Here is a 41897-nt window from a genome sequence, read left to right as displayed (position 1 = left end):
CGCGATCTGGCACAACAACGCAACCAACGCACCGATCACCCGGTCACTGATCGCCTATGACCACTGACCGGAGATCGGACTTACTCGTCTAGTGCCGCTCCAGATCACGTCCGCCCTGTCGTGGCCTGAGACCTGGCGCGGGAGATCCCGCCCTGCCCGGCCGGCTGGCCGCACCGAGCCCGGCGCGGACCGGCGTCGCCGGGGGCCGGGGGCTAGGCGGTGGCGTCCTGCGGGTCGGCGAGGCCCAGTTCGCTCAGGACCTCCTCGGTGTGCTCGCCGAGGCGCGGTGGTGCGCTGCGGTAGGCGGCGGGGGTGACATCCAGCCGGATGGGGTTGGCGACCTGCTCCACCGGCCGGTCGCGGTGCGGGTCGTCGATGCGGACGCGGGCCTCGAGGCCCAGGCCGTCGGCGAGGGCGAACGCCGCCGCGAGGTCGTTGATCGGGCCGCAGGGGACGCCCGCGGCGGTGAGGGCCTCGAACCACTCGTCGGCGGGGCGGCTGCGCAGCGGCCCGTCGAGCGCGGCGAGCAGTTCGGTGCGGTGGGCCACCCGTGCCGGGTTGGTGGCGAAGCGGGGGTCGCGGGCCAGTTCGGGCAGGCCCAGCTCCGCGCACAGGGCGGTGAACTGGCGGTCGTTGCCCACGGCCAGCACCAGGGGGCGGTCCTGGGCGTCGACGACCTCGTAGGGCGCGATCGACGGGTGGCGGTTGCCCATGGCCCGCGGTACGACACCGCCTGCCACGTAGGCGGAGGCCTGGTTGGTGAGTGCCGACAGCAGCGAGGTGAGCAGGGAGACCTCCACCCGCTGGCCCTGGCCGGTGCGTTCGCGGTGGCGCAGGGCGGCGAGGATGCCCATGCCGGCGTGCAGTCCGGTGATGACGTCGACGAGCGCGACGCCGGCCTTGGTGGGGTGGCCGTCCGGTTCGCCGGTCACGCTCATCAGGCCGCCCATCGCCTGCACCAGCAGGTCGTAGCCGGGCAGCGCGGCGCCTCGGCCGGCGCCGAATCCGGTCACCGAGCAGTACACGAGCTTCGGGTTGAGGGTGCGCAGGGTGTCGTAGCCGAGGCCGAGTCGGTCCATCGTGCCGGGGCGGAAGTTCTCCACCAGCACGTCCGCGCGGGCGGCGATCTCCTGGGCGGCCCGCCTGCCGTGCGCGTCGGTGAGGTCCAGCGCGACCGAGCGCTTGTTGCGGTTCACGCCGAGGAAGTAGGTCGCCTCGCCGTCGGCGTAGGGCGGGCCCCAGGCGCGGGTGTCGTCGCCGGCGCCGGGGCGTTCGATCTTGATGACCTCGGCGCCGAGGTCGGCCAGCAGCATCGTCACGTACGGGGCGGCGAGCACGCGGCCGAAGTCGGCGACGACAATGCCGGACAGGGCCTGCTCGGGCTGCGGGCGGTCGGACGGCATGTGGCTCTCCTCTCGTGTCTTGGCAGCGACCGGGTCTGAGGCTACGCTGCAAATTGGATCCAAGATCCGATATCCGAATCTCGGGTGGGATCGTATCCACAGTCACCCGCTGTTGTCAGCCATCAGGAGAGGCCTCGATGACGACTTCCCCCGTCCACCCCTTCGACCTGTTCGCCATCGACACCCTGCTCAGCGACGAGGAGCGGGACATCCGCGACACCGTGCGCGCCATGGGCGAGCGGGATCTGCGGCCGCACGTCGCCGAGTGGTTCGAGCAGGGCGCCATCCCGGCGCGTGAACTCGCGGCGGCCCTCGGTGAGCTGGGCGTTCTCGGCATGCACCTGGAGGGCTACGGCTGCGCCGGGACGAGCGCCGTCTCCTACGGCCTGGCCTGCCTGGAGCTGGAGGCCGTCGACTCCGGTCTGCGCAGCCTGGTGTCCGTGCAGGGCTCGCTCGCGATGTACGCCATCTGGGCGTACGGCTCGGAGGAGCAGAAGCAGCAGTGGCTGCCCGGCATGGCCGCCGGCCGGTTCATCGGCTGTTTCGGGCTGACCGAGCCGGACGCCGGCTCCGACCCGGGCGCCATGCGCACCCGCGCCGAGCGCGACGGATCCGACTGGGTCCTCAACGGCACCAAGATGTGGATCACCAACGGCTCGGTCTCCGACATCGCCGTGGTGTGGGCCCGCACCGACGACGGCGTGCGCGGTTTCCTCGTCCCCGCCGGCACCCCCGGCTTCACCCGCAACGACATCAAGCACAAGGTCTCCCTGCGGGCCTCCGTGACCAGCGAGCTCGTGCTGGACAACGTACGCCTGCCCGCCGACGCGATGCTCCCCGGTGCGCGGGGCCTGTCCGGCCCGCTCGGCTGCCTGAACGAGGCCCGCTTCGGCATCGTCTTCGGCGCCCTGGGAGCCGCGCGCGACTGCCTGGAGACCGCGATCGCCTACGCCGCCGACCGCACGGTCTTCAACCGCCCCCTGGCGGGCTTCCAGCTCACCCAGCAGAAGCTGGCCGACATGAGCCTCGAACTCGGCAAGGGCATGCTGCTCGCCCTTCAGCTGGGCCGCCTGAAGGACAACGGCCAGATCACCCCCGAGCGCATCAGCCTCGGCAAGCTCAACAACGTCCGCGAGGCCCTGCGGATCGCCCGCGAGTGCCGCACCGTGCTCGGCGCCAACGGCATCACGCTGGAGTATCCGGTGATCCGTCACGCCAACAACCTCGAGTCCGTCCTCACCTACGAAGGCACGAGCGAGGTCCACACCCTCGTCATCGGCAAAGCCCTCACCGGCATCGCCGCCTTCCGCTGAGCCCGCCCCCTCGGACCCGCCCGCTGTCTCCTCCGCGTCGACGGGGGCCGGGCCCCGGCCGTCAGGGCCGGGGCCCGGCCGTCAGGGCCGGGGCCCGGCCGTCAGGGCCGGGGCCCGGCCGTCAGGGCCGGGGCCCGGCCGTCAGGGCCGGGGCCCGGCGGGTGGGTCCAGGGCGAACACGGTGATCCACTCGGCGTCCGAGGCGTGGTAGCCCAGATCGGTCAGGGCCTCGGAGGCGGCGCGCATGTGGGCGGCGCCGTACACCACGGCCACGGTGAAGGGGCCGCTCCGGCCCGCGTAGCCCCGGTCGAAGCCGGTGAGGGACCGGACCAGCAGCCGGTCACGGCGACGCAGCACCAGGTCGTCCAGGCCCGGCCAGAAGTCCGCCGCCGCCTCCTCGGCCTCGCTCAGCAGGTCCTCCGTCGCCAGGTGCCGGGCGAGCCACCGGCGTGTCCCCAGCAGCCGCATCCCCGCCGTCACGGCGGGGACGACCGTGGCCACCATCGCGCGTTCCTTCCACGGCAGTCGCCGGTAGCCCTCCTGGAACCGCTCGCCGCTCATGTCCGGGCACACCACCGGCAGCCCGAGCGCGTCGAAGTCGATGTCCTGCACCACCAGCCCCAGCCGCTCGTGACCGTCCAGCCGTCGGTACGACGCCACCAGGGCGTCGGCGCCCGCCGACCCCTCGCCGACACCCTCGGCGATCACGAGGTCGCAGCAGTCGCGCAGCCGTGCGGTCACCTCCCGGTAGAAGGCCTCCTTGGCCAGATGGATCATGGGAAAGAGCAGGAAGGCCAGCCCCGTCCCCGGCCGCTCAAACCGGATCACCGCCGACCGTACGCCGGCCAGCTCCGTCACCTCGATGAACTGCACGCGCGCCGCCCCCTTCAGGCCCCTCACCCACCTCCACGCCGATGGAGGCCCCCGGGGTTGCCCGTACGCACATTTCGGGCGGCCTTCGGGCGCCGGTTCCCGCCGCCGGCCCCCTCCGGCCGCCTGTCGCGCCGGGGAACCGCTCGCCGATAACGGGCGAAGCGCCGGGTGGTGGCCTGGTCGGTGCAGGCCGTACGCCGGGGCGTGCGCGGGCGGGCGCGCTATCCCCGTTCTCCGCCGGCCGCCGACGTCCGGGAGGAAACCGTCGCCTCGCTCACGGGCTGCCCGGTGGCGGCGTGTCCGGCGTCGGCCGGGGCCCCGGCGCCGGAGGAGACGACCACCTCGGAGTCCGGGCCGCCGCGGTCGAGGACGCCTCCCGCGACGGCGAGACCGAGGCCCGCCACGGCCAGAGCGGCGCCGACCAGAGCGGGCGAGGCCCAGCCCCAGCCCGCCGAGATGGCCAGGCCGCCCAGCCAGGCGCCCCCCGCGTTGGCCAGGTTGAAGGCGGAGTGGTTGGAGGCCGCCGCCATGGTGGGGGCGTGCTTCGCCTTGGCCATGAGCAGCATCTGGACCGGCGTGGTGATGAAGGCGCCCATCGCGCCGATGAAGGTGATCGTCACCAGGGCGGGCACGGTGCTGTGGACGGTGAAGTAGAACGTCACCAGCGCCGCGGCGAGCGCGGTCAGCCCCCCGTACAGGGTCGGCCGCAGCGCGCGGTCCGTGAGCGGGCCGGCGACCAGGGTGCCGACCGTCATGCCGACGCCGTAGAGCGCGAGGACCAGCGTGGTCGAGGAGTCGGACATGCCCGTCACACGGGTCAGCATCGGCACCAGGTAGCTGTAGACGGCGAAGAACCCGCCGAAGCCCACCACGGCCGTGGCCAGGCCGATCACGACCTGCCGGTTGCCCATGGCCCGCAGCTCGTGCCGGATGCCGGACTGCCGGCCGCGCGGCTGGTGCGGGACGAAGCAGGCCAGCGAGGCGAGCGCGACGAGGCCGATGACGGCGACCGCGCCGTAGGCGGACCGCCAGCCCAGCTGCTGGCCGAGCGCGGTGCCCGCGGGGACCCCGACGATATTGGCGACGGTGAGTCCCAGGAACATCTTCGAGACGGCGCGCGCGGCCCGTTCGGGGGCGACGAGCCGGGAGGCGACGACGGCGCCCACGCCGAACAGGGCGCCGTGCGGCAGGCCCGCCAGGAACCGCGCGGCGAACAGCAGGGCGAAGTCGGGAGCCAGCGCGGACGCGACGTTGCCGATCACGAAGAGCCCGGACAGCAGCAGCAACAGCCGTTTGTGCGGCACCCGCGCGCCGATGCCCGTCAGCACGGGGGCGCCGACGACGACACCGAGCGCGTAGGCCGACACGAGGTTGCCGGCGTGCGGTACGGACACGCCGACACCGTCGGCGATCTGGGGCAACAGCCCCATCGTGGCGAACTCGGTCGTGCCGATACCGAAGGCGACGACAGCCAGCGCCAGCAGAGCCAGAGGCATGGTGCGGGAGAACCTTTCGAAGAGCGCGGTACAGGAGCAGGACGGCAGAAGGGCCCGGAACCGTCCGGATCCTGTGGCCTGCCGCGCCGCGCACCATTGCCCGGCCCACCCCGGGGCAGAGAAAGCCCCCAACAGCTCAGCAGCGGCGGCAGGCCGCTCATTCCAAGATCGGGCCTCGGGCGCAGTGATCTGCGTCATGCCGCGTCCGGCGCGGCCGGGGCCCCGGGGCCGTCTCCTCGGTCTCGAAGGCCGGGGCGCCGGGGAACGGCGCCGCGCTCCCCGTGGGTTCAGTCCTCCACCGAGCGCCGTACGCGCCGGGACGGACCGAACTCGTACAGGTCGAGGATCACCGGCGGATCGGCGACGCCCGGGCCTCCGGCCCTGACCCACGTCACGATGTCGGCCGTCGCGTCGGGGTCGTTGACCAGCCCGAGCCAGACCGGCCGCCCGCCCGCGGCCCGCCCGGCCGGGGACGGCTGTACGACGATGACGTTGGCCTGCTCGCAGGCGTCGAGGCAGTTCACCGCCCTGACCTGGGCGACCGGCCCCAGCTGGGCCTTCAGCGCGGCGAGTTGGGCGGCGTGGTCGACGCCGGGAATCTTGGCCGTGCCGCAGCAGCAGCCCCGGCACACGGTGACCGTGCACCGGGGTGCAGCCGCCTGGGCGGGGGCCTTGCGGCGGCTCATCCGGCGGCCCGCTTCCAGGCCGTCTCGCGCAGCAGCCGCAGCCCGTTGAGGCCGACGACGACGGTGGAGCCCTCGTGGCCCGCGACGCCGAGCGGCAGCGGCAGGTTGCCGACGAGGTCCCAGACCGCCAGGCCCGTGATGAAGACACCGGCGACGACCAGGTTCTGCGCGACGAGCCTGCGGGCCCTGCGGGACAGGGAGATCACGGCGGGGACGGCGGCGAGTTCGTCGCGGACGATGACGGCGTCGGCGGTCTCCAGGGCGAGGTCGGAGCCTGCCCCGCCCATGGCCACACCGGTGTGGGCGGCCGCCAGCGCCGGGGCGTCGTTGACGCCGTCGCCGACCATCATCACCTTGCGGCCCGTGTCCGCCAGCTCCCGGACCGCGCCCACCTTGTGCTGTGGCAGCAGTCCGGCGCGCACGTCCCCGATGCCGGCCTCGGCGGCGAGGCGGGCGGCGGCGCGCGGATTGTCGCCGGTCAGCAGCACGGGCGCGGTCCCGGCCAGGACCGTGAGGGAGGCGACCGCGGCGCCGGCGTCGGGGCGCAGCCGGTCCGCGACGCCGAGCACGCCGGCCGGCGTACCGGCCACGGTGACCAGCACCGCGGTGCGCCCGTCGTCCTCCAGCCCACCGGCCAGGACCGACGCCCGCGCGGAGTCCGCGTCGGTCGCGCCGTTCAGCAGCCGGGCCGGCGCGCCGACCGCGACCACGCGTCCGTCGACAGTGGCGGTCACGCCGACACCGGGCGTGGAGTCGAAGTCCTCGGCCAGCGGCGGGACGAGCCCGCGCAGGCGCGCGGCGTCCACGACGGCGTGCGCCAGCGGATGCTCGCTCGGGTGTTCCGCGGCGGCCGCGAGGACCAGCAACTCGTCCTCGTCCAGGCCGGATCCGGTCAGCGGCAGGATGTCGGTGACCCTCGGGGTGCCCTGGGTGAGGGTGCCGGTCTTGTCGAGCGCCACCGCGTCGATCTGTCCGAGCCTCTCCATGACGACGGCCGACTTGACCAGAACACCGTGCCGTCCGGCGTTGGCGATCGCGGACAGCAGGGGCGGCATGGTCGCCAGCACGACCGCGCAGGGCGAAGCCACGATCATGAAGGTCATGGCCCGCAGCAGCGCGTCGGTGAGGTTCGCGCCGAAGGCGAGCGGGACCAGGAACACGGCGAGGGTCACGGCCACCATGCCCAGCGAGTAGCGCTGTTCGACCTTCTCGATGAACAACTGGGTGGGCGCCTTGGTCTCGGACGCCTCCCGCACCATGCGCACGATCCGTGCGATCACCGTGTCGGAGGCGTCGCGCTCGACGCGGACGGTGAGGGCGCCGGTGCCGTTGAGGGTGCCCGCGTAGACCTCGTCGCCCTTCTCCTTGGCGACGGGCAACGGCTCGCCGGTGACGGTCGCCTGGTCGACGTCGCCGGCTCCGTCGAGCACGCGGCCGTCGGCGCCGACGCGCTCGCCGGGCCGTACGAGGATGGTGTCGCCGACGGACAGTTCCTCGACGGGGACGGTCTCCTCGGTGCCGTCCGCGCCGACGCGGGTCGCCGTGGCGGGCGCGAGATCCAGCAGCCCGCGCACGGAGTCGGCGGTGCGTGCCGTGGCCAGCGCCTCCAGCGTGCCGGACGTGGCGAAGATGACGATCAGCAGCGCGCCGTCCATGACCTGCCCGATCGCCGCCGCCCCGAGCGCGGCGACGACCATCAGCAGGTCGACGTCGAGGGTCTTCTCCCGCAGTGCCCGCAGGCCCGCCCACCCCGGCTCCCAGCCGCCGGCCGCGTACGTCAGCGCGTACAGCGGCCCCCAGGCCCACGCCGGTGCGCCGGTCCACTGCAACGGCAGCGCGAGCAGGAAGCAGACCGTGGCCGCCGCGGCCCAGCGCGCCTCGGGCAGGGCGAGGAGGCGGGTGCCGCGCCGGGGCGTCCCCGTGGCGCGTGCGGACACCGCCCGGTCGGCGGGGGCGGGGGCGAGGGTGGAGGTCATCGGTGCGGAAGTCCTTCGAGAAGGCATGACGGGGCAGCGGTCGGCCCAAAGGAGGCGCCGCCGCCCTCACCGTACAGGATCACATGAAGATGCTTTCATGTATCACCGGGCGGCGCTCCGTAGGATGAGTGCCATGGGCCACGGAGCTGACGCCAAGACCACCGCCACCGCGCGCGAGCGCCTCGAAACCCTGGGCGCCGCCGATGTGGCCGCCACCCTCCAGGCCCTCGCCACCCCGTCCCGGCTGCGCATCCTGTCCCGCCTCCAGGAAGGCCCGTGCGCGGCGACGGAACTCGCCGACGCCGTCGGCATGGAGCAGTCCGCCTGCTCCCACCAGCTGCGCCTGCTGCGCAACCTCGGCCTGGTCACCGGCGAGCGCCGGGGACGCTCGGTCATCTACGCCCTCTACGACAACCATGTCGCCGAACTGCTGGAGCAGGCCCTCTACCACGTCGAGCACCTGCGCCTCGGCCTGCGCGACACCCCGGCCGGGGCCCCGGCCGACGTCCCGGCCGAGACAGCCGGGGCCCGCTGAGCGCCGCCCCGGCACTGCTCTGGTTCGCCGCGGAGGACCGGGGCCGGCCCGAGTCGTGGAGCAGGCGGTCGCCGGGGCCGCCGGTCACCGGGTGGACCGTCACCGGCCGGCCGCCGTGGCAGCCGACCCGCACCACGGCGGGCGCCACCGCGCGGTGGTCCTCCCGGACCGCCGCGCCCGGCCGCGGCGAGGGCGGCCGGCGGCCTGCGCTCCGGCGACCGCCGCTCAGCCGGCGATCTCCGCCTTCCCGTTGGGCGAGGCGGCCGACGGCTCGCCCTGCACGGCGCCGGTGGCCCGCTCGGTGATGCCTTTCAGCAGTCGCGTCAGGTCGACGCCCGTGGTGGAGCCGAGCAGTTCCAGGCCCTGGGCGACGTTGTCCGCCACCGCCCGCGGGATCCGGCCCGCGCCGTCGGTGGAGATGACCGTCATCTTCTCCACCGCGCTGAGCGGTTCGGACGCCTTCGCCACGACCTGCGGCAGCACCTCGACCATCATCTGGAGGACCGCGGCGTCGCCGTACTGTCCGAACGCGTCCGCCTTCTTGCGCATCGCGTCGGCCTCCGCGCCGCCCCTGGCCGCGATCGCCGCGGCCTCCGCGTCGCCCTCCAGCCGTACGGCCTCGGCGATGGCCGCGCGCCGGGCGCGCTCGGCCTCGCCCTGCTTCAGGCCTTCGATGGCCTCCGCCTCCGCCAGCGCCGACCGGCGCTGCTTCTCGCCCTCACCGACCAGCCGGGCCCGCTCGGCCTCCGCCTGCGCGGCGGCGATGGCGGCCAGCCGCTCGGCCTCGGCCTGCTTCACACGGGCCACCCGCTTGGCCTCGGCCTCCTGCTCGGCGGCGTACCGCTGAGCGTCGGCGGGCTTGCGGACCTGCGTGTCGAGTTGACGGTCCGTCAGCGCGGCCTGCCGTTCGGCGACCTTCTCCTGCTCGGCGAGGATCTCCTGCCTCCGGGCGGCCTCGGCGAGCGGACCGGCCGCGTCGGCCCGGGCCGCGGCCTGGTCGGTCTCGGCCTTGATCTCGGCCTGCTTCAGGTAGAGCGTGCGCTGGGCGACGGCGATCTCCTCCTCCGCCTTCAGCCGCGCCTGCTCGGCCGCCCGCCGCGCCTCGGCCTCCGCGATGTCCGCCTCCTGCTTGGCGCGGGCCGCCTCCGGGCGGCCGAGGTCCTCCAGGTAGGAGCCCTCGGTGGTGATGTCCTGGATCTGGAACGCGTCCAGCACCAGTCCCTGCCCGGACAGGCTCGCCTCGGCCTCCTCCGCCACCTGCCCGGCGAACGCCGCCCGGTCGCGGATGACGTCCTCCACCGACATCCGCCCCACGATGGCCCGCAGCGCGCCGGAGAGCACTTCCTGCGTGAAGCCGACGATGCCGTCCTGCTGCATCAGGAACCGCTGCGCCGCCGCACGGATCGCGTCCTCCGTCCCGCCGACCTTGACGATCGCCACCCCGTCGAGGTTGGCCTTCACGCCGCGCAGGGTGACCGCGCCGCGCACCGCCACCGGGATGTGCCGGGAGGACAGGTCGAGGGTGAACTTCTGCTGCACGAACGGCACGACGAAGACACCGCCGCCGACCACGACCTTCTGCCCGCTGTTGTCGGTGAAGACCCGGCCGGTCTCCGGGTCGGTGGCCTTCTTGCCGCGCCTGCCGGTGACGATGAACGCCTCGCTCGGACCGGCCACCTTGTAGCGGCTGACGACGACCAGCGCGATCAGCACGAGAAGGACGACGACTCCGACCACGGCGGAGACGACAGGTGTCATGACATGCCCCCAGACAGACAGCACCCCGGAGGGTGGGGAAAGAGCCCCGATCGGGGCGATGACCGGACGGTGGGACGGCCGCCGTGCCGTAGCCGGCGGCTCAGGGGTCCGCGGGACGCACCAGTACGGAGGTCGCGGACGGTGCCGCCTCCACCCACACCTGGGCGCCCCGGGCCACCGGCGCGACGCAGCGCGCGGCGAATTTCACCGGCTGCCCCGCGACGTGCAGGATCACCTCGCCGAAACCGTCGGCCGGGATGGCGGTCACCACCTTGCCGGACACGCCGATCAGGTCGTTGCCGGTGGGCGCCGCCGCGGTCCGGTCACGCATCAGGGCACGGCTGAAGCGGTAGGTGAGCCACGCCGTGACCAGCCCCGCCGACGTGCCGGCAGCGGTGGCGCCCACGGGGCCGGCGCCCGTCGCCGCCTGGGCGATGACGGCGCCGAACCCGGTCATCGACAGGAAACCGGCGAGCACCGGCAGCGACAGCCATCCGTCGAGGCTGCCGCCCGGCGCGCCGTCCAGCGCGCCGTCCAGCAGCCCGTCGAGGACCAGCGACAGGGCGAGCAGCACGATCCCCGCGATGCCGAGGCCGAGAAACCAGGCCATGCGTGCCGTCCCCCTCCCGCCCGTCGCTGATCTCCGACTTGACGGAATCCTGACACGGCGAGGGGGGATCGATCTTTTCCTGATTCCGGCAACGTTCGAGCGCCTTGCCTGCCTGCCGTCGGCGAGGACACCGCGCGTCTCGGCATCGGCGGCCGCGGCCGGGAGGCCCGCGCCGGGCAGGAGCGCGGTCAGCGGGGCGAGACCCGGGGCGCGGGACCGTCGTTCAGGGCTTGCGGGCCAGTGCGGCGACGATGAGCCGTTCCCAGACGGTGAGTTCGCGTTCGCCGCCGTCGCTCCACAGGCTGTCGACGGTGTCGGGACGCCACAGGGGTGCGGGCACGATCCCGGGCTCGAGGATGTCCAGGCCCTCCAGCAGGGCGGCGATCTCGGCGTCCGTGCGCCACCGGCCGCGGCCGAAGGTCCGCTGCAGGATCTGCTCGGCCTCCTCCGTCTCGGTGTTGTTGCCGGAGCGGAAGTGGCTGACGAAGAAGTAGCTGCCGGAGGGCACGCGGTCGCGCCAGTAGCGGACGATGCCCGCCGGGTCCTCGTCGTCGTTGACGTGGTGGAGGACGGCGCTGAAGATGACGGCGACGGGGCGGTCGAAGTCGATCAGTTCCAGGGTGTCGGGGTGGGTACGGACGTCCGCGGGGTTGCGGACGTCCGCCATGACGACCCGGGTCCGTTCGTTCTGCTCCAGCAAGGCGCGCCCGTGGACGAGGACTTGCGGGTCGGTGTCGACGTAGACGATCCGGGACTCGGGGGCGTGCCGCTGGGCGACCTGGTGGACGTTGTCCGCGGTGGGAAGGCCGCTGCCCAGGTCGACGAACTGCCGCACGTCGGTGGTCGTCGCTATCTGCGCGATCGCGCGTATCAGAGCGGCCCGGTTGGCGAAGGCGATGGCGACCGACCCCGGCAGGTCACGCCTGAAGACGTCGCCGATCTCCCGGTCCACGGCGTAGTTGTCCTTGCCGCCCAGCAGATAGTCGTAGACACGGGCGATGCTGGGCGTGGTGGGGTCGATGCTGGAGCCTTCATCCGTCATGCCGGCCATCCTCCCCCACGACACCGCCTGCCTGCCGCCGCTTCGGCAGTCTCGGCGCAGCCCCACGCCGAGCCGGACCCGGCACCGGCCCACGGCTTCGCTGCCGCCCGTCGCGTGCGGCACCGTCACCCCGTGCCGGCCGGGCAACAGCCGTGCCCACAAAAGGCGCACAGAGAAGACATGATCTGTTCCCGATCCGGCCACATGTGAACGGCGCGTTCGAAGAGGTTCGGCCATTGACTCTCCTCGCGCGGCAGCCGCTCGGTGCCGTGCGGGGAGAGTCGTTTCGTCTGTAGGGGCGTGCGTTTCATGGAGTCCGCTGAGGAAGAAGAGTCCGACGGATCCGGCAGATTCGAGCCACGGCGGCTGTACACGGGCCGGGGTGTCGGTGACCGGATCCTTCGGATTCAGTTGACGGCCACCGGCGTCGCTGTTCTCTCCGTCATGGCGGCCGTCGGGCTCTTCCTGCTGCTGAGGGCCGGTCAGGCGCTGCGGGTCAGAGGGTGGGCGTTCCTCACCACCGCCGAATGGCAGCCGGACGTCCACCGGTTCGGCATCGCCGCGGTGCTCACCGGAACCCTGCTGATCGCGGCGGTGGCCGTGGCCCTCTCCGTGCCGCTGGCCCTCGGTACGGCGCTGTTCATCTCCGAGGTGGCTCCGCGCCGGCTGCGCCGCACGCTGGTGACCATGGTCGACCTGATGGCGGCCGTGCCGTCCGTGGTGTACGGGCTGTGGGGGCTGTTCTTCCTGCAGCAGCACGTGATCGGGCTGTCGCGCTGGCTGTCCGACTGGTTCGGGTGGATCCCCCTGTTCACGGTGGACGGCACCCGGTCCGGCGATCCGCTCGCCTCCGACAGCGTCTACACCGCCTCCACCTTCGTCGCCGGGATCGTCGTCGCGCTGATGGTCGCGCCGATCCAGTGCTCGGTGATGCGGGAGGTGTTCGCGCAGGCCCCGGCCGGCGAGCGGGAAGGGGCGTACGCGCTGGGCGCCACCCGCTGGGGCATGATCCGCGCGGTCGTCCTGCCGTACGGCAAGGGCGGCGTCATCGGCGGCACGATGCTCGGCCTCGGCCGGGCCCTCGGCGAGACGATCGCCGTGTACCTGATCATCTCGCCGGTCTTCGTGATCCAGCCGCACATCCTGCAGACCGGCTCCAACTCGGTGTCCTCGCTGATCGCCCTGCACTACGGCGACGCGTCCACTTTCGGCATGTCGGCGCTGATGGCGGCGGGCCTGGCGCTGTTCCTGCTCACCCTGGCGGTCAACTTCACCGCCTCCTCCATCGTGGCCCGCTCCCGGTCCGGCGCGCAGAGCGAGGCATGAGATGACCGTCGTGGAAGAGACCGCCCCCGCCCCCCTCGCGGCGCCCGCCGCGGCGGCCGCCGGCCCGGATGCCGGCCCGCCCGAGGAGCCCCGCCGCATCGGCGGCCCCACCCGGTCCGGGGTGCTGTCGCTGTGCGCCGCCGCCTCCGGACTGTGCGTCGCCGTGCTGCTGTTCGGGCAACTCGCGCCTTTCTCGGGTGCGTTGGGCTTCGCCGTCACCGCCTACCTGTGCTTCCTCCTGATCTACGCCGTGCTCACCGGGCTGGAGGAGGACGTGCAGGCGGTCCGGGACCGGGTGATGACCGTCGTGCTGTGGACGGCGGCCCTGGTGCTGTGTTCCGGGCTGGTGCTCGTCGTCGGGTTCACCGCCTGGCGGGGCCGGGACGCGCTGCCGCACGCCAACTTCTTCACCCAGGACATGCAGGCGTCGGGCCCGCTCGACCCGCTCACCCGCGGCGGCATCGCCCACGCGATGCTCGGCACCCTCATCATGATCACCATCGCCCTGGCGATCACCGTCCCGCTCGGCCTGTCCTGCGCCGTCTACCTCAACCAGATCCCCGGCCGGTTCTCCCGGTTCGTCCGGACCATCGTCGAGGCGATGACCGCGCTGCCGTCGATCGTGGCCGGCCTGATGGTGTACGCCACCTGGATCCTCGGCCTCGGCATGCAGAAGTCCGGCCTCGCGGCGGCCTTCGCGATCAGTGTGATGATGCTGCCGATCGTGATCCGGGCGGCGGACGTGGTGCTGCGCCTGGTGCCCGGCCCGCTGACCGAGGCCGCCGAGGCGCTGGGCGCCCCGCGCTGGCGGACCGTGTGGCACGTGGTACTGCCGACGGCCCGCTCCGGGCTGGCCACCGCGGTCATCCTCGGCACCGCGCGCGGCATCGGCGAGACCTCGCCCGTCCTGCTCACCGCGGGCTTCACGGCCGCGCTCAACGCCGACCCCACCGAGGGGCCGATGCTCTCGCTGCCGCTCGCGGTGTTCACCTTCATCAAGTCGCCGGAGCCGACGATGATCGCCCGCGGTTTCGGCGCGGCGGCGGTGCTCATGGTGCTCGTGCTGGTGCTGTTCGTCGTCGCCCGGGTCATCGGCGGCCGCGGGCCGGGCCACCAGAGCCGCCGCCAGGCCCGCCGCACCGCCCGCGCCTCGCGCCGCACCGCCGTCCGCTTCGACGAACGGCACGCCCCGCGGCTGTCGTTGTTCGACGACACCCCCGCCGCGAGCGCCCCTGCCGGGGACGCACCCGCCGCGAGCGCTGCCGCCGTGAGCGCTGCCGCCGACGACACCCCCGCCGCGAGCGCCCCCGTCGTGGACGCCGGCTCCGCCGTGCGCACCGGCACCCGCTCCACCGAGTCCCCCGTCACCGACGACCGCCCTGAAGACCGACCCGACGACCGGCCCGAAGACACCCCCGGCGAGAACACCGGAGAGACCGACTGATGCTCAGCCACCTCATCCCCCGTCTCCGCCGCCTGCGGGCGGCGGCGGCCCTCGCCGCGATGCTCGGTGTGATCGCCGGGCTGCTGGCCGGGCCCGCCGCGGCGCCGGCCGCGGCGGAGAGTTACACGCCGATCGCCGGAGCCGGCTCCACCTGGGCGGAGAACGCCGTCGACGAGTGGCACCGGGCCGTCAACCAGTACGGCATGCGGATCAGTTACGCCGGCACCGGTTCGTCCGACGGCCGCCGCCAGTTCCTCAGCGGCACCGTGGACTTCGCGGTCTCCGACATCCCCTTCCAGACCAACCCGACGGACGGTTCGGCCGCCGAGCGGCCGGCCGCGGGGTCGTACGCCTACATGCCGATCGTGGCCGGCGGCACGGTCTTCATGTACCACCTCACCGCCGGAGGCAAGCGGATCACCAACCTGCGGCTGTCCGGCGACATCGTCACCAAGATCTTCACGGGCGTGATCAAGAGCTGGGACGACGCGGCCATCCGGGCCGACAACCCGGGCCTGCAGCTGCCGCACCGCGCCATCGTGCCCGTGGTCCGCTCCGACGGCTCCGGTTCCACCGCCCAGTTCACCACGTGGATGGCCGACCAGCACAAGCAGCTGTGGCAGGCGTACTGCGGACGGGTCGGCAGGTCCGGGGCCTGCGGGCAGACCTCGTACTACCCGACCGTCCCCGGCATGATCGCCCAGTCCGGCGACCTCGGCGTGGCGGGCTACGTCGCCCAGAACTACGGCGAGGGCGCGATCGGCTACGTCAACTACTCCTACGCCCTCAACGCGCACTTCCCGGTCGCCAAGGTCCTCAACCACTCCGGCTACTACACCGAGCCGACCCCGCAGAACGTCGCCGTCTCGCTGCTCAAGGCGAAGATCAACACCGACAAGAGCTCACCGGACTACCTCACCCAGAAGCTGAACGGCGTCTACAACGACACCGACAAGCGCAACTACCCGCTGTCCAGCTACTCGTACATGATCCTGCCGCTGAAGGTGCAGGGCACCTTCACCAAGGCCAAGGGCAAGACGCTGGGCGCGTTCTCGTACTACTTCATGTGCCAGGGCCAGCAGGCGGCGCCCCAGCTCGGCTACTCGCCGCTGCCGATCAACCTGGTGCAGGCGGGCTTCGAGCAGATCCGCCGGATCCCGGGCGTGGTGGCGCAGAACATCAACATCAAGGGCTGCAACAACCCCACCTTCACCGCCTCCGGCCGCAACAAGCTCGCCGAGGAGGCGCCGTATCCCGCGGCGTGCGACAAGAAGGGCGCGGCGCCCTGCACGACCGGCAGCGGAGGAGCGAAGGCCGGCAGCGGCGGCACCTCGGGCGGCGCGTCCGGCGGCTCCGGGACCGGCGGGGGCGCCTCGGGCGGCTCCGGCTCTGGCTCCGGCTCCGGCGGCTCGACGGGCGGTGGCGGCTCGACGGGCGGCGGCGGTACGGCGGGCGGCGCGTCCGGCGGCTCCGGGACGGCCATCGACCCGGACACCGGCCAGACCGTCGCCGCCGACGGCACCGGCGTCGGCTCCGCCGGGGGCGCGGGCGGCACCGTGGCCCTCGCCCAGCCGGTCTCGGTGAGCGGCCGGAGCGGCTGGACGAGCACCCAGACGCTGATGCTGCTGGCCTCGTTCCTGGTGCTGGGGCTGGTGCTGCTGCCGTCCGTCGTGTCGCGGCTGCTCACCGGCGCCCGCTCCCGCGACGACGCCGCGGACGGGGGCCGGCGATGAGACTGCCACGCCACCCCACGCTCCTGCGCAACGCCCTGAACCGACGAAACGCCCCCGCCCTGCGCAACGCCCCGGTCCTGCGCAACGCCCCGGTCCTGCGCAACGCCCTGGTCCGCCTGGTCGCCGGTGCCGCGGCCGGCGCCCTCGTGGGGCTCGCCGTCGCCCAGGCGGCGCCCGCGGCCCCCCTCGGCGCGGGCGGCACCGCCACCGGCTCCGCCGTCACCGTCTCCGGCCGCGGCGAGTTCAAGGACATGAGGTTCACGGTCAGCCAGACCACCCACCTCACCAGCCAGGCCGTCAAGGTCTCCTGGACGGGCGGCGCCCCGACCAGCTTCGCGGGCACCCTGTTCGACACCGACTTCGTGCAGATCATGCAGTGCTGGGGCGACGACGACGGCACCGTGCCGTCCAACCCCGGCCCGCCGCGCACCCAGTGCCAGTACGGCGCCTCCCCGACCACCGACCGCGGCAACTGGCCCGGCAACGGACAGGACGACACCCGCCAGGTCTTCTACAGCGCCGACCCCACCAACTACGGCCAGGACGACCGGTACGGCGCGGCCAACCCCAGCGCGCCGGGCGAGGTGCCGTTCAAGTCGGTGGACGGCACCGTCATCACCACCGGCACGCAGAACAACGCGCTGTTCAACCGCAACACCACCAACGAGGTCGACTTCGCCCGCACCGGCGCCGACGGCACCGGCCAGGAGTACTTCGAGGTGCAGACCGCCAACGAGGCCCCGCACCTGGGCTGCGGCATGCCGGTCACCCGCGACGGCGTCACGAAGCCCCGCTCCTGCTGGCTGGTGATCGTCCCGCAGGGCCATCTGGACCTGGACGGTAAACCGTACGCCGACCACAGCCAGGTCAACGCGGGCTCCCCGGTGTCCTCCACCAACTGGAAGAACCGCGTCGCGATCCCGCTCGGCTTCAACACGGTCGGCGCCAACTGCGCGCTCGGCGCGAAGGAGCGGCCCACCCTCGGCAGCGAACTGGCCGCCGACGCCATGACCAGCTGGCAGGCCGCCCTGTGCCCGGCCGGCAAGGTCTACGGCTACACGCAGCTCGGTGAGCCGGACACCCGCGCCCGGCTCACCGCCGAAGGCGCCTCCGGCCTCGCCCTCACCACCCGCGCGCTGGGCGCCGACCCGGGCACGACCGCGCCGTCCGGGACGACGACGTATGCTCCGGTCGCCCTCTCCGGCGCCGTCATCGGATTCACGATCGAGCGCAGACCCAGGGCCGGGGCGCCGGACGGCATCCGCGAACTGGCGGGCACCAAGGTCGAGTCGGTCAGGCTCACCCCGCGGCTGGTGGCCAAGCTGCTCACCGAGTCGTACCGCAACTCGCCCTGGGGAGCGGTGGTCGGCGACACCACGGCCAAGGGCTACGGCTGGGCGAAGGACAACCCGGCGGGGCTGGCCAGTGACCCGGAATTCGTCGACCTGAACCCGGAGTTCGCGTACCTGTCGGTCGCCGAGACCCCGGCCACCGACACCGACCTGCTCACCTCGCTCGGCCACACCGACACCGCCCGCGCGCTGTGGCGGTGGATCCTGGCCGACAAGGAGGCCCGGCAGTTCCTGAACGGCGTCTCCGACGACCACGGGATGCGGGTCAACCCGTACTACAGCACCAACGCGGACCTGAACCCGGCCGGCGCCCCGTTCGACCCGTCGGCGACGGACGACTACCCCAAGAGCGACCCGTGGTGCACGGTCCCGCCGGGCACCGACGCGCCCGCCGACCAGAAGCAGTGCATGACCGACTTCCACCCGTACGTGGCGGACATGCACTCCGGCGCCCTGCACACCCGGCGTGCCGACACGCTGTGGAAGTCCAGCTGGGACGCGCTGGCCAACCCGCCCGCGTACAAGAGCACCGGCCCGCAGACGGTCGGCTCCCGGTTCGTGATCACGGTCACCGACGCGGCCTCCGCCGCCCGGTACGGCCTGCAGACCGCCGAACTGCGCAACACGGCAGGCCGGTTCGTCGCCCCGTCGGCCGGCTCGCTGACCGAGGCGGCCAAGGGCGCCTCCGGCACCGGCGTCCCCGAGATCACCCCGGCGAACGCCAAGGCGAAGGGCGCCTACCCGCTGGCCCAGCTGGTGTACGCGGCCGTCCGCCCCGGCTCGCTGAAGGCGGACGCCCGCAAGGACTACGCGGCGCTGCTGACGTACGCGGCGGGCGGCGGCCAGGTCAGCGGCGCCGACCCGGGCCGCCTGCCGGCCGGGTACGCCCCCCTGCCGCAGGCCCTCCGCACCCGCACCGCCCACGCGGCCGACGCGCTCCTGCACTACACCGGGCCGACGGCCACCGGCGGCACCCCCGCCGCGAGCGGCGGCAGCGGCGGCGGCTCCGAGACGCTCGGCACGGGCGCGGGCGGCGGCGGCACCGGCGGTACGGCGGCCGGCGGCGGCACGGGCACCGAGTCCGCGCCGGACGGCGGCGCCGGCGCCACCCCGAGCACCCGGGCGTCGTACGACGGGGGCAAGGCGCTGCAGACCACGGCCGCGGGCAACACGCCCGCGGACCCGGCCAACCCGCTGCGCTACGCCGTCCCGGTCGGCGCCGCCCTCGGCGCGGCGGCCGGGGTGGGCGCCCCCTTCGCGGGCGGCAGCCGGCTACGGCTGCCGCTGCGGGTGCCGCTGCCGGGCGGCCGCACGGTGACGCTCGTACCGGAGTTCACCCTGCCGGAGCGGCTGCGGAGGCTGTTGCCGCCCGGCCGGGGGTGAGAACCGGGCCCCGCGCGGGCCCGCACCCCCCACAGACGGCCGCCCGCCCCGAAAGGCAGTCGGGGCGGACGGCCCGTACCACCCTGCCAGATCACCTCGCTCACTCCGCACTACCCTCAGGAGAATCCCGATGCGCAGAACGCGCTCCACTGCGGTGCTCGTCGCCGCGGCCGTGGTGTCCGGCGGCCTGGTTCTGACGAGCCCGGCGTACGCCGACCCCACCCCCGCCGGGACCTACCGTCAGCTCGTCGGCGTGGGCTCGGACACCACGCAGGACGTGATGAACGCGCTGGCCGGCGACACGGTCAACGGCAAGAGCTACGCGGGCACCGCCGTGAAGTCGGCGGACGGCGCGGGCATCGCCTCCTACGACGCGATCGAGCCCGGCACCGGCTCCACCTCCTCGACGATCCAGACCCGCTCGGACGGCCCGTCCTTCCTGCGCCCGAACGGCTCCGGCAAGGGCCGCCTCGCCCTGAGCGAGTCGCTGACCGGCGACAAGTACCCGGACTCCGCCGGCACTTCCATCAAGGGCCAGGTCGACTTCGCCCGCTCCTCGGGCACCCCGAGCACGTCGGGCACCGCCCTCACCTACATCCCCTTCGCCCGGGACGCGGTGGGCGTCGCGGTGCAGGGCTCGGCCCTGGACACCCTGACGGTGGACCAGCTGCACGACATCTACTCCGGCTCGCTCACCCAGGTCGGCGGCCAGACCGTGCACCCGAAGATCCCGCAGAGCGGCTCGGGCACCCGCAAGTTCTTCCTGTCGGCGATCGGCCTGACCGACGCGACGCTGTCCCCGAACGTCCCGACGGTCCAGGAGAACCAGGGCGACGCCGCGCTGACCGAGGACGGCGCGCTGGTGCCCTTCTCCGTCGGCAGCTGGATCGCCCAGGTCAACGGCGTCGCCCCGGACTACACCAAGGACGCGGCCGCCGCGGGCGGTCACCTGGCGGCGGTGCAGCTGCCCGGCGACAGCGGCGCCACCAGCCCGGTGACGACCGTGAACGGCAAGCTCTCGCCGGTCACCGCCTACTACGAGAACTCCACCTTCGGCCGCGACGTCTACAACGTCGTCCCGAGCCGGGCGATCGACCCGACCAGCATCTTCTTCGACAAGGACCTCTACGACGTCTTCGTCACCAGCGGCAGCCACACCGCCGAGCTGGCCTCCGACGCCGCCGAGCAGGTCATCGCCGCCTTCGGCTTCGTGAACGAGCCGTACAACGGCTCCACCAGCGTGGCCAAGCACGCCAAGCTGGGCGGCCTGGAGGAGTCGGGCATCGACACCTCGACGCCGGCCGCGCCCGGCCTGAAGGCCGCCCTCGGCGACGCGAGCGTCAAGCTGACCTGGACGGCCCCCGCCGCCACCGGGCTGCCGGTGACCGACTACCGGCTCACACTGACCCGTTCGGACGGCAGCGTCGCGGCCGTCAAGGACGTCCCGGCCACCACCAAGTCGTACACCTTCGGCAACCTGGCCCTCGGCGGTTACACGGCCACCGTCTCGGCCGCCAACCTCAACGGCACCGGCGCCGCCGCGTCCTGGACCGGCACCGTCAAGTACGGCAGCGCCACGACGGCGAGCGCGCCCAAGACCGCGTACGGCAAGGCCCCGAAGGTCGCCGTCACCGTCACGGGCACGCACGGGGTCGTCCCGACCGGCACGGTGACCGTGAAGGAGGGCTCCACCACGCTGGGCACCGGCACCCTGAACAGCTCCGGCAAGGTGACGGTCAGCCTGTCGAACCACCTCAAGGTGGCCACGCACACGCTGACGGTCTCCTACGGCGGCAACGGCAAGCTCCTCGGCTCGAAGACGAGCGTCAGCCTGACGGTCACCAAGGCCACGCCGACCGTCAGCACCTCCGCGCCCAGCACGGTCAGCCACACCGCGCACGCCAAGGTCGCGGTGAAGGTCGCCGCGACCGGCACCACGCCGACCGGCACGGTGCGGATCTACGAGGGCACGCGGGTGATCGCCACCGGCACCCTGAGCGGCGGCAAGGTGACCGTCACCCTGCCCCTGCTGAGCCGCGGCTCCCACACCCTGCACGCCTTCTACGCGGGCTCCTCGTCGGTGTCCGCCAAGAGCGGCGCGAACTTCACCGTCAAGTCCACCTGACACCACCGCCCGGGGGACCGCCGCGCCGCGGTCCCCCGGGCCCACCCCACCCGAACCCCCACAAGCGGCGAAGTCGTCACACCGGCGGCGTCGCCATGACCAGCGAAGGAGGCGGGCCGCCGTGACGGTCGCCGTGCAGACCACGCTCACATCGTCCCCCGCACGGCCACGGGTGCGGGCCGCCACCGCCGTCCGCCATCTCGCCCGGGGCGCCCTGCTCAGCGTCGCCGCCCTGCTGCTGGGCATCACCGTTCAGCTGCTGCTGGTCAGCGGGATCCAGGAACGCTCCGCGCAGCACGCCGCGTTCGACGAACTGCGGGGCGAACTCGCCCTGGGCACCGCTCCGGTGGCCCAGGCCGACCAGCAGGGCGCGCTGCTGGCGCCCGGCACCCCGCTCGCCCTGATCGAGATCCCCGCGATCGGTGTCCGGCAGGTCGTCCTCGAAGGCACCGACTCCACCGTCCTGACCGGCGGCCCCGGACACCGCCGGGACACCCCGATGCCCGGACAGGCCGGCAGCAGCGTGCTGATGGGCCGCGCGGCGGCGTACGGCGGCCCGTTCGGACGCCTGGCGCGGCTCACCGCCGGAGACACCCTCACGGTGGTCACCGGCCAGGGCAAGGCCCGCTACCGGGTGCTCGACGTACGACGGGCGGGCGACCCGGCGCCCGCGGCGCCGGCGGCCGGCAAGGGCCGCCTGGTGCTGGTGACGGCCACCGGTCCGCGTTTCATGCCGGGCGGTGTGCTGCGCGTCGACGCCGACCTGGTCTCCGCGGCCTTCCAGACCCCGGCCGCCGTCATCCGCCCCGGCACACTGCCGGAGTCCGAACAGCCGCTGGCCCGCCCGGCCGGGGTGCCGTGGCCGCTGGTGATGTGGCTGCAGGCGCTGCTGGCCGCCGCCGTGGCCGCCGTCTGGGCCTGGCACCGCTGGGGCAGGCAGCAGACCTGGATCGTCTTCGCCCCGGTCGTCGCGGTGCTGGGCCTCGAGGTGGCCACGCGCGCGACCGAACTCCTGCCGAACCTGCTGTGACCGCACGCCCGCCCAGCCCCGCCGTGAACCGAGGTACCGAGATGACGGACACCACCTGCACCCCGACCGACGCCCCGGCCGACGCCCCGGCCGACCCCTTGGCCGACACCGCCGTGCTGCCTTCCGCGGCCGGCGGGCCGGCCGTCGCCCCCGCCGCCCTGGAAGCCCGTGCCGTGTCGGCCTGGTTCGGCGGCCACCAGGTGCTGAGCCGGGTGTCCCTGACGATGCCCGCCGGGCAGGTCACCGCGCTGATCGGCCCGTCCGGCTGCGGCAAGTCGACGTTCCTGCGCACGCTCAACCGCATGCACGAGCTGATCCCGGCGGCGCGGTTCGGCGGCGAGGTGCTCTTCGAGGGGGAGGACATCTACGGCCCCGGCCGCCGCCTGACCGACGCGCGCCGCCGCATCGGCATGGTCTTCCAGAAGCCGAACCCGTTCCCCGCGATGTCGATCTACGACAACGTGGTGGCGGGGCTGAAGCTGACGGGCACCCGCGCGCACCGCCGCGAGAAGGACGGGCTGGTGGAGGAGTCGCTCACCCGGGCCGGCCTGTGGAAGGAGGTCCGCGACCGTCTGCGCCAGCCGGGCGGCGCGCTCTCCGGCGGCCAGCAGCAGCGGCTGTGCATCGCCCGCGCACTGGCGGTACGCCCCCGGGTGCTGCTGATGGACGAGCCGTGCTCTGCGCTGGACCCCACCTCCACCCGCCGGGTGGAGGAGACGATCCACGAACTCGCCGGCGAGGTGACCATCGTGATCGTCACGCACAACATGCAGCAGGCCGCGCGCGTCTCCAGCCAGTGCGCGTTCTTCCTCGCCGAACAGGGCACCCCGGGCGGCATCGTCGAGCACGGCCCCACGGACCGTATCTTCGCCAGTCCTCAGGACAGCCGTACCGCGGACTACGTGGCGGGCCGCTTCGGCTGACGCGGCGCGCCGGCCGAAGCGGCTGGTGCTCTGCTGCCCGGCCTCCTGACGACGGCGGGTGGGGCCGTCGTCAGGAGTGGTCCGCGCAGCAGGGTGTGGGCTCGGGCACCTCGAAGGGCGCGAGGGTGCCGCCGGCGGCCGGGACCAGGGCGAGGGCCAGCCGCCCGTCGCGCCATTCGGGCCGTACGTGGCCGCGGGTGTGCACGGGGGTGGCCGGGTCGGGCCCCGGCCCGTCGGCCGGCGCGCCGACCACCGTGAGCCGGTCGACGGCGGTCAGGGCGAGCAGGACGGCCACGGTGACGGTACCGGTGAGGTGCTCGGCTCCGGGGTAGAGCACGGCCCGGCCGCCGCGCCGGGCGGTGTGTTCCGCGGCGGCGAGTGCGGCCGTGCGGGCCGCCGCGAGCGGTCCGTGCGTACGGTCCCCGAGCGCCGCGCCCAGTTCCGGCATGTCCAGGGCGGCCAGTCGCCGCCATGCCGCCTCGGCCGCGCCGGCGTCGGGCGGGGCGAGGGAGACGGCGGTGCCCCGCCGGTCGTCGGTGCGGATCAGGTGGGTGCAGGCGATCGTGCCGGCCGGGAGGCCGAGGCGGTCCGCGAGGTGGTGGACGAGGTGGTCGGCCTCGCGCAGGCTCGACGTCCCGGCGTCCACCCCGATGACGGGGCGGACGCCGGACATGGTGTGGGGTGCGGTCATGCGGGCAGGACCCACATCGGGTTGGAGTAGAACCACAGGTCCTTCCACGGGTCCGCGTCGCCGAGGACGTCCATGGCGGGGCCGGCCGGGTCGACGGAGGCGCCGCCCAGGCCGACGGCGGTGCGGTTGCCGTCGGTGCCGCGCAGCCGCACGTACACGGGCTTGTCCACGGGCCCGAGCGAGTACGTCAGGCGGACCGTGCCGGTGGCCTTGTTCACCTCGAAGGACTTCACGACCTCGGTGTTCGGCGTGGTGAAGGTGTCCTTGTCCGACACCGGCCCTGTGACGTCGCCCTGGATGACGTCGACGCGGGCCAGCGTGGGCACGAACTGCGCCCAGTTGGGGCCGTTCGCGAGGCTGATCTCGACCACCAGGTCGACCTCGCTGCCGCGGCGCACCTGCAGCATCCCGCCCAGGGTCACCGCCCGGCCGCCGGAGCGCAGTTGCGCGTTCAGGCCGCTGATCAGTCCGCCGTGGTCGACCCAGACGCGGCCGGCCCGGATGCCGTCCATGACCGCCTGGTAGGAGAAGGACGCGGCGCCGACATGGGTGCGGGAGTACTGGCCGGGCCAGTAGTCGCCGTCGGTGAGGTTGAGCCCGCCGCCGTAGACGGGGTCGTTGTAGCGGCCGTTGCCCGCGAAGTCGCTGTTCGGACCGCGGACGGAGCTGTCGGCGTAGACGCTGTGGGAGTCGGAGTTGGCGGTGATCCACCAGGGCTTGCCCTCGGCGAGCAGGCTGTCCCACAGGCCGCCGACGGTGGCGGTCATCCAGTCGAAGCCGCCCCAGGTGCGGTAGCTCTCCAGCGGGTACGCCGCGAACGAGTCGGCGCTGGGGCTGTTGTCGTAGTAACCGCGCCCGGAACCGGGGCCGCCCGGCGCGGCGATGCCGGCGGCCTGGTGGCCGGGGGCGCCCTCCATGCCGACCGCGATCGAGGGCTGCGCGTCCCGCCAGCCGCGGATCTCGTGCGGGGAGTCGATGCCCTTGCGGGCCGGGTGGTTGGCCAGGAGCAGGGCGTCCTTGAGCTTGCGCCGCTGCACCTGCTCGGCGAGGAAGTTGATGCCCGCGATGGCCAGCGCCTCGTTCGTGGCCGTGCCGGCGGTGGCGCCCTTGACGCTGCCGTCGAAGGAGTTCTCGAACTCCTTCAGTACCGCGACCTCGTTCTTGCCGGGGTGGACGAAGACGGTGCCGTGCTCGGCGGCCGGGATGTTCCACTCCAGGCCCTGGAAGACCAGCGTGTCCTCGATCTGGTCACGGGCGGCGACGATGTCCGGATTGACCTTCTCCACGCCGATCTTGGCGTGGGTGACGCTGCCGTGGTCGGTGATGACCATCCAGTCCAGGCCGTGCGCGTTCGCCTGACGGACGTGGTCGATGACGCGGTACTTGCCGTCCGAACTGTGCTGGGTGTGGATGTGGTGGTCACCGGCCAGCCACAGGTACCGGCCGGAGCGTGAGGTGTGCGTGGCGGGCATCGCCGCGGTCGACGCGGCCGCCTCTCCCGCGCCGCTGAGCACGCTGCCCGCCGCGAGCCCGGCGCCGAGCAGCCCGGCGCGTCGCAGCATGGAGCGCCGCGAGTGCTGGCTGGGCGTCAACTCCTCGTCGGGGATGGACGTGTCGAGGGCGGGCGGCAGGGACGAGAGGTCCTCGTCCCCGTGGTGATGGTGGTGGTGATGGCCGTGGTCGTGGCCGTGGCTCATGTTCAACTCCCGCGGGACGGCAGGCGCGTACGTGCTGGGACGCGCCAAGTGTGGGAAGCCCGCGTGAACGCCCGGAGGCGGAACGATGCTGGGGCGCGGAACGCCTGATGTGCAGCGAGAGCTTTTCGGCCACCGGCGCGTGGCCGGCGGTCCTGGCGGGCCTTCGGCCGCGGCGGCCCGCCGGGAGCACCGGCGGGCCGCTCACGCGTCCAGGTCGATGCCCCGCAGCCACGCCCTGCCTTGCCGGCTGATGATCACCCAGCCGTCCGACGCGCTGTAGCGCAGGTCGTCCACGACGTACATGTGGTGGCGCAGCCAGGCCACGGCCTCGCTGACCGCGCCCATCGCGGCCGGGTCCTTGCGGTGCTGTCTCCGTATCGACCGCACCCAGTTGTCCAGGTTCAGCGGCGGCTTGTCCAGAGCCAGGTCGCGCAGCAGCAGGCGGGCCAGCTCGTCGACGGGCAGCGCCGTCAGTTTCTCACCGGGCATGGCGAGCAGGGCAAGGCGGCTTGACATGAGGCACCTCTCGGAGGGTGGTTGAGGGCAGCGGGGAGCGCAGGGCCGGCAGTGGCGTCGGTCCGGACACCCGGACGGTGATCGCCGGAGAGAAGATAACCACGCACACGGTGACGTGTGTATCCGATCGGTCGGCCTGGGCCCGAGCGGAATGCGGGCAGGTCGGTGCGGTCGGGCGTGTAGCCTATGCGTGCCCCCCCCCACGCACACGGATCGATCCGTCGTATCCGACGTATCCGTCTCAGGGGATGAGGGGCCAGATGGAGCGGTTGTACAAGCGCGGCAGCAGATCCTGCGGGCCGCAGGACATCGAGCCGGACACGCGTGCCGCGATCGCCGCGCACGCGGAGGAGCGTTCCCTCGGCGACGTCCTGGCGAACGCGGTGGCCTGCTGTGACACCGTCAGCACGCGCCTGTACAAGACGGGGCTGTTCTCGCGGCTGAAGGGCATGTCGGATCCGGACCCCGAGCACCGCACCGTCGCCCTGTTCACCCCCCGCCACCTGGTGGTCGCGGTGACCCGGGCGTCCACCGGCACCACCGTCATGTCCGCCCGGCTGGACGGCATGAGCCTGTCCGGCCGCAACGCCGTGGCCGACCGCTTCCCGGGCCACGGCAGCGCTCTGGAGGACAGCGGCATCAGCATCAACGCCCACTGGTCCCGGCACCCGGAGTACGGCGCCTACTACGTCGCTCTCGGCGACGACGACGCCGGGCGGGACTTCCTCGACGCGCTGCGCAAGGCGGTCGCGGCGGCGCAGCAGAGCTGATCCGCGGTCAGGCGGAGCCGGCGCGCCCGCGCCGGCTCCGCCCCGGCCCGCACCGGGATCGGGTCAGGGCCGGGGCCAGGTCTCGGGGAGGCCGTGGCCGCCGTCGGCCACGAGGACCGAGCCGGTGACGAACGAGGCCGACTCGTGCGCCAGGAACAGCACGCAGGCGGCGATCTCCTCCGGTGTGCCGCTGCGCCCGATGGGGCCCGCCGCGGCGGCCTCCGCCTCGAACTCCAGCTGTGAGCCGGTCGCGACATAGCCGGGCGCCACCACGTTCACGGTGACGCCGTCCCCGACGACTTCCAGGGCGAGCGCCCGGCAGAGCCCCACCAGTCCCGCCTTCGCCGCGGTGTACGTGGCCTGCCCGGGCATCGCGTTGACCGTGCCGGTGGTGGAGCCGATGGAGACGATGCGGCCGTAACCGGCCGCGCGCATCGGGGGAACGACGGCCCGGGACATCAGGAAGGCCGTCGTGAGGTTGCGGGCCAGCGCCGCGTTCCACTCGGCCAGCGACAGGGCGGCGACCTCCTCCTCCGCGTCCCAGCCGGACGTCACCGACGTCATGCCGGCGTTGTTCACCAGCACGTCCAGCCGGCCCCAGCGTTCCAGCGCCGCCTGCACCAGGGCGCTCGCGCCCTCCTCGACGGTCAGGTCGGCCACGACGCCGACGGCGGCCTCACCGATCTCCGCCGCGCGCTGGTGGATCCGCTCGGACGTGGCGCCCAGCACCACCCGGCAGCCCTCTGCCACCAGCGCCCGGGCGACGGCCATGCCGATGCCGTCGGGGGCGCCGGCGCCCGTGACGATCGCCACGCGATCTCGGAAGCGGGCCATGGCCGTCACTGTTCACCACTGTCTTTCCTGCGTGCGGGTCCGCTTCTCGTGCCTGGCCCGACGCAGCCTCGTCGGAGCGTATGCCGAGGTCACTGTGCCTGAGTCCGCGCTGCTCACACAAGGGCGGACGTTGCTGACACCAGCGTCGGGAAACGCGTTAGGATGCTGACACAGGTGTCGGCAACACGTCTGCCGGACGGCCTGTTCCCGTTGTGAGAAGTGGAGATGGACATGTACACGGTGATGAACCGGATCCCGGTCCCCGCGCCGGCCGCGGCGGCGTTCGAGGAGCGATTCACGGCGAGCATGCGCGAGACGCTGTCCGGGGTCGACGGGCTGCTCTCCGCACGCCTGCTGCGCCCGGGGCAGGAGGGGGGAACCTACGTCGCGGTGATGGACTTCACCACCGAGGACGCGTTCACGGCCTGGACCCGGTCGGCGGCGTTCCGCGCGGCGCACGGGCCGTCCACGCAGGGGATGTCCAGCCAGGTGGAGACGTTCGAGACCGTCGCCGCCGTCGGCGCCTGAGCGGGAACGGATCCGCACATGTTCCTCGCCATGCGCGACCTGCGGTTCGCCCGCGGTCGTTTCGCGCTCGTCGGTGCCGTCGTCGCCCTGATCGCGGTACTCGGCGTCATCCTGTCCGGACTCGCCAGCGGCCTGGCCGACGCCGGCATCTCCTCCCTGCGCGCCCTGCCGGTGACGCACCTCGCCTTCTCCAAGTCCGCCTCCGGAGAGCTGTTCTCCCGCTCCGCCGTCACCCGCGACACCTGGCAGGCGTGGGCCGGCCGGCCGGGGGTGCGCAAGGCCGAGCCGCTCGGCCAGCAGCTCGCGCACGCGCAGCTCGCCCGCGGCCACAAGCAGCTCGACCTGGCCGTCTTCGGCGTACGGCCGAGCGGCTTCCTCGCCCCGAAGCCCAGCACCGGCGCGCCGCTGTCCTCCCGGCCGGACGGCATCCTCATCAGCGAGGAGATCGCCGCGGACGGCGTCAAGATCGGCGACCGGCTCACCGTCGGCGGCGCGGACACCGAGTTCACCGTCGTCGGCACGATCGGTCACGCCTCCTTCGGTCACGTCGGCGTGGTCTACGCGCCGCTGCCGCTGTGGCAGAAGCTCCACTACGGGCTCCCCGGCCCGCTTCCGGCCGCCGCCACCGACCAGGCGACCGCCGTGGCCCTCCAGCTGTCCTCCGGCGCCGACGTCGCCGCGATCGACCGCGAGCTGGGCACCCACACCACCGACAAGACCGGCGCCTACGCCGCCTCCCCCGGCTACACGGCCGAGTCCAGCACCATGTCCCTGATCCGCGGCTTCCTCTACGCGATCTCGGCACTGGTCGTCGGTTCCTTCTTCACCGTGTGGACCATCCAGCGCCGCCAGGAGATCGCCCTGCTCAAGGCGATCGGCGCGAGCACCGGCTACATCCTGCGCGACGCCCTGATCCAGGCCGCCGCCGTCCTCACCGCCGCGACCGCCGCCGGAACCGCCGTCGGGCTGGCCCTCGGGGGAGCCATGAACGGCTCGGCGCCCTTCGCGCTCAAGCCGGACCAGGTCACCATGGCGGCGGTCCTCCTGATCGTCCTCGGCCTGGCCGGCGCCGCGGTCGCGGTCCGCCGCATCACCAAAGTGCAGGCCCTCACCGCCCTCGGAGCCGACCGATGACCAGCCCCTCCCCCGCCTCCGCGGCCGCCGAGACCCACCCGGCCCCCGCGTCCCTGCGCCTGACCGACGTCACCCTGCGCCTGGGCAGCGGCCAGCAGCAGGTCACCGCCCTCGACCAGGTCAGCCTGACCGTCTCCCCCGGGCAGTTCCTCGCCGTCACCGGGCCCTCCGGCTCGGGCAAGTCCAGCCTGCTCGCGGTGGCCGGCGGCCTGCAGACGCCGTCCGAGGGCACCGTCCACGTCGCCGGCACCGACCTGACCACGCTCAAGGAGCACCAGCGCACCGCCCACCGGCGGCACCACATCGGCTACGTCTTCCAGCACGCCAACCTGATGGCCTCCCTCACCGCGCGTGAGCAGCTGCTGCTGCCCGCCCACATCGCCGGGCGGCTGGACGCCGGCGCCCGCCGCCGCGCCGACGAACTGCTGGAAGCGGTCGGCATGGCACAGCGCGCGGACCGGCGCCCGCACCAGCTGTCCGGCGGTGAACGCCAGCGCGTCGGTCTGGCCCGGGCCCTGATCCTGGCTCCCGAGGTGCTGCTCGTCGACGAGCCCACCTCCGCCCTGGACCGCGCCCGTGCCCGCGACGTCGTCGACCTGCTCGCCGAACAGACCCGGGTCCACAACACCGCCACGGTCATGGTCACGCACGACACCGAGATACTGGACACCGCCGACCAGGTCCTGACCCTGCGGGACGGCCGGCTGACCTGACCAACACTCCGGAAGGCAACCCGCACCATGCCCAAGATCAGTGCCGCAACCGTCGCCGAGCACCGCGCCCAGCAACGGGCCGCACTGATCCGGGCCGCCACCGACATACTGGTCGAACAGGGCGCCGCCGCCGTCACCCCGGCGGCGGTCGGCGCCCGCGCCGGGCTGGCACGCTCCAGCTTCTACCAGTACTTCCCCTCCAGCGCCGCGCTGCTGGCCGCCCTCGTCGAGGAGTCCTTCACCGCCGCCAACACCGCCATCGCCGAGTCGCTCGAAGGCGAGGCCGAGCCGGCCGCCCGGCTCGACGCCTTCATCCGCACCGAACTCCGCCTCGCCGCCCAGGGCATGCACCGCCCCGCCGCCGCGCTCATGCGCGCCGACCTCCCCCGCGAATGCCGCGACCGCGTCCAGGAGCTCCACCAGCTGCATTACGCCCCCCTCCTGAGCACCATCGCCGAGGTCGGCCCCACCAACCCCCGGCTGACCACGCAGCTCGTCGGCGGACTCCTCCAGGCCGCCATGACCGCCGTCGAGAACGGCGCCGACCCGGACGACGTCGGCGAGCACACCCTGACCTTGCTCCGGCTCGGCCTGCACGGACTGCGCTGATCACCCGTCCGACGGGTACACGTACAGGGCCGCCTGTCCGACCACGGAGGTACGCATGCACCTGAAGTCAGCGTTCACGGCGCACCCGCAGGCGAATCGAGCGAAGACGTACGCGGCCACGGCGGGCGCGGTGGCCGCGACGGCCGTGCTGGGCGGGCTGGCGGTGGACGCCGACAGCCCCTGGTACCGCGGGCTGGACAAACCGCGCTGGCAGCCGCCGAGCCGGGCGTTCGGCCTGGTGTGGACGCCGCTCTACGCCTCGATCGCCGCCGCGTCGGGCCGGGCGCTGCTGCGGGCGCGGCCGGAGCAGCGCCAACGTCTCATCGACAGCCTGGCCGGCAACCTGGTGCTGAACGCGAGCTGGAACTGGCTGTTCTTCGGCTGCCGCAGTACCCGCGCCGGGCTGGTGGGAACACTCCTGCTCGACGCCGGCAACGTTCACCTGATCCGGCGTACGGCCGCCGCGGACCGGCCGGCCGCACGGGCACTCCTCCCCTACGCGGCCTGGTGCCTCTTCGCCACGGCGCTGAATGCCGACATCGCCTACCGCAACCGAGCCCGTAGCGCGGGCTGAGGACGGTCACCCGGCCGTCTGTCCCGGCACGGAACCGCCGTGTTCCCCCGGTGAGACACCACCCGGGGCCTCGACCCGGACGGCCCGCGCGGCCTCCCGGTACTCGCTGGGCGACAGCCCGGTGGCCGCCCGGAAGGTGCGGGTGAACTCCGCGGGACGGGGAAACCCCCACCGGGCGGCCACGGAGCGGATGCTGTGGTGGGCCAGCGAGGGGTCGGCGAGGTCACGCCGGCAGCGGCCCAGCCGCTGTTCCCGGACGAAGGCCGAGACGGTGGTCCCCTGCTGCTGGAAGAGCCGTTGCACCGTGCGCGCCGAAAGATGATGGGCGGCCGCGATCATCTCGGGGCCCAGCCCGTCCACCCCGAGATGTGCCTGGACGAACGCGGTGATCTGCAGGAACAGCGACCGGGAACGGGTCTCGGGGGGCAGCCCCGACTCCCGCTCCAAGAGGTGGCCGACCAGGTGCGCGGTCAGGTCGACGGCCGTGGTTCCCAGCCGGGCCAGGTCGACCGGGCCCAGGTGCCGGTGCTCCTCGGCGAGTTCCCGGAGCATGCCGGCGAGGAGCTTTCCCACTCCCTGCCGCCCCGGCAACGGCACCGCGAGCAGCCCGGCCAGACGTTCCGCGGGAAAGGGCAGCAGCGTCTTCGGGAACTGGAGCAGCAGCGACCCGGAGCGGGTGCCGTCGGCGGAGGCGGTCGCGGTGAACGGCCGCGAGCTGTCGTACAGGACGAGGTCGCCGGAGCGCAGCACGGCCTGCCGCCGTTGCTGCTCGATGCCCTGCTCGCCGGAGAGCACGGCGGCGATCTGGTACTGCTCCGGGTCCGACTGCCGGATCAGCCGGGGAGTGCGCTGGGAGTTCAGCCGGGCGTACGACATCTCGGAGAGCTGCACGGCGCCGAGCCGCAGCACTCCGAGCCGGGCGCCGAACTCCGCCGGTGCAGTGATCTGCATGCGCGTCGGGACCAGCGACAGAGCCGTGGCCGCCGCCCAGGCCTCGACACGCTGCGACGGGAGAACCCTGTCGCTGTCATACACCGTGATCACGCCGCGCAGCTCCGTCCGCCTCCGTACAGTCCTCCGTCACGGAGTCTGTCGGCAGGCGGAGCCAGGCGACAGCGGAATTCAGGACGATATGGACGTCTCACGCCTCACGCAGCACCCGCGCGACGGCCGCCGTACGGGACCGCTGCTCACGCCGCACCCGGTCCAGCGCCTCGGCGTTCTGTGCGATCCGCCGACGCTGGTAACCGGCCTCGGCCTCGGACCAGACGCGCACCAGCCGGGTACGTTCCTTGCAGCCGACGTCGGTGCGTGCCATGGCGATCTCCTTCCGGCTCACCGTGGGCTCGTCGAGGTCGAAGTACGGGGCGTCCGTCACCGGCGACGCCACCGTGTAACCGGCCTTCTTCATACAGGCCGCCCAGGCCCGGACGGCCGCCCGCACGGCGGGATCGCGCAGGGAGCGCCGGAAGGAGTCCGCCTTGATGTCCGCTGCCAGCTGCCCGTAGGAGAAGCTGCCCGTCGCGCTTCCCTTCTCGACGAGCCGCTCACTCGCCCGGGCGGCGCATCCGCCGGGCCGCACCTTCCGGCCCTTCACGGTGGTCTGCCCGTCCGCGCCTTCGCCGGGGCCGTTCAGCACGATCAGGTAGCGCGGGTCACGGCTGCCCGGGGCGCCGGCCACGCGGATGCGGCCGCGGGCCTTCTGGTCGAGGGTGCCGGCCAGGTGGTAGCCGTATTCCGCGGCCATGGCGGGATCGGCGATGCCGTAGCGGCGCTTGTTCCCGTACACCCCGCCGTCGAGCAGGCTGGTCCTCTCCAGGCGCGCGGAGGGCCGAGGGAAGCCGAAGCCGTACGCGCGCATGCACCGGTCAATGAGCAGCGCCCGCGCCCTCCCCGTGTCGAAGGCCTCCGCGGTGGTGGGCAGGTAGGCGTTGACCGGCAGGGCCGGCTCCCCCGCCGCGGGGCGTAACGACGGCCGGGCGACCGCAGGCGTGCCCGGGTCGGCGCACCCGGCGGCGCACAGGACAGTCAGCAGCAGGGCGGCCGCTGCCCGCAGCGGGCGGCGCCGGAGGGCCGGCGGCGGGACGGCCCTTGCGTTCGTCGAGCTGTGTGTCAGGGGCATTCGGTCCTCCGATGGGCTGTGGCGGCTGCGGATGCCAGGACCGGCGGGGCGGGGCCGTGGCGCCGCCCCGCCGGTACGCTGCCGACGGCTCAGCCGATGATCCTCACGGAGGCGTTGTTGTTCCAGGTGTAGTACAGCTCGCCGCGCTCACCGCCGTAGAGGTAGTCGAAGTTGCCGGCGTAGCTCGGGGAGTAGTAGCTCTCGCAGGACACCGCCCAGGAGTCGCACTGGATCTTGCGGGAGTTGTTGCGGACCACCTGCCCGGCGCCGCTGCCGGTGCCCGATTTGAAGTAGTTGTCGCCCAGGTTGGCGTTGTCGTTGAAGCCGCCCCAGTACGCCTCGCTCCAGGTGCTGTAGTAGAAGCAGACGTAGTAGCCCTTGCTGTAGCAGCGGGACTCGTTGCCGTTCGTGCCGACGTACTTGGACGCTGCCTGCGCGGGCGAGGCCACGAGGGGCATCGCGCCCACGGCCATCCCCACCGCCAGCAGCGCCCCGGCGGCCTTCCTGTTCATCTTCATGCCATCTCCCTCGGTGGACGGACCAACAACGTCGATCAGCTCGGCCGGAGCCGACGAACGCGGCCATCCTGGCCGGGTCCGGCCGCGCTGTCGTTGGCCCGGCGCGCCGGTCCATTGGCCGCAGACGACGATCCCGGCCCCGCGTGAGCGGCACGGCGCCCTGGCCGTACGGCCGGCCCGGCTCGTTGCCGGCGCCGATGAGCGCCAGTCACTGAGCGGGGGTGAGCCAGCCGACGATTCGCCTGTCTCGGCGCGGCGCCGGGCGGTGACGTCTCCTGGGCGTGATCGAGTTGCATCCGAAGCGTGGGGGAGCAGGCTGGTGGAATGAGGTCCGCCAGACAGTGGAGGCGACCATGTGTCCCCGCAAGGCTGATCCATCTCCGCTTCGCATCCCGCACCGGAAGCGCTGGTACACCATAACTGTCTTGTTTGCCTTACTTTCCGTGCTCATAGCGCCTTGGTGGATCGGCCAGCACCACCAGTACTGGGAGAAGTCACCGCAGTCATGGGACTGGTCCCCATTGCCGGACTTGCTGACCCAGTGGATCGGCGGTCTGGGTCTGCTGCTTTCCGGCGGAAACACACCGCAAGTCTGGGGCATCCGCGCCGCTTACCTGATTGTGCTGGGCTTCACCCTATGGGCTTGGCGGCGGGCCATGTTGCATCGCACGGCCTACAAGCCCGGTGCGGTGCAGGTGGAAGACCTGGTCGCCGCCGTCACACCAGACGTCCAGCCACAGCCTTTGACCAAGGACCTGACTGCCCAGTTCCGCAAGCAACTTTCCGAGACCGAGTTGTACGCTCCGACCAACCTGCCTGCCGAGGCACCAGCGGAGAGCTACTTGGACCTGCTTGGGGAAGTCAATGTCGAACCCCAGAAACTGGTGACCAGCCTGCTGCGCTTCATCAGCCGACTACGCCCTAGGCTCGCCTACCGGATCAGCGGCGTCCTAGCTGTCCGTGAAGGAGAACCGCGGTACGGGATTACCGCGACCGTCACCTCGTATGCGATTCCGGGCAGCCGAGCAGAGACTTTCTGGGAGCCCAACTGGGAGCAAGCGGTGCGCAAAGCCGGTTACTGGGTAATTTCGGCCCTGCTGCCGATCACCAGTCCGAGCAAGAGACAGCCCTGGCGGGAATGGCGCGGGCGTAACCTTCCGCTCGACTTGTTCACCGCCTACCAAAAGGCAAGGGAGCTCAGCTCGGAGCGCAGATTCGATGAGATACTCGACTGCTATTATCAGGCGGCCCGTCAAGATCCACTCAACGTGTATCTGAGAAACCAGATCGGCGCCACGCAGGAGAAGCTGGGACTGCACCTGGACGCACTGGAAACGTATTACGGTGCCATCAATGTGGGCAGCCAAGGGACCGAGACTGACAATAAGCGACTGCTGGCCTCCCTGTGGAATCTACGCCGGTTCGCCCATCTGTGGTTCTTGCGGGACCAGCCGGGCGTGCTGCAGTCACGCTATCGATTCGCCGTCGTCCTCGGCACATCGGAACAGACCGCTACACAGTGGTGCAAGGTCGGCTCCGACGCAAGGAGCACCGCCAGGAAGCAGATCAGAAAAGCTCTCACGCCCGCCTTTGCCGCTCGATACAGCGATCTCGTAAAAGACCTGGCCGTCGGGGAGCCGCGTGCATGGCTGGAAAGCATCCTGGGCGAGATCCCTGGTGACGGAGAAGAGAGAAGGCGAAGGAAGCAGGAAATTACACTGATCTTCCAGCGGGCTGGTTTCCTGGAGATGTGCAAGCTCATCGAAGACTACCGGATCGCGCGCTTCATCCTCCGTTTCCGCTCCGACGAGACAGCACTCACCCGGTCCGCACTGCGGGTGAACCGCGACGTGTGGGCTCCCCTGAGACTGGCTCAGGCGCAGGAGGAGCTCGGGAAGAGTCGTGAGCAGATACTGGAGTGGGAGACCCACCGTCCATGGTGGCGCCGACGGTGGCGCCCGGGCGTAGAACGTGCAGCGAAAAGGGTAGCGACGACCCCCGACGCGGATACCCTGAAAAAGCAACTACGCAAGGCCTTGCGTTACAGCATTTACAGCCCCCGAGAGAGGATCCATCCGCGAGAGTGGCAGGGGCACTATAACGCGGCCTGCGCGTATGCCGTTGCTCTGAAACTGAACCGGACCACCCGCAACGAAAATACACGCAGGAAGCTCGCCGAGCATTCTTGCCACGAGCTGAAGGAGGCGCTACGCAGGGCAAAAGAGGGATACCTGAGCCTCAGACGCTCCTGGCTCCTCTACGAAGACCCGGATCTGGCCAGACTGCGGACCACATCCGAATTTGTACGCTTCGCCCGGGAGTTCTACCCGCACCCTTCACCTGACGTTCTTCCCATATCCGTGACGAGCAGGGACACGGAGGTGATCGAACCGGCTCACGGCGAAGACCAAAAGGAGCTGGAAGCAACCGATGTCGAAATGACCGCCTACGATAGAAGTTTTTTGGAGGCCGTCGGCAATACGATGGAACGCGTCTGGCATCACAGGAGCGCGAAAGCGGCCGCAGACGTTCATACCATGCGTAGCTGGTTCGAGAGCGAGAAGCAGATATGGGAACTCATCGACATTATTTCCGCTGGCGAGGCCCGGAATTGGCGGAACCGCAGGAGGCTGCTCCAGAAAGTCGAAGAGACCGCCGATTCGACTGTGCGGCCGCGGATCGAACTACCCACCTCTGTTCCCGAGTTCGATGAGATAATAACCCTCGAACTGGAGCACGATGAGTGGGTTTATCCGGACAGGATGCGCAACCTCAGGGATCATCTCCCGGAGCGCCTGGACAAGAAGCTCCGCTGGCTTCATGGGCATGTGCGAGAGGCATCCGGGCATTCGCCGATCAAGCGTAGCAGCGACCTACTGGCGGCGGTGGAACGCCTCGATTCGTCCGGCTTGGACTCCCTTCACAAGGTGACGCTCGGTCTGATTTGTGCAAAGTATGCGGCGGCGTGGCAGGCGTTCTCATCACAATTTTCGCCTCTGATCGATCCCGCCAAGCCGGGGCTCGACTTCCCGGAGGCCCTGGATCAGCTCTCCAAAGCCATACCCGTGGTCGCATGGGGCAGCTGATCTGAAGCTCGGAGGGGATCGTGCGAAATCCTCAGGCACCGCTCGGGTGAAGCAAGACCGCCCCTTGCTCATCGAGACGTGCGAGACGGGTCGCATGCTGCGCCGGTAGGTGGAGCTGTAAGGCGCCACGTTCCCCGGCAGCGAGACGGTGACCGGATACGTCCCCGGCTCCTCCTCCGTGCGCACCCGGCCGGCGACTGGTATCGACGGCTGTTCCGCAAGCACCGTGTCCGCAACGCGCTGAGCCGGTGGTACTTCGCGAAGCGGGTGGAGCTGCCCGCCTCCGACGAGCAGCGGCGCCGCATCGAGGTCCTCCGGGCCGGCTTCGGCCGGGCGGAAGAGGCCGACCAGTCGTGAGCGAGGAGGTGGGGCTGGGCCTGGCCGGCCAACCGCCGCATCCTCTACAACCGTGCCTCCGCCGACCCGGACGGCAGGCCGTGGAGCGAACGCAAGGCGCTGGTGTGGTGGGACGCGGAGCGGGGCGAGTGGACCGGCCACGACATCCCGGACTTCAGGAAGGACACGTCCCCCGGCCACCGGCCGCCGGCCGACGCCACCGGGCCCGAGGCCCTGTCGGGCACCGACCCGTTCATCATGCAGGCCGACGGCAAGGCGTGGCTGTACGTGCCGTCCGGCCTCACCGACGGTCCCCTGCCCACCCACTACGAGCCGCAGGACTCGCCCTTCCCCAACCTGCTGTACGGCCGGCAGCGCATGCAGGCAGTCCACCGCGGGGGGCTCCAGGAGATCGACGAAGTCCCGCGTCGTGAAGGCGTACTCGCCCGCCGCGATCTCCAGGCGCTCCGGGCCCCGGTCGCGCAGCATGCGCAGCCCCTCCAGGTCGGCGGAGCTGACGGGCTCCTCCAGCCATCGCACGTCCCACTCGTCGTGGAACCTGCGCGCCCAGTACAGCGCCTCCTTGCGCTCGAGCGCGCCGTTGGCGTCCGTGAGGATCTCCGGCTCGTCGCCGACCGCCCTGCGGACGGCCGTCAGCCGCTTCGGGTCGTGCCCCGGATCGCGCGAGGTTCTTGAGCTTCACCCGGGGAATGCCCTGGCCGACCCATCCGGCGAGCTGCTCGGTGAGCCGGTCCAGCGGGTAGTTGGTGAATCCGCCGCTGCCGTAGACCGGCACCCGGTCGTGGTGGGCGGGCAGGAGACGGATCAGCGGCAGGCCCAGCAGTCTCGCCTTGAGGTCCCACAGCGCCACGTCGGCCGCGGAGCGGGCCATGGCCCCGACACCGGGCCGGCCCGCGTTGCGGATCGCCGTCCCCATGCGGTGCCACAGCAGCGGCGGCGCGGTGACGTGCTGTCCCTTCAGCAGCGGGGCGAGCTGCGAGACCACGAAGGAGGCGACCGACACGTCGCCGTAGGTGTAGCCGAGTCCGGTGGTGCCTCCGGCGTGCACCCGGACCAGGACCATGGTCGTGGCGTCCCACTCCAGCGTCCCGTCCTGTTCCCTGCCGTCGGGACCGTCCGTGGGCACCTCGAAGGCGTGCACGTCGACCGCGTCGATACGGCACTCCTCCAGTCCCGCCGCTCCGGCGGACGCGGCATCGGTCACGAAGACCGCCCCGGCACGTGCGCCACCGCCTCGGTGATCTTCTGGCGCACTCCCTTCGCCGCGATGCCCACGCCCTCCGGGTCCCGCACGGCCGCCTTGGCGGCCTTCTTGGCCTGGGTCGTCATGATGTGCGGCGGGATCGGCGCGATCTCCGGATCGACCTTGAACTCCAGCACCACCGGCCGGTCACTGGACAGCGCCTCGTCCCAGGCCTTGCCGATCTTCCTCGGCTTGTCGCAGTACACGCCCTTGAGGCCGATGAGTTCGGCGTACCGGGCGTAGGGGATGTCCGGGATGGCCTGCGAGCCGGGGAACTTGGGGTCGCCGGCCATGGCGCGCTGTTCCCAGGTGACCTGGTTGAGGTCCTGGTTGTTGAAGACGCAGAAGACCAGCGGTGCCGGGCCGGAGAGCCGGTCCAGGTACCGCTTGACGGTGATCATCTCGTTCATGCCGTTCATCTGGAAGGCGCCGTCCCCGATGAAGGCGATGACCGGCCGGTCGGGGTAGGCGAAGCGGGCGGCGATGGCGTACGGGGTGCCCGGCCCCATGGTGGCCAGCGTCCCGGACAGCGACGCCTGCATCCCCCGGCGCAGTTTCAGGTGGCGCGCCCACCAGTTGGTGCCGGAGCCGGAGTCGGCGGTCAGGATGACGTCGTCCGGCAGCCGGGGCGAGAGTTCCGCGGCCACCGCCTCCGGGTTGATCGTCTTGCCGAAGTGCTGGTCGGCCCGCTTCCGGCAGATCGTGTTCCACTCGGCGACGTCCTTCTCGATCTTCTTCCGCCAGCCGCGGTCCTCCTTGCGGCGCAGCAGCGGCAGCAGGGCCCTGAGGGTCTCCTTGGCGTCCCCGACGAGGTGGGCGTCCATCGGGTAGCGGATACCGATCATGCGCCCGTCGATGTCGATCTCCACTCCGTGGGCCTGGCCCTCGTCGGGCAGCCACTCCGAGTACGGGAAGCTGCTGCCGATCATGAAGAGGGTGTCGCAGCCGCGGATCATGTCGTCGCTGGCCTTGCTGCCGAGCAGGCCGATGGGTCCGGTGACGAACGGGAGGTCGTCGGGCAGCACCTCCCGGCCCAGCAGCGCCTTCGCCACCCCCGCGCCGAGCAGTTCGGCCGCCTCGACGACCTCGTCCTCCGCGTGGGCGGCCCCCTGGCCGATGATCATGGCGACCTTGCGGCCGGCGTTCAGGACGCCGGCCGCCCTGCGCAGCTCCGCCTCGTCGGGCAGCAGCAGCGGGCGGCTCCAGCCGACGCTGGAGAACACCGACCCGTGCTCCTTCGGCGGCGAGGGCTGGGCGTCCTCCTCCTGCACGTCGCTGGGGACGATGACCGTGGCGACGCCGCGGGTGGTGAGCGCGGTCTTGAACGCCCGGTCGACGACATGCCGGACCTGCGCCGGGTGCGAGACCGTCTGGCAGAACTCGGACACGTCCGCGAACAGCTGCTGAAGGGCGATCTCCTGCTGGTATCGGGCGCCGAGCGACAGCCGCTTCTGCTGGCCGACCACGGCGACGACGGGCTGATGGTCCAGCTTGGCGTCGTACAGGCCGTTGAGCAGATGCACCGCGCCGGGCCCCGACGTGGCGACGCAGCAGCCGACCTCGCCGGTGAACTTGGCGTGGGCGCACGCCATGAACGCCGCCATCTCCTCGTGCCGGGCCTGGATGAACTCCGGCTCCCCCTGCGCCCGGTCGAAGGCGCCGAGCAGCGCGTTGATCCCGTCGCCGGGATAGCCGTACACCCTGTGCACGCCCCACTCCCGCAGGCGCTGCAGCACGAAGTCGGCGACCAGCGTCATGACGTACTCCCTCGGACGCAGCTGTGATGTGACCAGTGGGTGACCCGCGGCCCGGACGCGTAAACGGTGCGGCGCGGTCCGCCACTCCCCTGGACCGGGTTCGGTGACCCGCCGCGCCGGCGCGGGGACCGCCCTGCCCGGCCCGGGCCGACCGCCCCCGTCACCCCGTTGGCGGCCGACTCCTCGCGGCCCCGGGTCACGGTGTGTTTCATGGCATCCGTAACGGGTGACTTGCAGGGACCGGGTGGACAGCCCGGCTCCCCGAGGGGCCTGGCCGGCCACGCCCCGGCACCGACAACAGCAGCGTCACCTGAGACCGCCGGCCGCCGCCGCTTTCCGGGCGGCGGTGCGCGACGGCGTCCGCCGTCGCCCGCCAGCCGGCCCGACCTCTGCGGAGTCCCATGTCTTCCTCAGCCGCCGACCCGCTCCGGCCCCGCGACGCCACCGCCGCGGCGGCACCGTCCTCCTCCGAGCGGTTCGACGAGCTGATGCGCGAGATGGCGGAACAGCCTCCGGGGCCCCGGCGCACCGCCCTGCGGGAGCAGGTCCTGGTCCTGCTGCTCCCGCTGGCCCGCCGGGTGGCGCGCCGCTACCGGCACCGCGGGGAGGACCTCGACGACCTGGTCCAGGTCGCCTCGCTCGGGCTGGTCAAGGCCGTCGACGGATACGACCCGGCACTCGGGCACGCCTTCCTGTCGTACGCGCTTCCGAAGGTGACCGGTGAGCTGCGGCGGCACCTGCGCGACCGCACCGCGGCCGTACGGCTTCCCCGCCCGCTGCACGAGGCGAGCCGCCAGGTCTTCCAGGCCGTCGAGGAACTCGAGCAGCGCCTCGGCGGCCGCCCGCCCACCCCTGAGCAGATAGCCGAGCACACCGGGCTCGAACCCCACCGCGTGCTGTCCGCGCTGCGTGCGGTGCACGAGTGCCGCCCGCGTTCCCTGGACGAGCCGGCGGCGCACGACCAGGACTCCCCGCTCGCCTGCCTGATCGGCGCCGAGGACGCGGCTCTCGGCCGGGTCCTCGACACCCTGACGGTGACGTCCCTGGTGAAGCGGTTGCCGGAGCGGGACCGCCGAGTGCTCTACCTGCGCTTCTACCGGGAACAGACCCAGCAGCAGATCGCGGACGTCATCGGTGTCTCGCAGATGCAGGTCTCGCGCATCCTGCGGCGCTGTCTCGAACGGCTCCGGGAGGCCCTGCTGGCGACCGAGCGGCTGACCGCGGTCGGCGAGCGGGCACAGCCGCCGGTCACCGGCCGGCCCGCCCGGCAGGCGTCGCCGCCTCGCCGTCCGCGCCGTCCCCGCCCTCCGCGCCGTCCCCGCCGTCCGCGCCGCCGGGCGGAACCGGCGCGTCCGGCGGGACCCGCCGGTCCGGCGCGCGCGGCAGCCGGCCTCGCGGCCCGCGCGGAGCCCGACCCGGACCGTCCGGGCAGTGGGCGGGCCGCCTCCGCGAGCAGTCCCGGTGTCCGTGGGGCACGCGTCGCGCACGGCCGCCGGGATCGCCTGGCGCGGCGGTCCGTCCTCCGCTTCCGCGCGGTGTCGCTGCGCACCTGCCCGGGAAGGGGCGGGGAGGCGGCCTCCCGCGGCGGCCGCGGCGGCCGCCGGACCCGGGTCGGGGCCGTGCGGCGAACGGCGGGGGCACGGCGGGCCGCCGCGGCCGCGCAGGCCGCACGGCCGGGCGAGACCGCACGGCCAGGCGAGACGGCGCGGCCCCGCAAGACCACACCGCCGGGCGAGACCC

At 72.5% G+C, this 41897-nt stretch carries 33 protein-coding genes and 2 pseudogenes; 18 read left to right on the top strand and 17 right to left on the bottom strand.

Features of this window, described 5'->3' with window-relative positions:
- Positions 1-212 precede the first annotated feature (212 nt).
- Complete coding sequence (locus tag ACH4ZX_RS28245) at positions 213-1403, bottom strand: CaiB/BaiF CoA transferase family protein (RefSeq protein ID WP_398278472.1); 1191 nt, start codon at positions 1401-1403, stop codon at positions 213-215.
- A gap of 137 nt (positions 1404-1540) precedes the next feature.
- Between ACH4ZX_RS28245 and ACH4ZX_RS28240 the strand changes: the two genes are divergently transcribed.
- Positions 1541-2716: an acyl-CoA dehydrogenase family protein gene (locus ACH4ZX_RS28240; RefSeq protein ID WP_398278469.1), complete on the top strand. Its 1176-nt coding sequence runs from the start codon at positions 1541-1543 to the stop codon at positions 2714-2716.
- 141 nt (positions 2717-2857) lie between these two features.
- Here the strand turns inward: ACH4ZX_RS28240 and ACH4ZX_RS28235 are convergent, their stop codons facing one another.
- The 4 genes from ACH4ZX_RS28235 to ACH4ZX_RS28220 form a co-directional block, all read right to left on the bottom strand.
- The gene (locus ACH4ZX_RS28235; protein ID WP_398278466.1) at positions 2858-3589 is read right to left on the bottom strand and encodes a hypothetical protein; all 732 of its coding nucleotides are present in this window, start codon (positions 3587-3589) and stop codon (positions 2858-2860) included.
- Between the two features lie 221 nt (positions 3590-3810).
- Positions 3811-5085, bottom strand: a complete 1275-nt coding sequence (locus ACH4ZX_RS28230) for an MFS transporter (protein ID WP_398278463.1) — start codon at positions 5083-5085, stop codon at positions 3811-3813.
- Positions 5086-5372: 287 nt separating this feature from the next.
- A complete protein-coding gene (locus ACH4ZX_RS28225; RefSeq protein WP_360757864.1) occupies positions 5373-5771 on the bottom strand; it encodes a (2Fe-2S) ferredoxin domain-containing protein in 399 nt (132 codons plus the stop codon).
- Positions 5768-7747: a heavy metal translocating P-type ATPase gene (locus tag ACH4ZX_RS28220; RefSeq protein WP_398278459.1), complete on the bottom strand. Its 1980-nt coding sequence runs from the start codon at positions 7745-7747 to the stop codon at positions 5768-5770. Before ACH4ZX_RS28220 ends, ACH4ZX_RS28225 begins: the two co-directional genes overlap by 4 nt.
- A 133-nt stretch (positions 7748-7880) precedes the next feature.
- Here ACH4ZX_RS28220 and ACH4ZX_RS28215 point away from each other — a divergent pair, with 133 nt between their 5' ends.
- Entirely contained in the window at positions 7881-8282 is a 402-nt protein-coding gene (locus tag ACH4ZX_RS28215) for an ArsR/SmtB family transcription factor (RefSeq protein ID WP_398278456.1), read from the top strand.
- A gap of 225 nt (positions 8283-8507) precedes the next feature.
- Here the strand turns inward: ACH4ZX_RS28215 and ACH4ZX_RS28210 are convergent, their stop codons facing one another.
- The 3 genes from ACH4ZX_RS28210 to ACH4ZX_RS28200 all read right to left on the bottom strand — a co-directional run bounded on the left by ACH4ZX_RS28210 (position 8508) and on the right by ACH4ZX_RS28200 (position 11692).
- Positions 8508-10040 carry an SPFH domain-containing protein gene (locus ACH4ZX_RS28210; protein WP_398278453.1) on the bottom strand — a complete coding sequence of 511 codons (1533 nt, stop codon included), beginning with the start codon at positions 10038-10040 and terminating at the stop codon, positions 8508-8510.
- A 100-nt stretch (positions 10041-10140) separates the two neighbouring features.
- Positions 10141-10650, bottom strand: a complete 510-nt coding sequence (locus ACH4ZX_RS28205) for a hypothetical protein (RefSeq protein ID WP_398278450.1) — start codon at positions 10648-10650, stop codon at positions 10141-10143.
- A gap of 223 nt (positions 10651-10873) precedes the next feature.
- Positions 10874-11692: an SAM-dependent methyltransferase gene (locus ACH4ZX_RS28200; protein WP_398278447.1), complete on the bottom strand. Its 819-nt coding sequence runs from the start codon at positions 11690-11692 to the stop codon at positions 10874-10876.
- Between the two features lie 309 nt (positions 11693-12001).
- Here ACH4ZX_RS28200 and pstC point away from each other — a divergent pair, with 309 nt between their 5' ends.
- The 7 genes from pstC (at position 12002) to pstB (ending at position 23008) form a co-directional block, all read left to right on the top strand.
- Positions 12002-13018: a phosphate ABC transporter permease subunit PstC gene (pstC, locus tag ACH4ZX_RS28195; RefSeq protein WP_398278444.1), complete on the top strand. Its 1017-nt coding sequence runs from the start codon at positions 12002-12004 to the stop codon at positions 13016-13018.
- 1 nt (position 13019) lies between these two features.
- A complete protein-coding gene (gene pstA / locus ACH4ZX_RS28190; protein WP_398278441.1) occupies positions 13020-14462 on the top strand; it encodes a phosphate ABC transporter permease PstA in 1443 nt (480 codons plus the stop codon).
- Entirely contained in the window at positions 14462-16195 is a 1734-nt protein-coding gene (locus ACH4ZX_RS28185) for a phosphate ABC transporter substrate-binding protein PstS (RefSeq protein ID WP_398278439.1), read from the top strand. Before pstA ends, ACH4ZX_RS28185 begins: the two co-directional genes overlap by 1 nt.
- Positions 16192-18930 (top strand): hypothetical protein, encoded by a 2739-nt coding sequence (locus tag ACH4ZX_RS28180; RefSeq protein ID WP_398278436.1) that lies wholly within the window; start codon positions 16192-16194, stop codon positions 18928-18930. The genes ACH4ZX_RS28185 and ACH4ZX_RS28180 overlap by 4 nt, the downstream gene beginning before the upstream one ends.
- Positions 18931-19060: 130 nt before the next feature.
- A complete protein-coding gene (locus ACH4ZX_RS28175; protein ID WP_398278433.1) occupies positions 19061-21055 on the top strand; it encodes an Ig-like domain repeat protein in 1995 nt (664 codons plus the stop codon).
- 121 nt (positions 21056-21176) lie between these two features.
- The gene (locus ACH4ZX_RS28170; protein ID WP_398278430.1) at positions 21177-22085 is read left to right on the top strand and encodes a sortase; all 909 of its coding nucleotides are present in this window, start codon (positions 21177-21179) and stop codon (positions 22083-22085) included.
- Positions 22086-22126: 41 nt separating this feature from the next.
- Positions 22127-23008: a phosphate ABC transporter ATP-binding protein PstB gene (gene pstB / locus ACH4ZX_RS28165; protein ID WP_398278427.1), complete on the top strand. Its 882-nt coding sequence runs from the start codon at positions 22127-22129 to the stop codon at positions 23006-23008.
- 70 nt (positions 23009-23078) lie between these two features.
- On the opposite strand, the gene ACH4ZX_RS28160 is transcribed toward pstB, so the two are convergent.
- The 3 genes from ACH4ZX_RS28160 to ACH4ZX_RS28150 form a co-directional block, all read right to left on the bottom strand.
- Complete coding sequence (locus tag ACH4ZX_RS28160; RefSeq protein WP_398278424.1) at positions 23079-23699, bottom strand: hypothetical protein; 621 nt, start codon at positions 23697-23699, stop codon at positions 23079-23081.
- On the bottom strand, positions 23696-25396 hold the full coding sequence (locus ACH4ZX_RS28155) for a PHP domain-containing protein (protein WP_398278421.1): 1701 nt from the start codon (positions 25394-25396) through the stop codon (positions 23696-23698). The genes ACH4ZX_RS28160 and ACH4ZX_RS28155 overlap by 4 nt, the downstream gene beginning before the upstream one ends.
- Before the next feature lie 201 nt (positions 25397-25597).
- Positions 25598-25912 (bottom strand): hypothetical protein, encoded by a 315-nt coding sequence (locus ACH4ZX_RS28150; RefSeq protein ID WP_398278418.1) that lies wholly within the window; start codon positions 25910-25912, stop codon positions 25598-25600.
- Between the two features lie 260 nt (positions 25913-26172).
- Here ACH4ZX_RS28150 and ACH4ZX_RS28145 point away from each other — a divergent pair, with 260 nt between their 5' ends.
- A complete protein-coding gene (locus ACH4ZX_RS28145; RefSeq protein WP_398278416.1) occupies positions 26173-26682 on the top strand; it encodes a hypothetical protein in 510 nt (169 codons plus the stop codon).
- Positions 26683-26745: 63 nt separating this feature from the next.
- Here ACH4ZX_RS28145 and ACH4ZX_RS28140 read toward each other — a convergent pair whose 3' ends face one another.
- Complete coding sequence (locus ACH4ZX_RS28140) at positions 26746-27516, bottom strand: SDR family NAD(P)-dependent oxidoreductase (protein WP_398278414.1); 771 nt, start codon at positions 27514-27516, stop codon at positions 26746-26748.
- Between the two features lie 225 nt (positions 27517-27741).
- Between ACH4ZX_RS28140 and ACH4ZX_RS28135 the strand changes: the two genes are divergently transcribed.
- The 5 genes from ACH4ZX_RS28135 to ACH4ZX_RS28115 are packed head-to-tail and all read left to right on the top strand — an operon-like array spanning position 27742 to position 31074.
- On the top strand, positions 27742-28044 hold the full coding sequence (locus ACH4ZX_RS28135) for an antibiotic biosynthesis monooxygenase family protein (protein ID WP_398278411.1): 303 nt from the start codon (positions 27742-27744) through the stop codon (positions 28042-28044).
- Positions 28045-28062: 18 nt separating this feature from the next.
- Positions 28063-29178, top strand: a complete 1116-nt coding sequence (locus ACH4ZX_RS28130) for an ABC transporter permease (RefSeq protein WP_398278408.1) — start codon at positions 28063-28065, stop codon at positions 29176-29178.
- Positions 29175-29891: an ABC transporter ATP-binding protein gene (locus tag ACH4ZX_RS28125; RefSeq protein WP_398278405.1), complete on the top strand. Its 717-nt coding sequence runs from the start codon at positions 29175-29177 to the stop codon at positions 29889-29891. Before ACH4ZX_RS28130 ends, ACH4ZX_RS28125 begins: the two co-directional genes overlap by 4 nt.
- A 27-nt stretch (positions 29892-29918) precedes the next feature.
- Positions 29919-30500: a TetR/AcrR family transcriptional regulator gene (locus ACH4ZX_RS28120; RefSeq protein ID WP_398278402.1), complete on the top strand. Its 582-nt coding sequence runs from the start codon at positions 29919-29921 to the stop codon at positions 30498-30500.
- Positions 30501-30555: 55 nt separating this feature from the next.
- Positions 30556-31074: a TspO/MBR family protein gene (locus ACH4ZX_RS28115; RefSeq protein WP_398278399.1), complete on the top strand. Its 519-nt coding sequence runs from the start codon at positions 30556-30558 to the stop codon at positions 31072-31074.
- Positions 31075-31080: 6 nt separating this feature from the next.
- Here ACH4ZX_RS28115 and ACH4ZX_RS28110 read toward each other — a convergent pair whose 3' ends face one another.
- From ACH4ZX_RS28110 to ACH4ZX_RS28100, 3 genes are all read right to left on the bottom strand, one after another.
- Positions 31081-32118 (bottom strand): helix-turn-helix domain-containing protein, encoded by a 1038-nt coding sequence (locus ACH4ZX_RS28110; protein WP_398278396.1) that lies wholly within the window; start codon positions 32116-32118, stop codon positions 31081-31083.
- A gap of 97 nt (positions 32119-32215) precedes the next feature.
- The gene (locus ACH4ZX_RS28105) at positions 32216-33196 is read right to left on the bottom strand and encodes a hypothetical protein (RefSeq protein WP_398278393.1); all 981 of its coding nucleotides are present in this window, start codon (positions 33194-33196) and stop codon (positions 32216-32218) included.
- A gap of 89 nt (positions 33197-33285) precedes the next feature.
- Positions 33286-33714, bottom strand: coding sequence for a hypothetical protein (locus ACH4ZX_RS28100; RefSeq protein WP_398278390.1), 429 nt, complete (start codon positions 33712-33714; stop codon positions 33286-33288).
- A 281-nt stretch (positions 33715-33995) separates the two neighbouring features.
- Between ACH4ZX_RS28100 and ACH4ZX_RS28095 the strand changes: the two genes are divergently transcribed.
- Both ACH4ZX_RS28095 and ACH4ZX_RS28090 read left to right on the top strand, forming a co-directional pair.
- On the top strand, positions 33996-36800 hold the full coding sequence (locus ACH4ZX_RS28095; protein ID WP_398278387.1) for a hypothetical protein: 2805 nt from the start codon (positions 33996-33998) through the stop codon (positions 36798-36800).
- 357 nt (positions 36801-37157) lie between these two features.
- A pseudogene (locus ACH4ZX_RS28090) lies at positions 37158-37511 on the top strand (formate dehydrogenase); the annotation flags it as partial.
- Here the strand turns inward: ACH4ZX_RS28090 and ACH4ZX_RS28085 are convergent.
- Positions 37512-38361 (bottom strand): annotated as a pseudogene (locus ACH4ZX_RS28085) (enolase C-terminal domain-like protein); the annotation flags it as partial. It lies immediately after the preceding pseudogene.
- Entirely contained in the window at positions 38358-40157 is a 1800-nt protein-coding gene (locus ACH4ZX_RS28080) for a thiamine pyrophosphate-requiring protein (RefSeq protein ID WP_398278384.1), read from the bottom strand. The gene ACH4ZX_RS28080 and the pseudogene ACH4ZX_RS28085, both read right to left, overlap by 4 nt.
- Before the next feature lie 401 nt (positions 40158-40558).
- Between ACH4ZX_RS28080 and ACH4ZX_RS28075 the strand changes: the two genes are divergently transcribed.
- Positions 40559-41897, top strand: a 1339-nt coding sequence (locus ACH4ZX_RS28075; RefSeq protein WP_398278381.1) for a sigma-70 family RNA polymerase sigma factor, incomplete at its 3' end; no start/stop codon positions are given.

The organism is Streptomyces sp. NPDC020490, assembly GCF_044335305.1.
Classification (GTDB): Bacteria; Actinomycetota; Actinomycetes; order Streptomycetales; family Streptomycetaceae; genus Streptomyces.
This window is presented reverse-complemented; position numbering and strand designations above follow the sequence as displayed.

Coding starts and splice junctions, on each gene's coding strand:
- ACH4ZX_RS28200 (WP_398278447.1), bottom strand. CDS start 11,692: ATGACGGATGAAGGCTCCAGCATCGACCCCACCACGCCCAGCATCGCC.
- ACH4ZX_RS28210 (WP_398278453.1), bottom strand. CDS start 10,040: ATGACACCTGTCGTCTCCGCCGTGGTCGGAGTCGTCGTCCTTCTCGTG.
- ACH4ZX_RS28215 (WP_398278456.1), top strand. CDS start 7,881: ATGGGCCACGGAGCTGACGCCAAGACCACCGCCACCGCGCGCGAGCGC.
- ACH4ZX_RS28100 (WP_398278390.1), bottom strand. CDS start 33,714: ATGAAGATGAACAGGAAGGCCGCCGGGGCGCTGCTGGCGGTGGGGATG.
- ACH4ZX_RS28080 (WP_398278384.1), bottom strand. CDS start 40,157: ATGACGCTGGTCGCCGACTTCGTGCTGCAGCGCCTGCGGGAGTGGGGC.
- ACH4ZX_RS28145 (WP_398278416.1), top strand. CDS start 26,173: ATGGAGCGGTTGTACAAGCGCGGCAGCAGATCCTGCGGGCCGCAGGAC.
- ACH4ZX_RS28155 (WP_398278421.1), bottom strand. CDS start 25,396: ATGAGCCACGGCCACGACCACGGCCATCACCACCACCATCACCACGGG.
- ACH4ZX_RS28245 (WP_398278472.1), bottom strand. CDS start 1,403: ATGCCGTCCGACCGCCCGCAGCCCGAGCAGGCCCTGTCCGGCATTGTC.
- ACH4ZX_RS28140 (WP_398278414.1), bottom strand. CDS start 27,516: ATGGCCCGCTTCCGAGATCGCGTGGCGATCGTCACGGGCGCCGGCGCC.
- ACH4ZX_RS28205 (WP_398278450.1), bottom strand. CDS start 10,650: ATGGCCTGGTTTCTCGGCCTCGGCATCGCGGGGATCGTGCTGCTCGCC.
- ACH4ZX_RS28220 (WP_398278459.1), bottom strand. CDS start 7,747: ATGACCTCCACCCTCGCCCCCGCCCCCGCCGACCGGGCGGTGTCCGCA.
- pstC (WP_398278444.1), top strand. CDS start 12,002: ATGGAGTCCGCTGAGGAAGAAGAGTCCGACGGATCCGGCAGATTCGAG.
- pstB (WP_398278427.1), top strand. CDS start 22,127: ATGACGGACACCACCTGCACCCCGACCGACGCCCCGGCCGACGCCCCG.
- ACH4ZX_RS28115 (WP_398278399.1), top strand. CDS start 30,556: ATGCACCTGAAGTCAGCGTTCACGGCGCACCCGCAGGCGAATCGAGCG.
- ACH4ZX_RS28130 (WP_398278408.1), top strand. CDS start 28,063: ATGTTCCTCGCCATGCGCGACCTGCGGTTCGCCCGCGGTCGTTTCGCG.
- pstA (WP_398278441.1), top strand. CDS start 13,020: ATGACCGTCGTGGAAGAGACCGCCCCCGCCCCCCTCGCGGCGCCCGCC.
- ACH4ZX_RS28180 (WP_398278436.1), top strand. CDS start 16,192: ATGAGACTGCCACGCCACCCCACGCTCCTGCGCAACGCCCTGAACCGA.
- ACH4ZX_RS28150 (WP_398278418.1), bottom strand. CDS start 25,912: ATGTCAAGCCGCCTTGCCCTGCTCGCCATGCCCGGTGAGAAACTGACG.
- ACH4ZX_RS28125 (WP_398278405.1), top strand. CDS start 29,175: ATGACCAGCCCCTCCCCCGCCTCCGCGGCCGCCGAGACCCACCCGGCC.
- ACH4ZX_RS28160 (WP_398278424.1), bottom strand. CDS start 23,699: ATGACCGCACCCCACACCATGTCCGGCGTCCGCCCCGTCATCGGGGTG.
- ACH4ZX_RS28230 (WP_398278463.1), bottom strand. CDS start 5,085: ATGCCTCTGGCTCTGCTGGCGCTGGCTGTCGTCGCCTTCGGTATCGGC.
- ACH4ZX_RS28120 (WP_398278402.1), top strand. CDS start 29,919: ATGCCCAAGATCAGTGCCGCAACCGTCGCCGAGCACCGCGCCCAGCAA.
- ACH4ZX_RS28175 (WP_398278433.1), top strand. CDS start 19,061: ATGCGCAGAACGCGCTCCACTGCGGTGCTCGTCGCCGCGGCCGTGGTG.
- ACH4ZX_RS28185 (WP_398278439.1), top strand. CDS start 14,462: ATGCTCAGCCACCTCATCCCCCGTCTCCGCCGCCTGCGGGCGGCGGCG.
- ACH4ZX_RS28225 (WP_360757864.1), bottom strand. CDS start 5,771: ATGAGCCGCCGCAAGGCCCCCGCCCAGGCGGCTGCACCCCGGTGCACG.
- ACH4ZX_RS28105 (WP_398278393.1), bottom strand. CDS start 33,196: ATGCCCCTGACACACAGCTCGACGAACGCAAGGGCCGTCCCGCCGCCG.
- ACH4ZX_RS28135 (WP_398278411.1), top strand. CDS start 27,742: ATGGACATGTACACGGTGATGAACCGGATCCCGGTCCCCGCGCCGGCC.
- ACH4ZX_RS28240 (WP_398278469.1), top strand. CDS start 1,541: ATGACGACTTCCCCCGTCCACCCCTTCGACCTGTTCGCCATCGACACC.